Consider the following 56951-nt stretch of genomic DNA (forward strand, 5'->3'; position numbering starts at 1 on the left):
GAGAACCCGGCCGTGCAGGAGGAGATGATCTCCGCGCTGCGGTTCTGGCTGGACCTGGGCATCGACGGCTTCCGCCTCGACGCCGTGCCGTACCTGTACCAGGAGGAAGGCACCAACTGCGAAAACCTTCCGGCGACCCACGAGTTCCTCAAGCGGGTCCGCAAGGAGATCGACGCCTCCTACCCGGACACGGTGATCCTGGCGGAGGCGAACCAGTGGCCGGAGGACGTCGTCGACTACTTCGGCGACTACGAGTCCGGCGGCGACGAGTGCCACATGGCGTTCCACTTCCCGGTCATGCCCCGCATCTTCATGGCGGTCCGCAGGGAGTCCCGCTACCCGGTCTCGGAGATCCTCGCCAAGACCCCGGCGATCCCCGCGAACTGCCAGTGGGGCATCTTCCTGCGCAACCACGACGAGCTGACCCTGGAGATGGTCACCGACGAGGAACGCGACTACATGTGGGCCGAGTACGCGAGCTCTCCCTGCCCGGCTCGCCGATCCTCTACTACGGCGACGAGATCGGCATGGGCGACAACATCTGGCTCGGCGACCGCGACGCCGTCCGCACCCCCATGCAGTGGACACCGGACCGTAACGCGGGATTTTCCTCCTGTGACCCCGGGCGGCTCTATCTGCCGACCATCATGGACCCGGTCCACGGCTACCAGGTCACCAACGTCGAGGCGTCGATGGCGTCGCCCTCCTCGTTGCTGCACTGGACCCGCCGGATGATCGAGATCCGCAAGCAGAACACGGCGTTCGGCCTCGGCTCCTACACCGAGCTCCCGTCGTCGAACCCCGCGGTCCTCGCCTTCCTGCGGGAGTACGAGGACGACCTGGTCCTGTGCGTGCACAACTTCTCCCGGTTCGCGCAGCCCACCGAGCTGGACCTCCGTGAGTTCGGCGGCCGGCACCCTGTCGAGCTGTTCGGCGGGGTGCGGTTCCCGGCCATCGGTGAACTGCCGTACTTGCTGACCCTGGGCGGGCACGGCTTCTACTGGTTCCGGCTGCGCAAGGACGCGGCCTAGCCGACCGGGCCCGGGCGGGGCGGTTTCCACCGGCCCGCCCGGGGCACGCATCAGTAACACCCCGACCAGCCAGCCCGGGGAAAGGACGCCCCCACCATGTCGGAAGCCGTCACCCCCACCGCCACGACAAGCCCCGGCCTCCTCGCCTCCCTCGACCCCCTCCTGCGCGAGTGGCTGCCGCGGCAGCGCTGGTTCGCGGGCAAGGGGCGCCCGGTCACCGGGTTCTCGCTGGTGGCGGCCACGGAACTGCTGCCGCCCACCGCCAAGCTCGGTCTGTACCACCTGCTGGTCCGCGCCCACCAGCCGGCGGCCGTGGGCGCGCCGGCGCACCCCGGGGACTGCTACCAGCTGCTCATAGGTGTGCGCGAGGCGCTGCCGCCCCGGCTGGCGCCCGCGCTGATCGGCCATGTCGAGGAGGGCCCGCTCAGCGGCCGTACCGCGTACGACGCCCTCTTCGACCCCCTGCCCGCCGAACTGCTCCTGGAGGCGATCCGCACCGGAGCCAGGATCGGCGGGCTTCGTTTCGACCGGGACCCGCAGCAGGAGATCCGGGACGGTCTGGTGGCCCGGGTGGTGACCGCCGAGCAGTCCAACTCGTCGATCGTCTTCGGAGATACGTTCATCCTGAAGCTGCTGCGCCGGATCGTGCCCGGCGTCAACCCCGACCTGGAGCTCCCGCTGGCGCTGGCCCGGGAGGGCTGCCCCCGGGTGCCCGCGCCGACGGGGTGGCTGCGCACGGAGGTCGCGGGTGAGCCGTACACCCTCGGAGTGCTCCAGCCCTTCGTGCAGGGCGCCTCGGACGGCTGGGAGCTGGCCCTGCGGGAGCTGGCCAAGGGTGAGGACTTCAGCGCGGAGGCGCACGCCCTCGGCCGGGCCACCGCCGAGGTGCACACCGCGCTCGCCCGCGCCCTGCCCACGGTCACGCTCGGCCACCAGCAGCTGCACCTGCTCGTCGACGGCATGATCGAGCGGCTGGACGCGGCGGTGCAGGCGGTTCCCGCGCTGCTGCCGTACGCGCCGGGTCTGCGCACCGCGTTCACCGCGCTGGGGGACCTGGCGTCCGAGGGCACCACCTGGACCGCGCAGCGCATCCACGGCGACCTGCACCTCGGGCAGTGCCTGCGCTCGGCCTCCGGGCACTGGTCGCTGATCGACTTCGAGGGCGAGCCGTCCAAGCCGCTGTCCGAACGGCGGCTGCCGCAGCCGACCGTCCGGGACGTCGCGGGGATGCTCCGTTCCTTCGACTACGCGGCCCACTCGACCGACCTGCCGGTGCCGGGCTGGGCCGAGGCCTGCCGGGCGGCGTACTGTTCCGGCTACGCCGAGGTCAGCGGGGTGGACCCACGGACCGATCCGGTGCTGCTGCGGGCGTACGAGACCGACAAGGCGATCTACGAGGTCGTCTACGAGGCACGGCACCGGCCGGACTGGCTCCAGGTGCCGATGGCCGCGGTGGCGCGGTACGCGACGACCGACCTGACCTGACCGACCTTTCCCGGCCGAGGAGGCTCCTCCTGTGACTCCGCCCACCCCCAGCGGTTCGGAACCGAAGAAGACTGCGAAGAAGAAGACGCCTGCGGCGGGGAAGGCCGGTGGGACGTCCGGTCCGGGGGTGTCTGGCGCCGATAAGACGGGTGCCGTGAAGGCTGCTGCCGAGAAGGTGGTCGCCGATACGGCCGGGGCGGTGAAGGCGGTCGCGAAGAAGGTCGGTGCGAAGAAGGCCGCGGGTGGAGGGACGACCGACGGGAAGGCCGCTGCCGAGAAGGCCGTCGCCAAAAAGGCCGGTGCCAAGAAAGCCGTAGCCAAGAAAGCCAGTGCGGAGAAGGCTGTCCCCAAGAAGGCTGTCCCCAAGAAGGCCAGTGCGGAGAAGGCCGTCCCCAAGAAGGCCGGCGCGGAGAAGGCCCTCGCCGAAAAGGCCGTAGCCAAGAAGGCCGGTACGGAGAAGGCCGTCACCAAGAAGGCGCTGGCCAAGGAGACCCCCGTGGAGAAGCCTGCCGGGAAGAAGGCCGCCGCGAAGAAGGCCACGGCGGCGGAGAAGAAGACCGCGGCCAGGAAAGTGACTGCCCGGAAGACCGCAGCGCAGAAGACGGTGGGCGGCGAGAACCCGGCGCAGCCGGTCGCCCCCGCAGAGCCCACCGCCACCTCACCGGCCCCCACCAAGAAGCCGACGACACGGAAGACAGCCGGCGCCAAGCCCCCCGTGCAGCCGGTCGCTTCCAGCAAGAAGTCGACGCCGCGGAAGGCACCCGGTGCCAAGCCCCCGGCGCAGCCGGTCGCCGCCGCAGGAGCCACCGCCGGGCCGGTCCCCACCAGCAACGTAGGCGCCCCATCGACTGCCCCTCAGCCCGTCACCGCCACCCCGGCCCCCGCCGAGCCCCTCGCCGCCGGCCCCGCACCCGCCGAACCGATCACCGCCCCGCCGCCGGAGGCAGCCGCGCTCGCGGCCGATGACCGGGAGCGGCTGCTCGCCGGGGCTCATCATGATCCGCACTCCGTGCTGGGTGCGCATCCCGTGCCCGGTGGGGTGGCGTTCCGGGTGTTCCGGCCGTACGCGCTGGCCGTGACCGTCGTCGCCGGGGAGCTGCGGGCCGAGCTGCACGACGACGGCGACGGGTTCTTCTCCGGGGCGCTGCCGCTGACGGAGGTCCCGGACTACCGGCTGCTCGTGACGTACGAGGACTCGGTGCAGGACACCGCGGACGCGTACGCCTTCCTGCCCGCGCTCGGCGATCTCGACCTGCATCTGATCGGCGAGGGCCGGCACGAGGAGCTGTGGACGGCGCTCGGCGCGCAGCCGATGACCCACCAGGGCGTCACCGGCACCCGCTTCACCGTGTGGGCGCCGAACGCGCGGGGCGTCCGCGTGGCCGGCACCTTCAACTTCTGGGACCCCTCCGCGTTCGCGATGCGTTCCCTCGGCTCGACCGGTGTCTGGGAGCTGTTCGTGCCCGGCGTCGGCGAGGGCGAGCTGTACAAGTTCGAGATCACCCGGCCCGACGGCTCGAAGACCCTGCGCGCGGACCCGCTGGCCCGCCGCACCGAGGTCCCGCCCAACACCTCCTCGATCATCCACGCCTCGCACCACGAGTGGCAGGACCAGGAGTGGATGGCCCGGCGTGCGGAAGGGGCCCCTGCGCATGAAGCCCCCTTCTCCGTCTACGAGATCCATCTGCCGTCCTGGCGACCGGGTCTGACCTACCGTCAGCTGGCGGAACAGCTCCCCGCGTACGTCAAGGACCTCGGCTTCACCCACGTCGAGCTGATGCCGGTCGCCGAGCACCCCTTCGGCGGCTCCTGGGGCTACCAGGTCACCGGGTTCTACGCCCCCACCGCCCGCCTCGGCACCCCCGACGACTTCAAGTACCTGGTCGACGCCCTCCACCAGGCCGGGATCGGCGTACTGATGGACTGGGTGCCCGCCCACTTCCCGCGCGACGACTGGGCGTTGGCGGAGTTCGACGGTCGCACCCTGTACGAGCACGAGGACCCGCTGCGGGCGGCGCACCCCGACTGGGGGACCCTGGAGTTCGACTACGGCCGCCGCGAGGTGCGCAACTTCCTGGTGGCGAACGCCATCTACTGGTGCGAGGAGTTCCACATCGACGGCCTCCGGGTCGACGCGGTCGCCTCGATGCTCTACCTCGACTACTCGCGCGAGCCCGGTCAGTGGGTGCCGAACGTGCACGGCGGCCGGGAGAACCTGGACGCGGTGGACTTCCTCCAGGAGATGAACGCCACGGTGTACCGCCGGGTGCCGGGCGTGGTGACGATCGCGGAGGAGTCGACGGCCTGGGACGGCGTGACGCGCGCGACGCACCACATGGGACCGGGCGGCTTCGGGGGCCTGGGCTTCGGCCTGAAGTGGAACATGGGCTGGATGCACGACTCGCTCGACTACATGGCCCATGAGCCGGTGCACCGCAAGTACCACCACCACGAGATGACGTTCTCGATGGTGTACGCGTACAGCGAGAACTACGTCCTGCCGATCTCGCACGACGAAGTGGTGCACGGCAAGCGGTCGTTGGTGTCGAAGATGCCCGGCGACTGGTGGCAGCAGCGGGCCAACCTGCGCGCCTACCTGGCCTTCATGTGGGCCCATCCCGGCAAGCAACTCCTCTTCATGGGGCAGGAGTTCGCGCAGGGCGCGGAGTGGTCGGAGGCGCACGGCCCGGACTGGTGGCTGCTGGACCCGGCGTACGGGGCGGAGGCCGACCACCGCGGTGTCCGCGATCTGGTCCGGGACCTGAACATCGTGTACCGCCACACGCCGGCCCTGTGGCAGCGCGACACGGACCCCTCGGGCTTCCAGTGGATCGTGGGCGACGCCGCGGAGGACAACGTCTTCGCGTTCCTGCGGTACGACGCGGAGGGCACCCCGCTCCTCGCGGTCTCCAACCTCTCCCCGGTGGCCCGCCCCGACTACCGCATCGGCGCGCCCGACGACGTCCCGGCCTGGGTCGAGTCCCTCAACACCGACACGGGGAAGTACGGCGGCAGCGACGTCACCAACCCGGACGTCCTGAAGCCGGACCCGCAGGGCTGGCACGGCCGCCCGGCCAGCCTCCAGCTCACGCTGCCGCCGCTGGCGACGGTGTGGCTGCGGCCGGCGTAGGGGAAGGACGGTCAGCGGGCTCGACGGCGGCGGCCGCGGGGAGACGGAACTCCTCAGCGGCCGCCGGGGGGAACGGAATCCCTCAGCGGCCGCCGAGGGGAACGAGAGTCGTCAGCGGCCGCCGAACATGAACTTGCGCAGGGCCGCCAGCAGGCCCCCGGTCTGGCCGTCGGCCTCGCCGCCGGACCCGGGCGACCGGTGCTGCGGCCGCGGGGGTGCCGGTCGCCGTGCGACGGCCCCCGGCCCGAGCTCGTAGCGGACCGGCAGCAGCCGCAGCCCGCGTACCACCGGGCCCGACCGCCAGGGCAACTGGTCCGGTGGCAGGGTGAGTTCCGCGCGGGTGAAGTGGTCGAGGAACCGGCCGACCGCCGTCGAGACGATCATGCTGCCCAACTCTCGTGCGGCGCTGGGGCATTGGTGCGTTCCGGCGCCCCAGCCCAGGTGCGCCCGGGTGGACACCGTCGCCCCCACCAGGTGGGAGGAGCTCAGCGCCAGCAGCTCCTGGTGCGCCGCCGCCGCGGACGGGGACACCGCGTCGCCCGCCCGCACCCACACCTTCCCCAGCCGCACGTCCCGCGCCGCGAACCGGAAGCACATGTTGGCCACCGGAGGGTTCACCAGCGCCGCCCGGTTGACCGTCTCGCCGAGCTGTCCGGCCGGGAGGCTGCGCCGGACCGTGGTGTTCCCGCGCAGCACCTCCAGCAGCGTGTTGAGGACCATGTTCCCGGTGATGTCGTTCAGGTACACGGCATTCATGAACAGCTCCCGTCCGAGCTGCTCGTCGCTCAGCCCGGGGTCGGCGAGCAGCAGGTAGGAGGTGAGGTCGTCCCCCGGCCGGGCCCGCCGGTGCGCGGCGAGCCGGGTGAACGCGGCCAGCGCCCGGGCCGTCGCGGGACCGGAGTCCGCTCCCCCGTCGAGCATCCGCCACAGGTCCATGACCAGTTCGTCGCCCAGCTCCACGGGACAGCCGAACAACTTGGTCGTCACCATCAGCAGCAGCGGCCGGGTGTACTGCGCCCCGAGATCCGCGAAGCCCACGGACCCCGACTCGGCGGCCAGCATCCCGACCAGTTCGTCGGCGTACCGGGCGACCGCGGCCCGTACCTCCCACCCTTCCGGGCTGCGCGTGTCCTGGAAGGGGGTGAGCGCCGAGTGATGGGTGCGCCGGGACGCCAGATGCTCCTCGTCGTCCATGAACATCGTCTGCCGTACCTCGTAACCGGCCAGCAGCGGCCAGTCCCGCGGCAGCCGGCCCTCCGCCCGGGCCCGCCAGTACCGCACGTCCCGCCGCCACAGGCTCCCGTTGCGCAGCACCTCGGTGACCTCGGTGTAGCCGAGCACCAGCCACACCGCAACCCCCGCCAGGGAGACCGGGGCGACCGGCCCGTAGGTGCCGCGCAGCCGCTCGTACACGGCGACCGGGTCGACGTCGAACTCGGCCGTGAGCAACGGTTCGACGGGCAGCGACGCGAGGGTGGGGCCGTCGGCCGGCGGGGTCGCGTGGGCATGGGCTTCCATGTGCACACGCTTACCGCACCGACCGTGTACGAGCAGTCACTCCGGCGTGAACTGTTACGTCTTGGTGATGACTGATCCTCAGGCGGTGACCAGCGCCTTCGGCAGCCGGCCCGTGTGCAGGACGCCCAGCCGCTGGGTCGCCCGGGTCAGGGCGACGTAGAGGTCGCTCGTGCCGTACAGCGCCGGTTCGACCACGAGCACCGAGTCGAACTCGAGCCCCTTGGACTGCCGGGGGTCGAGGAGGACGACGGTCCGGGTCAGGTCCGGTTCCGCGCCGGCGGTCACCCCGTCGAGGCGGGCGGCGAGTCTGCGGTGCAGATGGCGCGGGGCGATGACCGCGAGCCGTCCCTCGTCGGGGGTCAGCTCCCGCACGGCCTCGGCGACCGCGCCGGGCAGGTCGTCGGTGGCGCGCACCCAGGGCCGTACACCGGTGGAACGGACCGAACTCGGCGGTTGGAAGTCCGGGTCCTCCGCGCGTACGACGGCCGCCGCGAGCTCCATGATCTCGGCGGGCGTGCGGTAGTTGACGCCGAGGCGGGTGTGCTCCCAGCGGTCCTCGACGTACGGCTGAAGGATTTCCTGCCACGAGCCCACGCCGGCCGCCTCCGCGGTCTGCGCCGGGTCGCCGACCAGGGTCATGGAGCGGGTCGGGCTGCGCCGCATGAGCAGCCGCCAGGCCATCGGGGACAGCTCCTGCGCCTCGTCGACGATGATGTGCCCGAAGGCCCAGGTGCGGTCGGCCGCCGCGCGTTCGGCGGCGCTGCGGTGGTCGTCCTCCTCCTGCCGCTCGGCGAAGCGCTCCGCGTCGATGATGTCGTGGGCGGACAGGACCTCGGAGTCCTCGTCGTCGATGTCCTCGAACTCGTAGGTCCGCGAGGCGTACGACACGTCGAGCACGCCCTGCGCGTACGCGATCTGCGTCTCGCGCTCACGTTCGGCCAGCGCCCGCGCCACCCGCTCGTCCACGCCGAGGAGTTCGGCCGCTTCGTCGAGCAGGGGCACGTCCGCGACGGTCCAGCCCCGGGTCACCGGGCGGCGGATCGCGGCCGCGTCCTCGTCGGGGAGGTAACCGACCGGGTCGGCGAGGAAGTCCGCGACCAGCCGCTGCGGGGTCAGCCGCGGCCACAACTGGTCGATGGCGGCCCATACTTCGGGGTTCTCGGCGATCTCGTCGCGGATCTGGGTGATGTCGGCCGGGTCGAGGAGGCTACTGCCGTCGTAGGGGTCGGTGCCGACCCGCTCGGCGTACAGCTCGGTCAGCGTGTTGAGGATGTGGCCCTCGAAGTGCTCCCGGGCCACGTTGTGCGGCAGCCGGGCGGCCCGGGTCTTCTCGCGGGCGACCTTGACCAGGCCGTCGTCGAGCATCAGGATCTCGCGGTCGTGCTCGATCGCGATCACCGGGTCGGGCAGCGCCTGCCAGTCGCGCACGGCGTCGGCGAGGACGTCCGCCATGGCGGCCCGCCCCTTCACCGCGGCCGCCGCCCGGCTGTCCGTGGCCGTCGCCTTCACGCCCGGGAAGAGCTCGCCGATCGTGGCGAGCAGCACGCCGGTCTCGCCGAGGGAGGGCAGCACCTCGCCGATGTAGCCGAGGAAGGCCGGGTTGGGTCCGACGATCAGCACGGCCCGCTTGGCGAGCAACTCCCGGTGTTCGTAGAGGAGATAAGCGGCCCGGTGCAGGGCCACCGCGGTCTTTCCGGTGCCGGGGCCGCCTTCCACCACCAGCACCCCGCGGTGCGGTGCGCGGATGATCTCGTCCTGCTCGGCCTGGATGGTCTGCACGATGTCGCTCATACGGCCGGTGCGCGCGGAGTTCAGCGCGGCGAGCAGGACGGCGTCGCCGGTGGGGTCCTCGTGGCCGGTGCGTTCCTGGTCACCGAGGTCGAGGATCTCGTCGTGCAGGTCGGTGACGCGGCGGCCGTCGGTGCCGATGTGCCGGCGGCGGCGCAGGCCCATCGGGGTGTGGCCGGTGGCCAGGTAGAAGGGGCGGGCGACCTCGGCCCGCCAGTCGATGAGGATCGGGGTGCGCTCGGCGTCGTCGGTGCGCAGGCCGATCCGGCCGATGTGGTGGGTGACGCCCGAGGTGAGGTCGATGCGGCCGAAGCAGAGCGAGCCGTCGACCGCGTTCAGGGCGGCCAGCAGTCCGGAGCGCTCGGCGACCAGGATGTCCCGTTCGAGGCGGGCCTGCATCGGGGTGTTGCCCTGGGCGAGCGCGTCGGTGACCGAGGTCTCGGTGTCGCCGCGCAGGGCGTCCACGCGCGCGTACAGGTCGTCGATGAATTCCTGTTCGCGCTTCATTTCATGGTCTGGCAAACCGGTGTTTGACAATTCCACTCCCGCCCGGATATACTGTGCTCACTGAGCTTCTTTGCGACCTCAATTGCCCTGAAGTCGCGAATCATCGAATATAGCAAAAGAAATCCCCCGAGCACAATTGCTCGGGGGATTTCTCGTATTGCCTCAGCGCACAGCCTCAGGACGCGGTCTCAGGTCACAGCGCGTCCGCGAGTTCCTCCAGGAGCCGCCGCTTGGGCCGCGCCCCGACCATCGACCGCACCGGCTCCCCGTCCCGGAACAGCATGAACGTCGGCATCGACAGCACCCTGTACGCGTTGGTGGTCAGCGGATTGCTGTCGACGTCGAGTTGGACCACGCGGAACCGCTCGCTCTCCTCCGCGGCGAGGGCCGTGAGCACCGGCCCCATCTGCCGGCACGGCGGACACCAGTCGGCGGTGAACTCCACCAGCACCGGGAGTTGCGAGCCGATCACCTCCGTCTCGAAGTCCGCGTCCGTCACCTCGGTCACTCCGGCTGCCCTGATCACAGGTCCCGCCCTCCCAGTTCGCACATCGGATCCGTACCGTCGAGCGTGGCCAGCCGTACGCCGATCTTCGCCCGTACCGCCTGCAACTCCCCGATCAGGGAGTCGAGTTCGTCCAGCTTGCGGCGGTAGACGTCGATCGACGCGGGACAGGTGTCACCCTCCTCGTGCCCGGCCCGCAGACACTCCAGAAACGGCCGCGTCTCCTCCAGGTCGAACCCGAAGTCCTGGAGGGTCCGGATCTGCCGGAGCAGCTTGAGGTCCGCCTCGTCGTACGTGCGGTACCCGTTCTCCCCCCGCCGCCCGGGCAACAGCCCCCGCGCCTCGTAGTACCGCAGCGTCCGCGTGGTGGTCCCGGCCCGTGCGGCCAGCTCGCCGATTCGCATACCGGCGAACGTAACCCTTGACGCCGACGTCAAGGCAAGAGCGGTTTGCGTACCACGCCGGGAAAGACGACTGCGGGAAGCGGTGCTTTGGGCGGACCGCGCTTTTCCATTTGGGTCAGTGGGGGGTACCCCCGGGGGGCGTGCCGGGGAGTGCAGCGCCGGGGCACTCACGGACGGCCGAGGGAGACGGGCGCCGGCCTTCCCGGGTCCGGCCGCGGGGTCCAGAGGGCCAAGTCCGGCGTCGAGGTGCTCTTCGGAACGCGACCGCCGCGCGCCGCGTCACCGGGGAGTCGTGACCCCCGTCCACGGCTCCCCGGTGCGCTCGGCCCACTCGGCTGCCGTCTGCGGGCGGCCCGTGAGCAGCAGGAGGAGGGCCGCGATCGGGCCGTGCACCTCCTCGCCCTCTCCCAGCGCCCACTCGACGTACGTGGCCACGAGTCGCGCGTTCGGCAGTGGCCACGGCCTCGGGGGGAACCTCATGGTCCACACCCTCTCGGCGGCGTCCAGGGCGGCCCGTGGCGGTACCGGTCGGTCGCGGTGCAGCGCGAGGGCGATGTCCTGGCCGTGGACGAGGAGGTCGAGGAGGGGCTCGTGGGGTGACGGGGTCGGCGCGAGGCGGCGGGAGCCGATGATCGAGCGCAGGTTGGCGACGATCTCGCCCACCGGCAACGACGCCTCACGGACCGCCGAGTCGTGGATCATCCGGTTCCAGTCACCCCGGGCCCGGACCATCTCCCTCACGACCTGGCCGCAGGAGAAGCGTGCCGCGATCGTCAGGTGCGCGGCGACATCCCGCACCCGCCAGTCACCGCGGGTTGGCTGCGCCGGCAGAGCGGGGTGCATATGTGCGGGGCGTGGACGCGCGCCCCGTAGGGGCGCGGGGGTGGACAGCGACCGCCCCCGCGGCCCTCTCCCCGGACGCGCCTTCCCTAGGCCGCGACCGTCTTCGCCGCCTCCTCGACCTCCAGCAGGGACGCGCTCTGCCGTTCCGCCTCGAAGGCCCCGTGGCCGCCGCGCAGGCCGAACAGGCGCTTGGTGAGCAGGATGTAGAGGACGGCGAGGATGTTCAGGACCAGGGTGGCGATCTTCAACCAGCTGATGTGCTCGGTGAGTTCGTAGATCTCCAGGGGGAGGAACGCGGCTGTGGCGACCACCGTCAGGTACTCCGCCCAGCGCTTGGCGTACCAGAGGCCGACCGCCTCGACGAGTTCGATCACGGCGTACGCGAGCAGCAGCACCGCCACCAGGACGAGGGTGTCGTGGTGGTAGCCGAAGGTCTTCTGGACCGTGTCGACGATCGGCGAGTGGTCGAGGTCGTAGTGGAAGTGCCGGAACACCGGCCGGAAGACGTCCAGGTACTCGTCGAAGAGCCGGCGCACCGCGTCCTGGCTGTTGCTGAACTTCCACACCGCGACCGCGGCCAGCACGATGAACACCCCGCGCACCGCCCGCTCGAGGGCGAGGAAGCGCAGGACGAACAGGTCCCTGAGCACCTTGCCGCGCGGGACGAGGGGCGCGTGGTCCGCGGGCCCCGAGCCGTGCGGCTCGCCGAGGGCGAAGTCGCCGCAGCGCAGACACCGCCAGGCCGCCCCGAGGGCGGTCTCGGCGTACAGCCGCTCCCGCAGCCGGGATTCGTCCGGCGCGTACGTGACGTGTCCGCGCCGGGCGCAGGTCCGCCGGTCCCAGTCGATCTTCATCCCCCGTGTGCCTCCGAAACCAAGAGCGTGCCGTCCGGGGACGGCACGCTAGTGGCGCAGGGTAAGAATTCGGTGAGTCAGCGGGCACATGTGCCGTACCCCTGCTCAACACCGTGCAATGCGCGCTCGATGCACAGAACTGTGCAAACCGAAGCGGTCAGGGCAGAATGACCGCCATGACCACGGGCCCCTCCAGTCGCGCCGACGCCAACCGCCGCCGCATCCTCGACGTCGCACTCACCGAGCTGCTGCGCGACCCCGACGCGTCCATGGAGCAGATCGCGCGCGCCGCGGGAGTCGTACGACGGACCGTGTACGGCCACTTCCCGAACCGGGAGACGCTGGTCGGCACGCTCGTCGACGGTGCCGTGGAGGCGGTGGCGGCCGCGCACGCGGCGGGCCGCGAGGGCACCGAGGATCTCGCGCAGGCCCTGGCGGGCTCCGTGCTCGCGGTCTGGGAGGTCGCCGACCGCTACCGCATCCTGGTCGCACTCGCCCAGCGCAGCGTCACCGTGCAGGGCATCCAGAAGCGGCTCGCGCCGGTGCGCGCGGCGAGCACCGAACTGCTCCGGCGCGGTCTGGACGAGGGCGTCTTCGTCTCACCGCTGCCCGCGCCGGCGCTGGCGCACGTCCACGAGCAGATGCTGTTCGCGGTCATGGAGGCGGTCAACAACGGTCTGCTGCCAGCGGAAGAGGCGGGCCGCTCCGCCGCGGTCACGATGCTGACCGCGGCGGGCGTGCCCGCCTCTCTGGCCACCGCGCTGGTGGCGAAACTGAGCGTCTGATCCTGCTCGATCGTGCTCGATCCTGCTGTCCGGAGTGGGGCCGGGCGGCCGGACAACGGGGGAGTGTCCGACCGCCCGGGGAGGGTGAGCCGGGCCCGGGTTCAGGTCGGGCCCGACCCTGCTCTGCGGGCCGCTCAGGCCTTGGCCAGCTCCTTCTCGCCGCCCTGCTCGGGGATCCCGGCCACGGGCTCGTCCTCGGCGTGGTCGAGGAGGGTCTTCTCGTCGAAGGGCAGGTGACCCGCGAGCACCTGGTCGACCCGCTCGCGGTCGATCTCCTTGGTCCAGGTGCCGATCAGGACGGTGGCGACGGCGTTGCCGGCGAAGTTGGTCAGGGCCCGCGCCTCGCTCATGAAGCGGTCGATGCCGACGATCAGGCCGATGCCGTCCACCAGGGCCGGCTTGTGCGACTGGAGACCGCCCGCCAGGGTCGCGAGACCGGCGCCGGTGACACCGGCGGCGCCCTTCGAGGCGACGAACAGGAACAGCAGCAGCGGGATCTGCTCGCTGACGGCCATCGGCGTGCCCATGGCGTCGGCGACGAACAGCGAGGCCATGGTCATGTAGATCATGGTGCCGTCGAGGTTGAAGGAGTAGCCGGTCGGGATGGTGATGCCGACCACCGGCTTGCTGACGCCCAGGTGCTCCATCTTCGCGATGACCCGCGGCAGCGCGGACTCGGAGGAGGAGGTCGACAGGATCAGCAGGAACTCACGGCTCAGGTACTTGAAGAGCGTGAGGATGTTCAGGCCGGCCACGAGCCGCAGCAGCGTGCCGAGCACGACGAAGACGAAGAGCAGACACGTGACGTAGAACCCGAGCATCAGGACGGCGAGGCTCTTCAGGGCGTCGACACCGGCGGAGCCGACCACGGCGGCCATCGCGCCGAAGGCGCCGATCGGGGCGGCCCACATCACCATGGCGAGGACCCGGAAGACGAGCCGCTGGATGTGCTCGACACCGCGCAGGATCGGCTGGCCCACGGAGCCCATGGCCTGGAGCGCGAAGCCGCACAGGAGCGCGATGAGCAGGGTCTGGAGGACCTGGCCCTCGGTGAAGGCGGAGACGAAGGTCGTCGGGATGATGCCGAGCAGGAACTCGGTGGTGTCCTTGGCCTCCGCGTCGATCTGGGCGTGACCGGCGTTCTTGACCGCGTCGGTGACGGCGAGGCCGGTGCCCGGCTCCAGGATGTTGCCGACGACCAGGCCGATGCCCAGTGCGACCAGCGACATGACCATGAAGTAACCGAGGGCGATACCGCCGACGGCGCCGACCTTGGCGGCTTTCCGCACCGAGCCGATGCCGAGCACGATCGTGCAGAAGATGATCGGCGAGATCATCATCTTGATCAGGTTCACGAACCCGGTGCCGATCGGCTTCAGCTCGACCGCGAAGTCGGGCGCGACCAGACCCACGGTGATACCGAGGGCGACCGCGACGATCACCGCGATGTACAGGTAGTGGGTGCGGTCCTTCTTGACTGCGGGTGCCGTATCGGGGGTGCTGGCGGCCACGGCTGCCCTCCTTGACGTCGTCGTCGGCATGACCGGCGTGCGGCTCACGTCCGGGCTTTTTAGAGGAATGCCGTGACTATGTCGCGCCCTGTGAGGGCGGTCACCCTTCCGTTCATTTAGTTCACAATCAGCCAGGGAGGCAGACTGACGACATGCGTATCCCCGCCGTGCCCAGACCCCGCAGCCTGGCCGCTCAGCTCTTCGCCATGCAGGCCGTGCTGATCGCCGTGGTCGTGGCGGGATACGCGCTGTTCACGTACGTCAGCGACCGGGGACAGGCGGCGGACGCGGCACGGGATCAGGCCAGGGTGGTGGCGCGGGCGGTCGCGGACTCGCCGTCCGTGCGGGAGGCGATCGGCACGCCGGATCCGACGGCCGAACTCCAGCCCTACGCACTGCGGGTCATGGCCGACACCGAGGTCGACTTCGTCACGATCATGAGCCCCCAGGGCATCCGCTGGACCCACCCCGACAAGAACCAGATAGGCAAGCACTTCCTCGGCAACACCGAGCGCGCGCTCAAGGGCGAGACCTTCACCGAGAAGTACAAGGGCACCCTCGGCTACTCCGTGCGCGCCGTCACACCGGTCAAGGACGACAAAGATCGGGTGATCGGCCTGGTCAGCGCCGGCATTCAGGTCGAGAAGATCAGCAAACGGGTGCAGGGGCAGCTGACCGCCCTGCTCGTCGTCGCGGGCGGCGCGCTCGCGCTCGGCGCCGTCGGCACGTATGTCGTCAACGCCCACCTCCGCCGGCACACCCACGGCATGAACGCGGCCGAGCTCAGCCGTATGCACGACTACCACCAGGCCGCCCTGCACGCGGTACGCGAAGGGCTGCTGATGCTGGACGGGCAGTACCGGGTCGCGCTGATCAACGACGGCGGGCGGGAGCTGCTCGGTGTCGGTGACGTGGTGGGCCGTTCGGTGGCGGACCTCGGGCTGCCGGTGCCGCTGACGGGGGCGCTGCTGGCGTCCGAGCCGCGGGTGGACGAGGTGCATCTGACGGCGTCGCGGGTGCTCGTGGTCAACACCTCACCGGTCTCCGGCGGGGAGCAGCGCGGCACCGTGGTCACCCTGCGCGATGTTACTGAACTTCAGTCCCTGATGGGTGAGTTGGACTCGGAGCGCGGTTTCACGCAGGCGCTGCGCTCACAAGCGCACGAGGCGGCGAACCGGCTGCACACGGTCGTCTCGCTGATCGAACTGGGCCGCTCGGAACAGGCGGTGGACTTCGCGACCGCCGAACTGGAGCTGGCGCAGGCGCTGACGGACCAGGTGGTCGCGGCGGTCGGTGAACCGGTGCTGGCCGCGCTGCTGCTGGGCAAGACCGCGCAGGCCAACGAGCGGGGCGTGGAGCTGGTGGTCTCGGAGGACAGCCGGCTCGACGACGGACTGCTCCCGCCGTCGCTCCCCGCCCGCGACCTGGTGACGATCCTCGGCAACCTCATCGACAACGCGGTGGACGCGGCGCAGGGGAGCGTGCGGGCGCGGGTGACCGTGACGGCGTACGCGGAGGGGCCCGAGCTGGTCCTGCGGGTCTCGGACACCGGCGAGGGCGTCGACCCCGCCCACGCCGAGGCGGTCTTCCGGCGCGGCTTCTCGACGAAGCCGGCCGGACCGGGCGGCCGCGGCCTGGGCCTCGCCCTGGTCCGCCAGGCGGTGACCCGCCGCAAGGGCGCCCTGACGGTGTCGGAGGCGGCGGAAGGCGGCGCGGAGTTCGAGGTACGACTGCCCCTGGGAACGCCCTCCAGCACCCCCCACGGCCCCCCACCACCCCCACCCGCCGGCCTCCCCCGCAGCTCCACGGTCCCCGGAGGTGACGCGTGACCGCTCAGCAGGCCATCCGTGTCCTGGTCGTCGAGGACGACCCGGTCGCCGCCGACGCGCACGTCCTCTACGTCAACCGCGTGCCCGGGTTCACGGCCGTCGGCAAGGCCCACACCGGTGCGGAGGCCCGGCGGCTCCTGGACCGTACGGCCGTCGACCTGCTCCTCCTCGACCTGCATCTGCCGGACGGGCACGGGCTCCAGCTGGCCCGGCAGCTGCGTGCGGCCGGGCATCAGGCGGACGTGATAGCGGTGACGTCGGCCCGGGATCTGACGGTCGTCAGGGAGGGCGTCTCCCTCGGGGTCGTGCAGTACGTGCTGAAGCCGTTCACCTTCGCCACGCTGCGCGACCGGCTCGTCCGCTACGCCGAGTTCCACGCGGCGGCCGGCGAGGCGAGCGGTCAGGACGAGGTCGACCGCGCGCTGGCCACGCTGCGCGCACCGGGCCCCGCCGCCCTGCCCAAGGGGCTCAGCGGGCCCACCCTGGAGCGGGTGACCCTCGCCCTGCGGGACCGCGCGGAGGGGCTGACGGCGACCGGTCTGGCCGAGGTGGTCGGCATCTCCCGGATCACGGCCCGCCGCTACCTGGAGCACCTGGTCGACGCGGGCCGGGCGGCCCGCAGCCCGCAGTACGGCACGGTCGGACGGCCCGAGCTCCAGTACCGGTGGGTCAAGGGCGGGTGAGACCCCGCCCCTGCCCCCGTTCACCACTCCGCCCGCCCTCCGGGGAGAGGGAAACGTTCGGATTGCGCCGCCCCTTTTCCTCGCTCACCCGCCCGATCGCGGTGTCGACCATGACGTACTCACCTTCGAGATCCGTACGCACGGGCGAGACCTGCGGCGCTCCGTCCAGGCCGACCGTCGCGAGATGCCGGAAGGCCGGCGCCCGCAACCACTCGTGAATATGCCCCTCTACCTTGCCATTCACTTAGCACCCGAAGATCACATCTCATTCCGGCCACCCGCCCGGGCGTCCGGCGCCCTCCTCGCCACCCCGCCCACACCACCGGCAGCCGATCTTCGGACAGCTCGAACCCGCACGCGAAACCGTAGCTTCCTACAATCCGTGTTCCTGGCCGAACAGCCCGTAGTCACCGGCCGGGCGCTTCCCTAACTTGTGGGCCGTGCGCCGACCTCCAGCCCTGCCCAACCAGCCCGGACCACCCTTCGACCACCTCACCGCCCGCAGACTCCGTGTCGCCCTCGGCATGGGGCCCGAGCACGTGGCCTACGGGCTGCGCGTCTCGTACGGGCTGCCGTACGTCACCCCGGATCTCGTCGCCGCCTGGGAGCGCGGGACCGTCAGTCCCACCAGTCCGGAACTCACCGCTCTCGCGGGCGTGTTGTGGTGCTCCCCCGGTGAACTCATCGGCCGCCCCCGCACCCTGCGCGAGCATCGCGTCGCACGCGGCATCGCCCCCGAGGACGTGGCCCGTGCCGTGGGGCTCGAACTGCTCGTCTACCTGGGCATGGAGGAGCAGGACGCGTGGCGCGGCACCGACCGCCAGTCCGCCGCCCTCGCCGAGCTGCTGAAGCTGTCACTGCCGGACTTCGTGGCCGTCACGGGGCGTGAGAAGCGGCTCGCCGAGTGCCTGCGCGGCGCGGTCGGCACCCGCTGGCAGGCCTACGTCCGTCAGGTCGCCAGGATCGTGCCTCTGGACCGGCGCCTGGTGGAGGACACCCTCCAGGAACTGCACCGGCAGTACCAGGGGCAGATGGTGTCCACCCTGAGCTGGGGCGGGGGCGGCGAGCGCTCCGGCGAGGCCGGCCAGGAGTTCCTGGACGAGATCGTGGAGCGCTTCTGGGAAGCGGTCGAGGGAGCGCCGTAGAAAAGGAAGCGCCCCAGGACCCCTGCGCGGAAGACCGGCGACGGCCTAGAAGACCGACTCCGCCTCGTCCATCCGGTCCTTCGGGACCGTCTTCAGCTCGGTGACCGCCTCCGCGAGCGGCACCATCACGATGTCGGTGCCCTTGAGCGCGGTCATCCGCCCGAACTCGCCCCGGTGCGCGGCCTCCACCGCGTACCAGCCGAAGCGGGTGGCGAGGACGCGGTCGTAGGCGGTCGGGACGCCACCGCGCTGCACATGGCCGAGGATGACCGGCTTGGCCTCCTTGCCGAGCCGGCGCTCCAGCTCGTACGCCAGCGCCGTGCCGATGCCCTGGAAGCGCTCGTGGCCGAACTTGTCGATCTCGCCGGTGCCGTAGTCCATGGTGCCCTCGGCGGGGTGGGCGCCCTCGGCGACGCAGACGACCGCGAACTTCTTGCCGCGGGCGAAGCGCTCCTCGACCATCTTGACCAGGTCGGCCGGGTCGAAGGGGCGCTCGGGCAGGCAGATGCCGTGGGCGCCGGCGGCCATGCCGGACTCCAGGGCGATCCAGCCCGCGTGCCGGCCCATGACCTCGACGACCATCACACGCTGGTGGGACTCGGCGGTGGTCTTCAGGCGGTCCATGGCCTCGGTGGCGACGCCGACCGCGGTGTCGAAGCCGAAAGTGCGGTCGGTGGAGGAGATGTCGTTGTCGATCGTCTTCGGCACGCCGACGACCGGCAGGCCCGCGTCGTACAGCATGCGGGCCGCGGTGAGGGTGCCCTCGCCGCCGATCGGGATCAGGGCGTCGATACCGAACTGGTGGATCATGTCGGAGGCGCTCTCGCACGCCTCGCGCAGCCGGTCGCGCTCGAGCCGGGAGGAGCCGAGGATGGTGCCGCCGCGGGCCAGGATGCCGCTGACGCTGTCCAGGTCGAGGGCGCGGTAGCGGCCGTCGAGCAGGCCGGAGTAGCCGTCCTCGAAGCCGATGACCTCGTCGCCGTAATGATCGACCGCTCGGTGCACGACCGACCGGATCACTGCGTTCAGACCCGGGCAGTCGCCGCCTGCGGTGAGAACTCCGATGCGCATCGTGCTGTGTCTCCTGCTCGCTGTGGATACCGGTGAGCCAGGCCCGATTGTTTCACGTCCCCGCAAGCACCGTCGCATCCCCTACTGACGGGCGCCTTATCCGTCGACCGGGGTACTGTCAAGAGGGTTTCCGCTCACCTCGGTGGGCAATTTTCATGTCCTGTTTTCCTGCCCGTGCGAGAGAGGGAGATCACGCGTGACCCGCAGCGTGTACGTGACCGGGATCGACCGCGGCGACGGCCGCCAGGTCGTCGAGCTGGGGGTCATGGAGCTGCTGACCCGCCAGGTCGACCGGGTGGGGGTGTTCCGGCCGCTGGTGCACCACAGCCCCGACCGGCTGTTCGAGCTGCTGCGCGCCCGCTACCGGCTCTCCCAGGACCCGGCCACCGTCTACGGTCTCGACTACCACGAGGCGTCCGCGCTCCAGGCCGAGCGCGGCACCGACGAGCTGGTCTCCACCCTGGTGGACCGCTTCCACCGGGTGGCCCGCGAGTACGACGTCGTCCTGGTCCTCGGCACCGACTTCGCCGACACCCAGCTCCCGGACGAGCTCTCCCTCAACGCCCGGCTCGCCAACGAGTTCGGCGCCTCCGTGATCCCGGTCGTGGGCGGCCGCAAGCAGCCCGCGGAGGCGGTGCTCGCGGAGACCCGCAACGCCTACCGGGCCTACGACGGGCTGGGCTGCGACGTGCTCGCCATGGTCACCAACCGGGTGGCCCGCGAGGACCGGGACGAGATCGCCGAGCGGCTCTCCGGCCGGCTCCCGGTGCCCTGCTACGTCGTCCCGGACGAGCCCGCGCTCGCCGCGCCCACCGTCGCCCAGATCGGACAGGCCCTCGGCGCGAAGGTGATCCTGGGCGACGACTCCGGGCTCGCCCGGGACGCGCTGGACTTCGTCTTCGGCGGCGCGATGCTGCCGAACTTCCTCAACGCCCTGACCCCGGGCTGCCTGGTGGTCACCCCGGGCGACCGCGCGGACCTGGTGGTGGGCTCGCTCGCAGCGCACAGCGCCGGCACCCCTCCGATAGCCGGGGTGCTGCTCACCCTGAACGAGGTGCCGAGCGACGAGGTCCTCACCCTCGCCGCGCGCCTCGCCCCCGGCACCCCGGTGCTCTCGGTCCCGGGCAACAGCTTCCCCACCGCCGCCGAACTCTTCGCCCTGGAGGGCAAGTTGAACGCGGCCACGCCCCGCAAGGCGGAGACCGCGCTCGGCCTGTTCGAGCGGTACGCCGACACCGCCGACCTCGCCCGCCGGGTCTCCGCGCCGAGCAGCGACCGGCTCACGCCGATGATGTTCGAGCACCAGCTCCTGGAGACGGCCCGCTCCGACAAGCGCAGGGTCGTGCTGCCCGAGGGCACCGAGCCGCGCGTCCTGCACGCCGCCGAGGTGCTGCTGCGCCGCGGGGTCTGCGAGCTCACCCTGCTCGGCCCTGTCGACCAGATCCGCAAGAAGGCCGCGGACCTCGGCATCGACCTGGGCGACTGCCAGTTGATCGACCCTGCGACCAGCGAACTGCGCGACCGCTTCGCCGAGAGGTACGCGGCCTTCCGGGCCCACAAGGGCGTCACGGTCGAGCTCGCCTACGACGTCGTCTCCGACGTGAACTACTTCGGCACGCTGATGGTCCAGGAGGGCCTCGCCGACGGCATGGTGTCGGGTTCCGTGCACTCCACGGCGGCCACCATCCGCCCGGCCTTCGAGATCATCAAGACCAAGCCGGACGCCGACATCGTCTCGTCGGTCTTCTTCATGTGCCTCGCCGACAAGGTGCTGGTCTACGGCGACTGCGCGGTGAACCCGGACCCGAACGCCGAGCAGCTCGCCGACATCGCCATCCAGTCGGCTGCGACCGCCGAGCAGTTCGGCGTGACCCCGCGGATCGCGATGCTGTCGTACTCCACCGGTACGTCGGGCTCGGGCGCCGACGTGGACAAGGTGCGCGAGGCCACCGAGCTGGTGCGCTCGCGTCGGCCCGACCTCAGGATCGAGGGGCCGATCCAGTACGACGCCGCGGTGGAGCCGACCGTCGCGGAGACCAAGCTGCCGGAGTCGGACGTGGCCGGGCAGGCGACGGTGCTGATCTTCCCGGACCTCAACACCGGCAACAACACCTACAAGGCCGTGCAGCGCTCGGCCGGCGCGATCGCGGTCGGGCCGGTGCTCCAGGGGCTGCGCAAGCCCGTCAACGACCTGTCCCGGGGCGCCCTGGTCTCGGACATCGTCAACACCGTCGCCATCACGGCGATCCAGGCCCAGAACCCCAACGAGAAGGCATCCCAGCTGTGAGCGCCACCCGCGTCCTCGTCCTCAACTCCGGCTCCTCGTCGGTGAAGTACCAGCTGCTCGACATGCGGGACCGCAGCCGGCTCGCGACCGGGCTCGTCGAGCGCATCGGCGAGCACTCCTCGCGGCTCAGGCACACCCCCCTGGGCGGCGAGTCCCGTGAGCAGACCGGCCCGATCGCCGATCACGAGGCCGCCCTGAAGGCGGTGGCGGCGGAGCTGGCCAAGGACGGGCTCGGCCTGGACTCCCCCGAGCTGGCCGCCATCGGTCACCGCGTGGTGCACGGCGGCAAGACCTTCACCGAGCCGACCGTGATCGACGAGAGGGTGCTCGCCGAGATCGAGCGGCTCATCCCGGTCGCGCCGCTGCACAACCCGGCCAACCTCACCGGCATCCGCACCGCGCGGGCGCTGCGCCCGGACCTGCCCCAGGTCGCCGTCTTCGACACCGCGTTCCACACCACGATGCCGGAGTCGGCGGCGCGCTACGCGATCGACGTGGCGACCGCCGACGCCCACCGCGTGCGGCGCTACGGCTTTCACGGCACCTCGCACGCGTACGTGTCCCGGACGACGGCGCAGCTGCTCGGCCGGGCGCCCGAGGACGTGAACGCGATCGTGCTGCACCTCGGCAACGGCGCGTCCGCCTCGGCCGTGCGGGGCGGCCGGTGCGTGGACACCTCCATGGGGCTGACCCCTTTGGAGGGGCTCGTGATGGGTACGCGCTCGGGAGACATGGACCCGGCCGTCATCTTCCATTTGATGCGTGTTGGCGGAATGTCCACGGACGAGATCGACACTCTTCTCAACAAGAAGAGCGGGTTGATCGGGTTGTGCGGGGACAACGACATGCGGGAGATCCGCCGCCGGATCGACGAGGGTGACGAACAGGCGAAGCTCGCTTTCGACATCTACATTCACCGCTTGAAGAAGTACATCGGCGCCTATTACGCGGTGCTCGGCCGGGTGGACGCGATCGCGTTCACGGCGGGCGTCGGGGAGAACGCGGCGCCGGTGCGGGAGGCCGCCGTGGCAGGCCTGGAGGAGCTGGGACTGCTCCTCGACCCGGACCTGAACGCCGTACGCGCGGACGAACCGCGGGTGATCTCGCGGGCGAACTCGCGAGTAACAATCGCGGTCGTCCCCACAGATGAAGAATTGGAAATCGCGACCCAGACTTACGCACTCGTCGAAGGCAACTGAGGCGGACAACTGAGCACCCCTCCCCTCATTTGCGTCTTCCGCCAGACGGAATATTCCGAGGCGAAACAAACCGATAGGATCGCCCCATGCGCCGTTCGAAAATCGTCTGTACTCTCGGCCCCGCGGTCGACTCCCACGAGATGCTGGTCTCGCTGATCGAAGCCGGCATGAACGTGGCCCGCTTCAACTTCAGCCACGGCTCGCACGCCGAGCACCAGGGGCGGTACGACCGCGTCCGTGCCGCCGCCAAGGAGACCGGCCGGGCCATCGGTGTCCTCGCCGACCTCCAGGGCCCGAAGATCCGCCTGGAGACCTTCGCGGAGGGGCCGGTCGAGCTGGAGCGCGGTGACGAGTTCGTCATCACCACCGAGGACGTGCCCGGTGACAAGCACATCTGCGGCACGACCTACAAGGGCCTGCCCGGTGACGTCACCAAGGGCGACCAGATCCTCATCAACGACGGCAACGTCGAGCTGAAGGTCACCTCGGTCGAGGGCCCCCAGGTGAAGACGATCGTCATCGAGGGCGGTGTCGTCTCCGACCACAAGGGCATCAACCTCCCCGGCGCGGCGGTCAACGTCCCCGCGCTGAGCGAGAAGGACGTCGAGGACCTCCGTTTCGCGCTGCGCATGGGCTGCGACATGGTCGCGCTGTCCTTCGTACGGGACGCCAAGGACGTCGACGACGTCCACAAGGTGATGGACGAGGAGGGCCGCCGGGTCCCCGTCATCGCCAAGGTGGAGAAGCCGCAGGCGGTCGACAACATGGAGAGCGTCGTCATGGCGTTCGACGCCGTCATGGTGGCCCGCGGTGACCTGGCCGTCGAGTACCCGCTCGAGAAGGTCCCGATGGTGCAGAAGCGCCTCATCGAGCTGTGCCGCCGCAACGCCAAGCCGGTGATCGTGGCGACCCAGATGATGGAGTCGATGATCACCAACTCCCGCCCGACCCGCGCCGAGGCCTCCGACGTGGCCAACGCGATCCTGGACGGCGCGGACGCGGTCATGCTGTCCGCCGAGTCCTCGGTCGGCGCCTACCCGATCGAGACCGTCAAGACGATGTCGAAGATCGTCGCCGCGGCCGAGGAGGAGCTGCTGAGCAAGGGCCTCCAGCCGCTGGTCCCCGGCAAGAAGCCGCGCACGCAGGGCGGTTCGGTGGCCCGCGCGGCCTGCGAGATCGCCGACTTCCTCGGCGGCCGCGGCCTGGTGGCCTTCACGCAGTCCGGCGACACCGCCCGCCGCCTGTCGCGCTACCGCGCCCAGCAGCCGATCATCGCCTTCACGACGGACGAGGACACCCGCAACCAGCTGGCGCTCAGCTGGGGCGTGGAGTCGCACGTGGTGCCGTTCGTGAACACCACGGACGAGATGGTCGACATGGTCGACCAGGAGATCGCCAAGATCAACCGCTTCAACCCGGGCGAGATCGTCATCATCACCGCCGGCTCGCCCCCCGGCGTCGCGGGCACGACGAACATGCTCCGCGTGCACCACATCGGCGGCGCCCAGCAGTAGCACCCCCTGTACGACACCGAGGGCGCCCCCTGTGGCAGGGGGCGCCCTCGGCTTGTGCGGCTCCCGGAAGGGTCGTTGGGGGTTCAGCCCTCGGTGTACTGATGCATCCCGGGGACTTTCAGCGTGCCGCCGTACTGCCCGGCCTGCTGGACCGTCACCTTGGTGAAGTAGATCAGCGGGATGTTCAGCGGCGGGGGGTTGTCCGGGCTGAAGGTGATCGGGATCAGTCCCAGCAGGTTGCCGGAGATGCTCTCGGTGTACATCGTCGTCTTGCCGCCGGTGATCGTGGAATGCGTGCCCTTGCCGGCCTGGACGTGGTACGTCTTGCCGCGCTCGGTGACGATCTGGTGGAGGTCGACGATGTCGGTGCCGCTGGAGATGACGTACTTCAGGACCTTCTTGGTCTTGCCGCTCGCGGTCTTGACCTTGACGATGCCCTGGTAGTCGGCGCCCGTGAGGGTCAGCGCACTGGCCTTCAGGGTCCAGGCGTTGTCGGCCACCGTGACGCCGGGCTCGGTGTCACCCACGTCGTCCGTGGCGACCGGGCAGTTCTCCGGGTCCGTGGAGGAGCTCGCCGAGGGGCTCGGGGACGCCGTGGCGGCGGCCGCCGCCTTGGTGGTGTCCTCGACGGCCTTGCTGGTGTCCTCGGCCGCCTTGGAGGCCGTGCCGGTCGTGTCCTTCACGGTGTCCTTGACCGTGTCGGTGACCTTGTCGGTCGTCTCCTTGACCGGGTCCGAGGCGCTCTGCGAGGCGGATGCGGACGGGGTCGGAGTCGGGGCGGCGCTCGGCTCGCCCGTCGACGCATCCGACGAGGACTTGCCGCCGGTGAAGATCCCGGTGATCGCATCGCCGATGTCCGTCAGGAGGTTGCCGTCGTCGCTCGCGGAGGGCGAGGGGGACGGCGTGGCGGCGTCGGAGCCCGAGTCCTTTGAGGAGGAGCTGCTCTCCTCCTTGCTCGCGGAGGCGGAGGGCGACGGCGACGGCGTGGCCTTGTCGCCGGAAGCCGAACCCGAACCCGACGAGGAGGAACCGCCGGAACCGGAGCCCGATCCCGAGCCGGCGGAGGCCGACGGGGAGGGCGTCGCGGTGGGGGTGTCGGTGGACGGGGAGGCGCTCGCCGACGGCGAGGCGCTGCCGTCCAGTGCCGCGATGCAGTCCTTGTACTCGTCCGCCGTCAGGCTCTTCGCGGCCGGTGTGTCGTCGGCCAGCGCGAGCGTCGGCGTGAATCCGATGCCCATGAGTACGGCGGTGGGCATGGCCGCCATGGCTATCGCCTTGCCGGCCGGCATGTGAAACCTGTTGAACAGCGGCTTCTTGGGCGCCGCGTGCCGAGGCCCGGTTCTGACCTCCGCGGCGACCGCGGAGCCCTCGCCCTGAAGGTTCTCAGCCGACACGGGACCCCCCGTTCGCGTCCTCGCCGCCGGCCCACGCGTTCTCGGGCGTCCGGTCCGAGGGCGCCTCGTGGCCGGTCTCCGGCTGGTACGGCGTGGGCTCCTCGGTCACCGGACGCAGAATCGCGGTGTCGGGGTCGGCGGCCTGGGGCGCACCGCCCTGCGTGCCCCCCTCGCCCAGCGGCTGCGGCTGCGGCGGCACTCCCGGCGCCCAGGAGACCGCGAGCGCACCGCCGAGCAGGGCGAACAGGAAGCCCAGGATGAAGCCGCCGATGTTGGAGACCACCAGGGACACCAGGGCGAGGACGATCGCGGCGACACCGGCGAAGACACGGGTGGCCTGCTGGAACCACATCGTGAGGCCCAGAGTGACCAGCAGTACGCCGATGATGAGGGAGCCGGCCCCCGCGGTCGTCGCCATGGCGATCGACATGGTGCCCAGCTTGAACGTGGCGTACGGGAAGTAGGCGATCGGCACCCCACCGAGCAGGGTGAACAGGCCCGCCCAGAACGGCCGGCTGCCCCGCCAGGCGCGGAATCGCAGACGCATCCGGGTGAAGGTCCCGGCAGTCTGGACCGGAGTCTCGGCACTCATGGAAAAAGCTCCCTGGGTCCGGTGGAAGTTCGTACCGGCTCGGCCGTGGGCGTGGAGAACCGGAAAGTCTGAGTCTGTGGAGAGGTGCCCTGGGCACGGTCGGCCGGGTGGGGCGGAGAAGCGAACGCTCCGCCGCCCCCTGAGGGCGGCTCAGCCGCCCTCACGACATCCCGGCTCCGGAGCCGTCAGTAGCACTCCATCTTGGGGTCCGCGCCGAGCTTCATCGACAGACCACTCAGCTTGAACGTGCCGGCGGTGGTCGCCCAGGCCGTCTGCTGGACCTTGTACAGGTCGGCAGACTCCGCCTGCTGGGCGAAGCCGCCCGGCAGCACGTTCTCGCCGTCCTTTACAGCCGGACCGCGGGTCTTGTCCTTGACCGCAACACCGATGTCGATGTTGTGGAACTCCGCGTTGGCCTGGAGGTCGGCTACATCGATGTACAGGTTGTGGGCCGAGACAGGCGTGTCGCCGCCACCCGCGTCAAGACGCAGGTAGAACGTCTTGTTGATGACGGGGATGGTGGTCTTGACCGACTGGCACATCTTGGTGATGGTCGCGTCGTCGAACGACGAGATCGCCACCGGCACCTGGGTCTTTTCCTTGCCGTCGACCTGCTTGTAGACGGTGTCTATACCGCCGTACTGAGCGAAGCCGGTACCGTGCAGCTCATCCGCCGACACCTTGAACTGCTGGCCGGACACGCTGAACGACGCGGCGAGCGCACCCTGCGCAAGCCCGACGCCCACCGCGGCGGCCGCGGCGACGCTGGGCACCATGACCACAGCGAACCGCTTCCATCTTGTCCCGCCACGCACCTGGGACTCCATATTTCCTCCTTCTCGGACGTACATCTCCTGGCCCTGACTGCCCTCTCGAAAGGACGGCTCAGCCGGGCAGGGATGGGAGAAGTGCTACGTCCTCGGGAAGGAGAGCGCCTGCCTTCGGAGGCGCGAACCGCGCACCGATCACCGGCGATCACCCCCGAGCGACAACCACTGGTCGCGCCTGACACGCATCACGCACAACCTTGCTGGACAGGCTCCGCCGGTTGGGCGAAGACCCCCCTGTCCAAGAACCGGCGCACCTGCCGCCGGTTCTGCTCGGTGGGGACCCAGGGACTCCCGTGGCCCGACCGGCTGTCGGGGTACGGGAAAGGACCGAGCGTCGCCGATCGTGGTGCATTCTCGCCGCCCGCACAAGGGGCTTCGTTACTCGGTAGTAACGGCCGGATAACCGAACAACGACCCACTGGTCTCGGTCGGCGACGCTGGGTGGCAAAGAGGGGGAGGACAAAGCAGTTGATCGGTGGACAGAAACCGACAGTTCAACGCCTCTGACTTACTGGAAGTAACAGCGGCCGCATTTACCAAGTTTTGGCAAAGTGCGGCCGCATCGACACCCTGACGGCAAATCTTTCACTCCGGCATCACATGCCGGCGTGTTTAGCGACTGGTCAGAACCGGGCTCGCGCCCCGCCCGGACGCGCCATCAGAACAGGGCGCGGGACAGCGCCCTGCGCGCGGCCGAGACCCGCGGGTCGTCGGCGCCGACGACCTCGAAGAGCTCAAGCAGCCGAATCCGTACGGTGTCCCGCTCGTCGCCCGCCGTGCGCTGCACGGTGTCGATGAGCCGTCCGAAGGCGTCCTCCACATGACCGCCCACCAGGTCCAGGTCGGCGGCGGCGATCTGCGCCTGCGCGTCACCCGGCTTCTCGGCCGCCTCCTGACGGGTGCGCTGCGGATCCAGGGACTGCACCCGCTGGAGCAACTCCGCCTGGGCGAGACCCAGTTTGGCCTCCGAGTTGCCCGGGTCGTCGCTCAGCACGTTCTTGTAGGCCTGGACGGCACCGCCGAAGTCCCCCGCGTCCAGGGCCTGTACGGCGGCCTCGAGGAGCGCGTCGTACGGCCCCGCCGGCACCGCGGCCGCCTGCTGGGCCCCGGCACCGCCGCCGGGCACGGCGTCCGGGTCGACCGTGAGTCCGGTGAGCCCGAAGCGCTGCTCGGCGACCTGCACCAGCTGGTCCAGGGTCTGCTGGATCTGCTCCTTGCCGGCCGCGCCCTGGAAGAGCGGCAGGGCCTGGCCGGCGACGACGGCGAAGACGGCCGGGATGCCCTGCACCCCGAACTGCTGCATCAGCATCTGGTTGGCGTCGACGTCGATCTTGGCGAGGAGGAGGCGTCCGCCGTACTCCACGACGAGCTGCTCGAGGACCGGGCTCAGCTGCTTGCAGGGCTCGCACCACTCGGCCCAGAAGTCGATGACGACCGGGACCTCGGTGGACCGCTGGAGGACATCGCGCTCGAACCCCGCCTCGTCGACGTCGATGACGAGATCGGCCGGGGAGACGGCACCCGTGCCGCCGCCCTGCCGGGCCGCCTCGGCGCGCGCCTGCTCCGCCTTCGCCTTGGCCTCCTGGGCCGCCTTCACCGCGGCGAGGTCGACGACTCCGCTCATGGACATGTTCCGTGGCTGCATGCGCCTATCCTCCCCCGTCCACGCGCGTGTGTGAAAAGCATGGTGAAAGCCGGTCGTGCGGGGCGGCCCTGGCGCCGGGTCCCCACCCCACGCCGTGCGTGCCGTCCACTCGTTCGCGTCCGCTCGCGCACGTCCGTCGCCAGCTTTCGCTACGAGTCGTAGCGTAATGGCACTGAGTGCCCGCCCGGTACCCCACCCCGGTGATCTCCCTCACTGCGACCCGGGAAACCCCCGTTATGGTCGTGGGATGCAGAGCCGCACCCCCGCCCCGCGCACCGCCGGACGCCCGCGCAGCGCCGCCGCGGACGCCGCGATCCTGGCGGCGACGCGAGAGGCGCTGGTCGAGCTGGGCTGGTCGAAGCTGACGCTGGGAGACGTGGCTACCCGTGCGGGGGTCGCGAAAACCACCCTCTACCGCCGCTGGGCCGGCAAGAACGAACTCGTCGTCGACGCGGTGGCCGAACTCTTCGACGAACTCCAGCTCCCCGACCGCGGCACCCTGGCCGACGACATCGAGGGCGTGGTCCTCCAGTTCGCGGCGATCCTGGCACGACCGGAGGCCAGGAACGGGCTGATGGCGGTGGTGGCGGAGTCCTGCCGCGACGACGCGCTGCGCGAACGCATCCGCTCGTCGATCGTCGACCGCCAGAAACGACTGGTCCTGGAGGGCCGCGAACGCGCCCAGGCCCGCGGTGAGCTGCCGCCGGAGGCGGACCCCGGCGAGGCGGCCCGCACGGTCGACCTGATCTTCGACATGGTCGCGGGTGCGGTGGTCCACCGCACCCTGGTCAGCGCGGAACCGGCGGACGAGGCATGGGTGCACGGCTTCACCCGGGTCCTGCTGACGGGCCTGGCGGGGACGTCGCCGGGGTAAGTGGCATCGGAGTAGGTCGTGCCGGGACAGCTCGCAACGGGGTACGTCGCGCCGGGACAGCTCGCTCAGAATCCGGGCGGCTCCGTGTACTCGCCCCACTCCTCCCGGAGCAGCCCGCAGATCTCGCCCAGGGTCGCCTCCGCGCGTACGGCGTCCAGCATGGGCTCGATCATGTTGGACCCGTCGCGGGCGGCAACGAGCATGCCGTCCAGGGCGGTTCGAACGGCGCTCTCGTCACGCCGATCCCTCCGCCCCGCGAGCACCCGCACCTGCTCCCGCTCCACCTCGTGGCTCACCCGCAGGATCTCCAGGTCGCCGGTGACCGAGCCGTGGTGGACGTTCACGCCCACGACCCTCTTCTCGCCCTTCTCCAGGGCCTGTTGGTGGCGGAAGGCGGCCTCCGCGATCTCGCCGGTGAACCAGCCGTCGTCGACGCCCCGCAGGATCCCGGAGGTGAGGGGCCCGACGGGGTGCCGACCGTCGGGGTGCGCCCTGAGTCCCCGCTCCCTGATCTGCTCGAAGATCTCCTCGGCGTCCGCCTCGATCCGGTCCGTCAGCTGCTCGACGAACCACGAACCGCCCAGCGGATCGGCCACGTTGGCCACCCCGGTCTCCTCCATGAGCACCTGCTGGGTGCGCAGCGCGATCTCCGCGGCCTGTTCGGAGGGGAGGGCGAGCGTCTCGTCCAGGGCGTTGGTGTGCAGCGAGTTGGTGCCGCCCAGGACGGCCGCCAGCGCCTCCACCGCCGTACGGACGACGTTGTTGTACGGCTGCTGGGCGGTCAGCGAGACCCCCGCGGTCTGGGTGTGGAAGCGCAGCCACTGGGCCCGGTCGGACCGGGCCCCGTACACGTCCCGCATCCATCGTGCCCAAATCCGCCGTGCGGCGCGGAACTTGGCGATCTCCTCGAAGAAGTCGACGTGCGCGTCGAAGAAGAAGGAGAGGCCGGGGGCGAAGACGTCGACGTCCAGGCCGCGTGAGAGTCCCAGCTCGACGTACCCGAAGCCGTCCGCGAGCGTGTACGCCAGCTCCTGCGCGGCCGTCGAGCCGGCCTCCCGGATGTGGTAACCGGAGACGGACAGCGGTTTGTAGGCGGGGATACGGGACGCGCAGTGCTCCATCAGATCGCCGATGAGGCGCAGGTGCGGCTCGGGCGGGAAGAGCCACTCCTTCTGCGCGATGTACTCCTTGAAGATGTCGGTCTGGAGGGTGCCGTCGAGGACGGCGGGGTCGACGCCCTGGCGTTCGGCGGCGACGAGATACATGCAGAAGACGGGGACGGCTGGTCCGCTGATGGTCATGGACGTGGTCACGTCCCCGAGCGGGATGTCCCGGAACAGGACCTCCATGTCGGCGGCCGAGTCGACCGCCACCCCGCAGTGGCCGACCTCGCCGAGCGAGCGGGGGTCGTCGGAGTCGCGGCCCATGAGGGTCGGCATGTCGAAGGCGACGGAAAGTCCGCCGCCTCCCGCGGCGAGGATCTTCCGGTACCGCCCGTTGGTCTGCTCGGCGTTCCCGAACCCGGCGAACTGCCGGATCGTCCACGTCCGCCCCCGGTAACCGGTCGCGTACAGCCCGCGCGTGTACGGGTACTCCCCCGGCCACCCGATCCGCTCGAACCCCCCGTACACGTCCCCCGGCCGCGGCCCGTACACGGCCTCCAAGGGCTCCCCGGACAGCGTGCTGAACTCCCCCGCCCGCTTCCGCGAGGAGTCGTACCGGGCCTGCCAGCGTCGCCGGCCCTCTTCGATGGCGTCAGCGTCCATACCCTCGCAGTTTACTAGGACGTCCTAGTAAACTGCGAGGGTAGACCACCCGCTACGCTCGACGGCATGAAAAAGAGCGTCTTGACCCGTTACCGGGTGATGGCCTACGTCACCGCTGTCCTGCTCGTCCTGCTGACGATCGGCGTGATCGGCAAGCGGGTGCTGGACCTGGACGGGTTCGACGGCTTCGTCACGGCGGTCGGCATCGCCCACGGCTGGCTGTACATCGTGTATCTGGTCTTCGCGTTCGATCTGGGAACCAAGGCGAAGATGCCGCTGGGCCGTCTCGCATGGGTTCTGCTCGCGGGCACCGTCCCTACCGCTGCCTTCTTCGTCGAACGCAAGGTGACCCGCGAGGTGACCCCGCTCATCACGGAGGACGCCACCCCGAAGGCGGCCGCGATCTGAACTCACTTCGTGATGAAGTGACACTGCACAGCCCGTGGCTTCCCGTTCACATAGAACCTCGCGCATGCCTTCCCGTACTTCGGAAGCGTCTGTGCCGCGTTGTTCCGTAGCGGGTTGGCCTTGCACTCCGCGTGTGTCTTGCCGCGCGAGACCTTGTACGTCCTGTTGTCGGTGTCGGCGTAGCTGAAGTCGATCCTCCAGTTGCAGAACTTGGTGAAGGTCACTGCCAGGCCCACGCAGTCCACACCGGCCAACTGGCGGCTGATGCGTTTGCCCGAGCCGTCGATCGAGTGGGTCAGGAAACACCCCACCGGCACCTTCACTGCGGCTCCGCGCAGGTCGTAGTCAAAGGTCCCGACTGCGGTGCTTCCGGTGGCGCTGGCATGGGCCGTTCCTCCGGCTCCTAGAGCCGCGAGGCCGACGACCAGAGCCGTACCTCCTGCGGTGATCACACAACGAGTTGCGTTCCAAAGCTTCGACAAGGCGAGTTCCCCTACCCGGACATACCCGGATGACGATCATCCGGATGATGGTCGGGAACAAACCTCGCAGGGGAAATCGCACCGCACAGCTGCTGGATCGATCATGCACAGGAGATGTCACCTTCACGTGTGACTTGTTCCGCAGATCGAGAGACAGCTTCACCCCTCGTCGAAGTCCCCCGCCGACACCCTCAGCGGGCGCAGCATCGCGAAGATCTCCGCGCATTCCTCCGCGTCGTAGGCGCCGAGGCCGAAGTCCATCGCCATGAGGTCGCGGGTTGCGGCCTCGACGACCTCGCGGCCCTTGTCCGTGATGGAGGCGAGGGTGCCGCGGCCGTCGTTGGGGTTGGGACGCTTGTCGACCAGGCCGGACCTGACCAGGCGGTCCACGGTGTTGGTGACCGACGTGGGGTGGACCATGAGGCGCTCACCGATCTTCGACATCGGCAGCTCGCCCGCCTTGGCGAAGTTGAGCAGCACCAGCGCCTCGTACCGCGCGAACGTCAGCCCGTACGGCTTGACCACGGCGTCGACCTCGCCGAGCAGGATCTGCTGCGCGCGCATGATCGAGGTGATCGCGGCCATGGACGGCACGTTTCCCCAACGCTGCTTCCAGAGTTCGTCGGCGCGGGCGATGGGGTCGAAGGGAAGACTGAGCGGCTTCGGCACGGCATCGACCTTACCGGCCGGTCACATCGTGGTCAGCACCGTCTCGCCTTTCGGGCGGGGGGTGGGTGGACTGCAACTCCTCAGGGGCGCGGGGAACTGCGCGACCAGCCACGACGGACCTCAAGCCGCACGACAACCGAACCCGGCACCCCCGTAGGGACCCGTCACCGTTGGCTCGTCCTGCGGAGGTGGTGGCGGACCGCGCGCTGGGCGACCGGCCCCAACGCCTCCAGCGCAGCGACCAGCGCCCCGAGTTGCTCCAGGGCGTCCAGCGCAGCCGTCGCACCAGGTGCGTCGACCCCTTCGTACAGCTCGATGCCCACGAAGGACGCGGCCACGGCCCGGGCCAGCCCTGCGGGGTCGGTGAACTCGCCAAAAGGCGTCGCGGCGAGAAGGCGGGTGAGGACGTGCTCGATCTCGGTGATCCACAGCCGCAGGCCGGCCGCCGTGGCCGGACCGAGCGTGGCGTGGGTCTGGGCGCCGGCCAGGAGTTGGCCGAGGAGCGCGACGTGGCCCCCGGCCCGCTCCTCCTCGTGGACCTGTCGCCCCACCACCAGGAGTTCCGACAGGGAGGTCACCGCGGCGAGACGGTCGCGGTAGCGGGCCACGGTGCGCTCCGCACCGTAGCGGCAGGCGGCCGCGAGGAGTTCGTCGACCGAGCCGAAGTGGTAGAAGACCAGGGCCTGGTTGACCCCCGCGGCCGCGGCGACCGTGCGGGCGGACGTCTTGGCGATGCCCTGCTCGGTGAGGGTCCGCAGGGCGCCTTCGAGGAGCTTGGTCTTCGTCTCCAGGGCCTTCGCGCTCTCCGGACTCACGCGCGCGCCTCCTCACGCACGGGGCGCAGACCGGGGCGGACCCCGCAGGTCGTCACGTCCGTGTACGTCGCCTCGAAGGAGCCCTCGTAGCCGAAGAGAGGGCCGAAGCGGCGGTTGACGACCTGGACGCGGATGCGGAAACGGCCCGCCTCGTCGTCGTACGACTCCCTCACCTCCGCCGTGGCTCCGATCAGCTCGGGCACCCGCACGTCCACCACGCCCTCGCGGAACCGGTGTTCCCCGGAGCGGATCAGGAGCGAGCCGTCGGACTCGGCGTGGAAGTGGAGCTCGCTGGCGAGGTGCTGGTGGGTGCCGAGGTAGTCGAGGATGCGGTCGCCCTTGGGACTCAGCACCATCTGGGCGTCGAAGCGGCGGGGGCGTCCCGGCAGGTGGAAGGTGCGCACGAAGCTCACCGTCTCACGGCCGTGGGTGTCCACGTAGGGGACGTTCTCGATGACGAAGGGGACGTGCCGGCCGGGCCGGGGCACCAGGATGTTGCGGGTCGCGCCGAGCGCGAGGAAGGGCTTCACGAAGGCCCCGCCGTGCCAGACGCGGTCCATCACGCCCCGGCCGGTGCAGGCCTCGCCGCTCGCCAGGCCGACCGAGAAGCGGCGCCGGAGTTGCGGGTGGAGGCGGTCGAAGTCGGCGCCCATCACCGTGCGGAACATCGAGGTCATCGCGGGGTCTCCAGGGTGCGCAGGACACGCGGGGCACGCGCGCGTGCGGGCGGTTGACGCAGACAGCGGCGGGCCGCGGGGGTCCCGGGCAGCGGCGACACGAACAGGGCCAGCGAGATCACGACGGCGAGCAGCAGCGGCCATGCGTACGCCAGGGACGCGGCCAGGGGGCCGAACAGCCGCAGGAACTCCTCCTGAACGAGGCCCGCGCAGCCGACGGTGACGACGAGGGCGCGTACGAGGAGTTCGGCCAGCCAGTTGCGGAGTGCCCGCTCGGGGGTGATCCCGCGCTCCAGCCACAGGCGCAGCCGGTCGAAGGACCAGGCCGTCGCCCAGCCGATCAGAGGGCGGAAGAGCAGCCGGTCGGCGATCTTGCCCAGGCGGCCCCAGCGCGGGCGGTAGTCGTAGCCGGTGAGGAAGGTGACACCCCCGGAGTCCGGTATGTAGCGCCAGTAGCCGCTGCCCTCCGCGAGCAGCGAGAGCGGGTGCGGGGAGGAGAAGCGCAGGGCGGAGGTGCGGGTGCCGTCGGGGCGTTCGCGCTCACCGGCGGAGACTCCGGTGCCGGCGACGGTGAGACCGGGCAGCACGCGCGTGGCGTACCGGAAGCGCTGCGGCTCGCCCTCGGCACGCGGGAGGTAGTGGATCCGGGTGAAGCGGAGGTCCCAGCGCTGGTGCTGGGACGGGTCCTGTGTACGGGTCCAGAGGTCGTCGAGATCGGCGCGGATGCGGGCCTCGATGTAGAGCCCCATTCATTCCCCCAGGTGAGCTCATTGTTTGAGCGATCGCTCAAACACTCGAGACAGGAAGGTACACCTTTTTGAGCGATCGCTCAATCACGGGACACAAGAAAACCCCGACCCGCGCGGGCCGGGGTTCACGGGTGCGGGACGTCAGCCGGCGAGATGCCGCTCGACGGTCTCCACCTTCGAGGTCAGACCGTCCGTCACGCCGGGACGGATGTCCGCCTTGAGGACGAGGGACACCCGCGGCGCCCGCGCCTCCACGGCGGCGACGGCGCGCTTGACGACGTCCATCACCTCGTCCCAGTCCCCCTCGATCGAGGTGAACATGGCATCGGTTCGGTTCGGCAGCCCCGACTCACGGACGACCCGCACCGCGTCGGCGACGTACTCCCCCACGTCCTCGCCGACCCCGAGCGGGGTCACGGAAAAGGCGACGATCATGCGTTCACGATTCCTTCCTTGCGGGCGCGGGAGGCGATGACGGCGGCCTCGGACTCGCGCTTGAGCTTGCGCTCGGCGAAGAAGCCGCCCGTGGGCAGCACGGAGAGGACGAAGTACCAGATGCCGGTCTTCGCAGACCACTTGGCGCGGAACCAGGCGTCGAGCCAGAAGATCAGATAGATGATGAACAGGACGCCGTGGACCATCCCCATCACCGGCACGGCGTTGAAGTCCGTGGTCCGCTTCAGCACCGAGCAGACGAGCAGGAGCAGGAAGGAGACCGCCTCGGGAGCGGAGACCAGGCGGAGTCGTCGGATGGCGGAAGCTGTCTTGAGGTCCACGGGTCACCTTCGGTGGGAGTACGTCAACGGTCTGGCCGTTTGTGAACGAACGCACAAGCGTTCGCCCATTGTGACAAACGGTTCTGTGCCGTCAGGGCGTGGGGTCAGTGGTCCAAGCCCCCGGGGAGCGCCTGTGCAGTTCGTTTTCTTCATGACCCTCCCTGGCCTGGTGGTACTTCTCACACTCCTCGCCAAGGGGGCCGGGGCGTCTCAGGGGGTGCCGGGTGCGGTTGTCGGGCGGCAGCGGGTCCGTTGTGGCTGGTCGCGCAGTTCCCCGCGCCCCTGAGGAGTTGCAGCCGCCGACGGTGCGAAGGGGACGGGGTGGGGGGTGTCCGCCCGCAGCGGCCGGCGTCCCAGGGGCGCGGGGAACTGCGCAAAAACGCCCGCCCCCACCGAACCCGCACCCAAACAGGATCTGTCGGCAAGGCCCTTCCTCCGGCTACCTTCACCCCGTGGCGATGTTTCGACTCCAAGGCAGCAAAGTGCTGGCCGTAGACATGACCGGCGACGCCGTGAAGGCGAAGAACGGCTCGATGGTCGCGTACGACGGCCAGATGGCGTTCAAGAAACTGAGCGGCGGTGGCGAAGGACTCCGGGGCATGGTCACCCGGCGCATCACCGGCGAGCAGATGACCGTGATGGAGGTGTCGGGGCACGGAACCTGCTGGTTCGCGGACCGCGCCTCGGAGATCAACCTAGTGAGTCTCCAGGGGGACAAACTGTTCGTGGAGTCGAGCAACCTGCTCGCGACCGACGCCGGCCTCAGGACCGGCACCAGCTTCACCGGCCTGCGCGGCGCGAGCCAGGGCAACGGGCTGTTCACCACGACCGTGGAGGGCCACGGCCAGGCCGCGATCATGTCCGACGGCCCGGCCGTCGTGCTGCGCGTCAGCCGCCAGTACCCGCTGACCGTCGACCCCGGCGCCTACATCGCCCACCAGGGCAACCTCAACCAGTCCTTCCAGTCCGGCGTGACCTTCAGGACGTTCATGGGCGAGGGCGGCGGCGAGGCCTTCCAGATCCGCTTCGAGGGCGACGGCCTGGTGTACGTCCAGCCCAGCGAGCGCAACACGATCGCGGGGGATGTGTGACATGCCCTTCCGTGAGATCAACTCCAAGATGGTCGAGGCGACCGTCATGCCGGGCCAGCGCCTGTTCAGCCAGCGCGGCGCGATGCTGGCGTACAAGGGCGAGGTGTCCTTCACGCCCAACATCCAGGGCGGCCAGGGCGGCATCATGTCGATGATCGGCCGCCGGGTCGCCAACGAGGACACGCCCCTGATGACCGTGGAGGGCAGCGGCACCGTGCTCTTCGGGCACGGTGGCCACCACGTCACGGTCATCAACCTCACCGGCGACACCCTGTACGTCGAGGCGGACCGGCTGCTCGCCTTCGAGGGCACCCTCCAGCAGGGCACCATGTTCATGGGCTCGCAGGGCGGTGTGATGGGCATGGTGCGCGGCCAGATCAGCGGCCAGGGGCTCTTCACGACCACGCTCAAGGGCCACGGCTCGGTGGCGGTCATGGCCCACGGCGGTGTCTTCGAGGTCCCGATCACCCCTCAGCGGCCCGTCCACGTCGACCCGCAGGCGTACGTCGCCCACCACGGCGACGTCCGCAACAAGCTGTCGACGGCGCTCGGCTGGCGCGACATGGTGGGCCGCGGTTCCGGCGAGGCCTTCCAGCTGGAGCTCAGCGGACACGGCGCGGTGTACGTCCAGGCCTCGGAGGAGAAGCTGTGAGTCACTACCCGGGCACGGGACCCACCGTGTACGACCCGATGACGCTGCCGTCGGACGACAACGTCAACAACTACACCTTCTGCGTGGAGCTCAAGGGGAGCCAGTGGTTCCTCCAGAAGGGGAAGATGATCGCCTACTACGGCCAGATGGACTTCAACGGCATCGGACACGGCCGCCTCGACGGTCTGGTCCGTACGTCGTTCCATTCGCCTCTGCACGCGAGCGACTGGGTCGTGGCCCAGGGCTCGGGCAAGATGCTCCTCGCCGACCGGGCCTTCGACGTCAATTCGTATGACCTCGAAGACGGCAACCTGACCATTCGCTCCGGCAATCTGCTTGCTTTTCAGCCAAGTCTCGCGCTGAAGCAGTCGATCGTGCCGGGCTTCCTGACCCTCATCGGAACCGGAAAGTTCGTGGCCGCGTCCAACGGTCCGGTGGTGTTCATGGAGCCCCCGATCCGGGTGGACCCGCAAGCGCTTGTGGGCTGGGCCGACTGCCCCTCCCCGTGCCACCACTACGACCACGGGTACATGACCGGCGTGATGGGCGGTCTACGTGCGATGACGGGCCTCGGCGGGGCCTCCGGGGAGGAGCACCAGTTCGAGTTCGTGGGGGCCGGCACCGTGCTGCTCCAGTCGACGGAGGTCCTGATGGCCGAGCAGGCCACCGGGGTGGTCCCGAACGAGCCCGGGGTACCCGGCGGCTACGGCGCACCCACAGGGCATCCACAGCAGCCGGGGGCACCGCGCCTTCCCGGACAGCTGGGTGACCTCCAGCGTCGCTTCGGGCTGTGAGCGGTAGTCTGCGGAGTGTGACATCGAACGTGTGCGCACCGTCACATGACCCTCATTAGTTCGCCTTTCAACCTTTTAGGTAGACTTCATTCATGGAGACCGAGACGGCCACCCGCTGGCTGACCGATGCGGAGCAGTGCGCCTGGCGCACCCACCTGGAGGTCAACAGGCTGTTGACGTATCAGCTCGAAAGGGACCTCCAGCCGTTCGGCCTGACGATGAACGACTACGAGATCCTGGTCAATCTCTCCGAGTCGGAGGGCGTACGGATGCGGATGAGCGACCTCGCCTCCGCCACCCTCCAGTCCAAGAGCCGGCTCTCGCACCAGATCACCCGCATGGAGAACGCGGACCTGGTCCGGCGCGAGAACTGCGAGTCCGACCGCCGCGGTCTGTACGCGGTCCTGACCGAGCACGGCATGGAGACGATGAAGAAGGTCGCGCCCCATCATGTGGCGTCCGTGCGCCGGCACTTCATCGATCTTCAGACCGATGAGTCGCTGGCAGAACTGAGCAAGGCGCTGAAGCCGGTGGCGGAGCACCTGAGGGGTCACCGGGGCCGCCCGTAGGAGCGTCCCGCAGGGCAGCGACCAGCCCCCACGACGCGGCGGCAGACGTCAGACAACCGGCAGGCGGAGCTCGAACAGGGCCCCGCCTGCCGGCGCGTCGCGGACCGTCAAGGTCCCCCCGTGCCGCACCGCCACGTCCCGGGCGATGGCCAGCCCCAGCCCCGCACCGCCGTCGTCCCGGGCCCGGGCCTCGTCGAGCCGCACGAACCGCTCGAACACCCGCTCCCGGTCCGCCGCCGGCACCCCGCTCCCGTCATCGGCGACTGATACGACCGCCCACTCCCCGTCCCGTCGCACGGTCACCCCGACAGCCGCCCGCGCATGCCGCTGCGCGTTGTCGAGCAGGTTCCCGAGGACCCGCTCCAACTGTCCCCGGGACCCGGTCACTTCCACGGCCGGAGCCTCGACCGCGACGCCGTCCCGCCCCCGCGCGCACCGAGCGGCCAGCTCGCCGAGGTCGACCCGGGCGTCACCGTGCCGCTCCCCCGCGTCCAGCCTGGCCAGCAGCAGCAGATCCGCGGCCAGCCGCTGCAAGCGCACCGTGTCCTCGACCGCCCCGTCCACATCCAGCAGCTCGGGATGGGCGGCGGCGACCTCCAGCTGGGTCCGCAGCGAGGCGATGGGGCTGCGCAGTTCGTGCGAGGCGTCGGCGACGAACCGGCGCTGACGCTCCACGGAGGTCTCCAGCGCGGCCAGTGTCTCGTTGGTGGTGCGGGCGAGCCGGGCCACCTCGTCGTGGGTGTCCGGCACCGGCACCCGGCGGGCGAGGTCCTCCGAGGCGGTGATCGCGGCCATCTCGGCCCGGATGCCCTCGACCGGTCGCAGCGCCCGCCGGGTGACCAGCCAGGTCACGGCGGCGACGACCCCGAGCAGCAGCGGGAAACCGATCAGCATCACGGTCTGCGCGGTGCCGACGGCGCCCTGCTCGGCGTCCAGGGAGGCGCCCGCGTACACCGTGAGCCGGCCCTTGTCCTGGACGTCGACCTCCAGGGCGGCGAAGCGGTAGTCGGCGGACTCGCCGTCGATGGTGGCCGAGCCGTCGGTGAAGGCGACCTCGTCGGCGATCTCACCGGGTTCGAGAGCGGAGTCGTCTTCCTCGTCTCCGGAACCGGTGCCCTGCTGCGATGCCGGCTTCACCTCGCCGGTGCCGGTACCGCTGATGCGCTCCAGGTTCTCGCTCGCCGCGACCAGCCTGCCGTGGGCGTCGACCACCTGCACGGGCTCTTCCTCGTCGTCCAGCTTCAGATCGTCGTACGCCGTCCCGGCGGCGAGGTGGGCGGCCACGTTGCGGGCATTCCGCTCGGCCTGGGTGCTTGCCTGGTCGATCAGGTCGGACCGCAGGGACAGCAGGACCGACGCCCCGGCCGCGACCAGCGCCACGGCCACCACCAGGGTCGCCCCGAGGGTCGCGCGCGCCCGGACCGACCCGAACAGCCGCCTCACCGGCCGGCCTCCAGCCGGTACCCGGCGCCCCGGACCGTGCGGATGAGCCCCGCGTCCAGCTTCCGGCGCAGGGTGCTGACGTACACCTCGACGATGTTGGGGTCGCCGTCGTAGGCGAAGTCCCAGACGTGCTCCAGGATCTGCGCCTTGGAGACCACCTCGCCGGCCCGCACCGCGAGCTGTTCGAGGACGGAGAACTCCTTGGCGGTGAGGGTCACTTCGGTGCCGTCGAGGAGGACGCGGCGGGCGGCGGTGTCGATGCGCAGCCCGCCGAGTTCGAGCACCGGGGACGCCCCGGACCCGTTTCCGCGTCGCCGCAGCAGGGCCTTGATGCGGGCCACGAGGACGACGTAGGAGAAGGGCTTGGTCAGGTAGTCGTCGGCGCCGGTGTCCAGGCCCTCGGCCTCGTCGTACTCGCCGTCCTTGGCGGTGAGCATCAGGATCGGCACCTCGTGCCCGGCCGCGCGCAGGGCGGCGCAGACCCGGTAGCCGTTGAGGCCGGGCAGCATGATGTCGAGGATCACCAGGTCGTACGACCCCTCGGTGGCCCGGTGCAGTCCCTCCCGGCCGTCGTGGACGACGTCGACGGCGTAGCCCTCGGCGGTGAGGCCCTTGGCGAGGGACACGGCGAGTCGTTTCTCGTCCTCGACGATCAAGAATCGAAAGGGCCGACGCGAAGCGTCTCGTGCAGGGTGGTGGTGGGCGACGGGCGGGCGCATGGGTACAGCCTCGCAAAGCGAACCTGAAGGCGCCTTCAGGCGGCTTCAGGTCCGCTTCAGCGTGGGTCCGGCAGCGTGGGTCCCGTCGAAAAGCGAACGCAGCCGACCCTCTCGGGAGGAACCCTCATGAAGCGCAACATCGTCATCGCCACCCTCACCGCCGCGGCCCTCGCCGGCGGCGGCACCGTCGCGGCTTTCGCCGCGGGGGACGACGAGGCGACGGCGACGCAGCGCCAGGCCGGCACGAACGCCCGGGCGGCAGCGGACCATGACGACGACTCGACGGACGACGACTCCGCGGGCCACGACTCCGCGGGCGACGACCGTACGGCGGCCTCCCGCGGGAGCGTCACCGCGGCCGACGCGATCGCCGCCGCCCTGAAGCACACCCCGGGCACCGCCCTGGCCGCCGACTTCGAGGACGAGGGCGCGGGCACCTGGGAGGTGACCGTCGTCCAGGGCGACGGCTCCGAGTACGACGTGCGGATCGCGCCCGGCTCCGGCACGGTGCTCGGCGCCCAGCGCGACGCGGACGACGACAGCGACAGCGACAGCGACAGCGACAGCGACGACCGCGCCGAACTCGCCGCCGCGAAGGGCGCGTCGACCGACGCCCGCGAGGCCGCGCTGGCCGCCGCCGCGAAGGGCACGGTCACCGAGGTCGGCCTCGACGACGACAACGGCGCCGTCGCCTGGTCAGCGGAGACCGTCAAGGACGGCAGGCACGGCGAGTGGAAGATCGCCCTCGACTCGGGCCGGGTCACCCAGGACCGGGACGAGGACTGACCCGCCGTCACCGCACAGCCACCTCCTCGCGCAGGGCGCCCCTGTCCCGGGCGCCCTGCGCCATGACCAGGCCCGCCGCCACGGCGACGATCCCGCCCGTCACCGCGAAGCACACGGCCACCGGCAGCCGCCCCGCGAGGGCCCCGGCCAGGGCCGTCCCGCCCGTGCTCCCGGCGTTGACCGCCGTGTTGACCCAGGTCCCGGCCCGCGTACGGGCCTCCGGGGCGACGGCCTCGTCGGCGATGAGGTACGCGGTGGTGAGGGCGGGCGACACGAAGAACCCGGCGCCCGAAACGAACAGGGCGAGCGTGCCGAGGCCGGGCGCGCACCCCGCGCCGAGCAGGGCGAGACCGAGGCACAGGGTCAGTGCGGCCAGCCGGGTGCGTGCGGGGGCCCGCCAGTTCACCGCCCCGTTCAGCAGGCCGCCGACCGCGCTGCCGGCGGACAGCGCGGCCAGCACCCAGGCCACGCTCGCCCCGCCGTGCCCGTGCCGTTCGGCGAAGACCACGACGAGCAGGTCCAGCACCCCGATCGCGAGTCCCACGGCCGCGGCGGCCGCCACGGGACGGCCGATGCGGCGCAGTACGCGCCGGCCGGCCCGGTCCCGCCGTACGGAGACGGGACCGGCCGCCGGCACCGCCCGCACGGCGGGCGACCGCACGAAAGCGGCCGTGCCCGCCAGCATCAGGGCCGCCCCGAAGACGATCCCGGCGGTCGGCGGGGCGACCGCGACGAGACCGCCCACCAGCAGCGGCCCCGAGACGAAGAGCAGTTCCTCGGTCACCCCGTCGAGGCTGTAAGCCCGTTGGAGCAGTGCCTTGTCGTCCTGGGCCAGGCGCGACCACACGGTCCGCATGGTGGGCCCGAGCGGCGGGGCACAGGCCCCGGCAAGGGCGGCGAGGGCGCCCAGGAGGGCGGGCGGCGCGCCGGGACGCCAGACGGCGGCCGTCAGCATCCCCAGCAGGGCGAGGTAGGCGGCCGGCAGGGGCACGAGCGCCCGCCGCGGCCCGTAGCGGTCGACGAGCGCGGCACGTGCGGGTGCCAGGAGGACGACGGTGGCGCCGAAGAGCGCCATCACGGCACCGGCGACGGCGTAGGAGCCCGAGGCCCGGAGCACGGAGAGCATCACGGACAGCGGGACGACGCCGTACGACAGCCTGCCGAGCAGGGCGGCGGCGAAGGTGCGGCGGGCATGCGGAAGGCGCAGGACGCGCCCGTAGGAGGCAGACATGGTGGTTCCTCGAAGGAGGCGTGAGCGGGGACACCGAGGAGCCACGGGAGCGATGTACTCGACCGTGGCTCGGGGCGGCCGCTATGCCAAGAGGAGGAACATGTCGGTCAACGTATCAGGGGGTCAGCCCTGGGTCAGGCCGTTCACGAGTTCGTCGGCCGCCCGGTAGGGGTCGAGCCGGCCGGCCACGATCCGCTCCGCCAGGGCGTCCAGGCGCCGGTCGCCGCGCAGGTCGCCGATGCGCTCGCGCAGGGCGGTGAGGGCGATCGCCTCGACCTCGTGGGCGGCGCGGGCTCGCCGGCGCTCGGCGAGGACGCCGTGCTCCTCCATCCACGCGCGGTGCTTCTCCAGGGCCTCCACGACCTCGTCGACGCCCTCCCCGCGGGAGGCCACCGTCTTGACGATCGGCGGGCGCCAGTCGCCGGGCCTGCGGGACTCGCCGAGGCCCAGCATGTGGTTGAGCTCGCGGGCGGTGGCGTCGGCGCCGTCACGGTCGGCCTTGTTGACGACGTAGACGTCGCCGATCTCCAGGATTCCGGCCTTGGCGGCCTGGATGCCGTCGCCCATGCCGGGCGCGAGCAGCACCACGGAGGTGTCGGCCTGCGAGGCGATCTCGACCTCCGACTGGCCCACGCCGACCGTCTCGACCAGGATCACGTCGCAGCCGGCCGCGTCCAGGACCCGGATGGCCTGCGGGGCGGACCAGGCGAGGCCTCCGAGGTGGCCGCGCGTGGCCATGGAGCGGATGTAGACGCCGGGGTCGGAGGCGTGCTCCGACATGCGGACCCGGTCGCCGAGCAGGGCCCCGCCGGAGAAGGGGGACGACGGGTCGACGGCCAGGACGCCGACCCGCCTGTCCTGCTTGCGGTACGCGGTCACCAGTGCCGAGGTGGACGTCGACTTGCCGACGCCGGGCGAGCCGGTGAGGCCGACCACGTACGCGTTGCCGGTGAGCGGGGCCAGCGTCTGCATGACCTCCCTGAGCTGCGGGGACGCCCCCTCCACGAGGGAGATCAGCCGGGCCACGGCCCGCGGCCTGCCTTCCCTGGCCAGGGCGACCAGCGAGGAGACGTCCTGCATCACAGCTCCGTTCACAGCGATGTCGTACGAGAACTCAGGCCTTGGGTACCCGCACGACCAGCGCGTCACCCTGACCGCCGCCGCCGCACAGGGCGGCCGCGCCGACCCCGCCGCCGCGCCGCTTGAGCTCCAGGGCCAGGTGCAGCACGAGACGGGCGCCGGACATGCCGATGGGGTGCCCCAGGGCGATCGCGCCACCGTTCACGTTCACCTTTTCGGTGGACACGCCGAGGTCCTTCATCGACTGGACGGCGACGGCCGCGAACGCCTCGTTGATCTCGATCAGGTCGAGGTCGGAGACCTCCAGGCCCTCCTTCTTGAGGGCGTGCAGGATCGCGTTGGACGGCTGGGACTGGAGGGAGTTGTCCGGGCCCGCGACATTGCCGTGGGCGCCGATCTCGGCGATCCACTCGAGGCCCAGCTCCTGGGCCTTGGCCTTGCTCATCACGACGACGGCCGCGGCGCCGTCGGAGATCTGCGAGGCGGAGCCGGCGGTGATGGTGCCGTCCCTGGTGAAGGCGGGACGCAGCTTGCCCAGGGACTCGGCGGTGGTGTCGCCGCGGATGCCCTCGTCCTTGCTGAAGACGACCGGCTCGCCCTTGCGCTGCGGGATCTCGACCGGGGTGATCTCGGCCTCGAAGACGCCGTTCTTCTGGGCGGCGGCGGCCCGCTGGTGGGACAAAGCGGAGAACTCGTCCTGCTCGGGGCGCAGGATGCCGAGACGGGTGTTGTGCTTCTCGGTGGACTCGCCCATGGCGATGTTCTCGAAGGCGTCGGTGAGGCCGTCGTACGCCATGGCGTCGAGCATCTCGATCGCGCCGTACTTGAAGCCCTCGCGGGACTTGGGCAGCAGGTGGGGGGCGTTGGTCATGGACTCCTGGCCGCCGGCGACGATCACGTCGAACTCGCCCGCGCGGATCAGCTGGTCGGCCAGCGCGATGGCGTCGAGGCCGGAGAGACACACCTTGTTGATGGTGAGCGCCGGGACGTTCATCGGGATGCCGGCCTTGACGGCGGCCTGGCGGGCCGGGATCTGGCCCGCGCCGGCCTGGAGGACCTGGCCCATGATGACGTACTGCACCTGGTCGCCACCGATCCCCGCACGGTCGAGGGCGGCCTTGATCGCGAAGCCGCCGAGGTCGGCTCCCGAGAAGGACTTCAGCGAGCCCAGCAGCCGTCCCATGGGCGTACGGGCGCCCGCGACGATCACCGAGGTCGTGCTGTTCGATCCAGACATGAGCTGCGATCCCCTTACCGGCTGCACTGCCGAGGAGTGAACGAGGGTTTACTTCGAATGTACTGAGTGGCACTCCGTGCCGTCATCGCCCCGTCGGTGTGATCGCGCGCACGTTGCGTAACCGTTTCGCGAGCGCTGCACTGACTACATGCTGACGCGAATCGACCACATCGGGATCGCCTGCTTCGACCTCGACAAGACCGTCGAGTTCTACCGGGCCACGTACGGCTTCGAGGTGTTCCACTCCGAGGTCAACGAGGAGCAGGGCGTGCGCGAGGCCATGCTCAAGATCAACGAGACCTCGGACGGCGGAGCCTCCTACCTGCAACTCCTGGAACCGACCCGCCCCGACTCCACCGTCGCCAAGTGGCTGGACAAGAACGGCGAGGGTGTCCACCACATCGCTTTCGGTACGGCGGACGTCGACGCCGAGGCCGCCGACATCAAGGACAAGGGCGTACGCGTTCTGTACGAGGAGCCGCGAGTCGGCTCCATGGGGTCACGGATCACCTTCCTGCACCCCAAGGATTGCCATGGCGTACTGACAGAACTGGTCACTTCGGCGGCTGTTGAGTCACCTGAGCACTGACCCTCGTACATATGGGCCGGTAGGGTTGGGGGCGGTCACTCCCGGAAGGGGGTGGCCCGGTCTCGGCGTCAGAGGTGGCGCCTGCCGTGCAATGCCCGGCACACACGCTCGCCGCGTTGCCGAAAGGCCCTGGTGGTTCCGCCACGAGGACCTTCCGGCGCTCTGTGATCGCAGGCACCGGACACCGCACGGCCCGCCTTCCGGCGGACGACGCCACCTCTGCCGCCGGGACCTCCGGGGTCCGGGTTTCGGGGGACGAGCAGCGGGCGGCAGCCCATGCTCCGCCGTTGATCTGACACCATTCCCCGGGGGCCCCGTTCGGCGGATGGACAGGGCTCGTTCGGAAAGACTTGCGACCAGGGGACGGATGGGACCGCGCAGTGCGGGGCTACGAACGCCAGGAGCGAGAGCCGGCGGCTGACGTCGACCACCTCTCTCGGTTCGAGGCCGAGATGGACCGGCTGAAGACCGAGCGGGAAAAGGCGATCCAGCACGCCGAGGACCTCGGCTACCAGGTCGAGGTGCTGCGCGCCAAGTTGCACGAGGCGCGGCGCACCCTCATGTCCCGGCCCGAATTCGGCGGCGGTGACATCGGCTACCAGGCCGAGCAGCTGCTGCGCAACGCGCAGATCCAGGCCGACCAGCTGCGCCAGGACGCCGAGCGCGAGCTGAGCCAGGTCCGGGCCCAGACCCAGCGCATCCTCCAGGAGCACGCCGAGCAGGCCGCGCGCCTCCAGGCGGAGCTGCACCAGGAGGCCGTCACCCGCCGCCAGCAGCTCGACCAGGAGCTGGCCGAGCGCCGGCAGACGGTCGAGTCGCACGTCAACGAGAACGTGGCGTGGGCCGAGCAGCTGCGCGCCCGCAGCGAGTCCCAGGCCCGCCGGCTCCTCGAGGAGTCCCGCGCGGAGGCCGAGCAGGCCATGGCGGCCGCCCGCGCCGAGGCCGAGCGGGTCACCAGCGAGGCTCGTCAGCGGCTCCAGAGCGAGGCCGAGGCGGCCCGCGCGGAGGCCGAGCAGCTGCTGCGGCGGGCCCGCGCGGACGCCGAACGGCTTCTGGAGACCGCCTCCACGCAGGCCCAGGAGGCCACCGACCACGCCGAGCAGCTGCGCACCTCCACGGCGACCGAGTCGGACTCCGCCCGCCGTCAGGCCACCGAGCTCAGCCGGGCCGCCGAACAGCGGATGGCGGAGGCCGAGGAGGCGCTGCGCAAGGCGCAGGCCGAGGCCGAGAAGGTGCTGACCGAGGCGAAGTCGGCCGCGGAGAAGACCCTCGCGAGCGCCGAGTCGGCCAACGAGCAGCGCACCCGTACGGCCAAGGAGCAGGTCGCCCGGCTGGTCAGCGAGGCCAGCCAGGAGGCCGAGGCGACCAAGGAGGCCGCCGAGCAGGTCGTCGCGGACGCCCGTGCCGAGGCCGAGAAGATCATCGCCGAGGCCTCCGAGAAGGCCCGCACGCTCACCGCCGAGGAGAGCGCGACCCAGCTGTCGAAGGCGGCCAAGACCGCCGAGGACGTCCTCAACAAGGCCCAGGAGGACGCGCAGCGGACCACCAGGGCCGCCGCCGAGGAGGCCGAGCGGATCCGCCGCGAGGCCGAGACCGAGGCGGACCGGCTGCGCGCCGAGGCGCACGACATCGCCGAGCAGCTCAAGGGCTCCGCGAAGGACGACACCAAGGAGTACCGGGCCAAGACGGTCGAGCTCCAGGAGGAGGCCCGCCGGCTGCGCGGCGAGGCCGAGCAGCTGCGCGCCGACGCGGTCGCCGAGGGCGAGAAGATCCGCGCGGAGGCCCGCAAGGAGGCCGTCCAGCAGATCGAGGAGGCCGCCAAGACCGCCGAGGAGCTGCTCTCCAAGGCCAAGGCGGACGCCGACGAGCTGCGCCAGAGCGCGACCACGGACAGCGAGAAGGTCCGCACCGAGGCCATCGAGCGCGCCACCACGCTGCGCCGGCAGGCCGAGGAAACCCTGGAGCGCACCCGCAACGAGGCCGAGCGCCAGCGGGCCGAGGCCGTCGAGCTGTCCGAGGAGATCACGGCCGCCGCCGAGCGGTCCGCGAGTGAGCTGCGCGAGGAGACCGAGCGGGCCATAGAGGCACGCCGTGCCGAGGCCGCCGAGGAACTGGCCCGGCTGCACACCGAGGCCGAGGAGCGCCTCGCCGCCGCCGAACAGGCGCTCACGGAGGCCCGTGAGGAGGCCGCGCGGATCCGCCGCGAGGCGGGCGAGGAGGCCGACCGGCTGCGCACCGAGGCCGCCGAGCGGATCCGCAGCCTCCAGCAGCAGGCCGAGGCCGAGGCCGACCGGCTGCGCACCGAGGCCGCGTCCGACGCGTCCGCCTCGCGCGCCGAGGGCGAGGCCGTCGCCGTACGGCTGCGCTCCGAGGCCGCCGCGGAGGCGGAGCGGCTGAAGTCCGAGGCGCAGGACACCGCGAACCGGGTCCGGGCGGAGGCGCAGGCCGCCGCCGAGCGGCTCGCCACCGAGGCGTCCGAGACGCTGGCCGCCGCCCAGGAGGAGGCCAACCGGCGCCGCCGCGAGGCCGAGGAGTATCTCGGCTCGGCCCGCCAGGAGGCCGACCAGGAGCGTGAGCGGGCCCGCGAGCAGAGCGAGGAGCTGCTCGCCTCCGCCCGCAACCGTGTCGAGGAGGCCCAGGCCGAGGCCGTACGGCTGGTCGAGGAGGCGGACCGGCGGGCCACGGAGATGGTGTCGGCCGCCGAGCAGCACGCCCAGCAGGTCCGCGACTCGGTCGCCGGGCTGCACGAGCAGGCCCAGGAGGAGATCACCGGGCTGCGCTCCGCCGCCGAGCACGCGGCCGACCGCACCCGGCGCGAGGCGCAGGAGGAGGCCGACCGGGTCCGCTCGGACGCCTACTCGGAGCGTGAGCGGGCCAGCGAGGACGCGGCTCGCATCCGGCGCGAGGCCGCCGAGGAGACGGACGCGGCCAAGTCCCTTGCCGAGCGCACCGTCTCGGAGGCGATCGCGGAGGCGGAGCGGCTGCGGTCGGACGCGTCCGAGCACGCCCAGCGGGCGCGCACCGAGGCGTCCGACACCATCGCCCAGGCCGAGCAGGACGCCTCCCGTACCCGGGCCGACGCCCGCGAGGACGCCAACCGCATCCGCTCGGACGCGGCGACGCAGGCGGACACCCTCATCACCGAGGCGCGCCACGAGGCGGAGCGGCTCACCGAGGAGACCATCGCCGACACCGACCGGCTGCGCACGGAGACGGTCGCCGAGGCGGAGCGGCTGCGGTCGGAGACCGTGGCGGAGGCCGAGCGGGTCCGCGCGGAGTCGGTGGCCCAGGCGGAGCAGCTGATCGGGGAGGCGACCGGGGACGCGGAGCGGCTGCGCGCCGAGGCCGCGGACACCGTCGGTCAGGCCCAGCAGCACGCGGAGCGCATGCGCACCGAGGCCGAGCGGGTCCGGGCGGAGGCGGCGGCCGCGGCCGAGGAGCTGGTCAACTCCGCGCGCGAGGAGGCCGACCGGACCCTCGACGAGGTCCGCAAGGAGGCCAACAAGCGCCGCCAGGACGTGGCCGAGCAGGTCGACACGCTCATCACGGAGACCACCGCCGAGGCGGACAAGCTGCTCACCGAGGCGCAGCAGCAGGCGCTCAAGACCACCGCGGAGGCGGAGGCGCAGGCCGACACCATGGTCGGCGCGGCCCGCACGGAGGCCGACCGGCTGGTGTCGGAGGCCACGGTCGAGGGCAACGCGCGTGTGGAGAAGGCCCGTACGGACGCGGACGAGCTGCTGGTCGGTGCCCGCCGGGACGCGACCGCCATAAGGGAGCGCGCGGAGGAGCTGCGCGACCGGATCACCGGCGAGATCGAGGCGCTGCACGAGCGGGCCCGCCGCGAGGCCGCCGAGACCATGAAGTCGGCCGGCGACCGCTGCGACGCGCTCATCACGGCCGCCGAGGAGCAGCTCGCGAAGGCACAGGCGAAGGCCAAGGAGCTGGTCTCGGAGGCCAATTCCGAGGCCGGCAAGGTGCGCATCGCCGCGGTCAAGAAGGCCGAGGGGCTGCTCAAGGAGGCCGAGCAGAAGAAGGCCACGCTGATCCGGGAGGCCGAGGAGCTCAAGGCCGAGGCGATCCGCGAGGCCAGGCGCACGGTCGAGGAGGGCAAGCGCGAGCTGGAGGTCCTCGTCCGCCGCCGTGAGGACATCAATACGGAGATCTCCCGTGTCCAGGACGTCCTGGAGGCGTTGGAGTCCTTCGAGGCCCCGGCGGGCGGCAAGGACGGTGGCGTCAAGGCGGGCGCGGCCGTCGGTGCCCCTCGTTCGGGTAAGCCGTCGGACAGCTGACCGGCCGCTGGAATCCGGTACCTTCTGGGGCCTTTGACCAAGTTTTTGGCAAGCCGTCCCTGGGTTAGCCACTCAAAAGGGGTGTCATTCTCCAGATCAAACACGTATCCGCTCGATGACACACCGCTTCGGCCCCTAGGATTCCCCCTATCACCTCACCGGTCTCATTTGACAGGAACCCCATGAGCGACACTTCCCCCTACGGCTTCGAGCTTGTGCGGCGTGGGTACGACCGCGCTCAGGTGGACGAACGGATCTCCAAGCTCGTCTCCGACCGTGACAGCGCTCTCTCCCGCATCACCGCCCTGGAAAAGCGCATCGAGGAGCTCCACCTCGAGACGCAGAACGCCCAGGCCCAGGTAAGCGACGCCGAGCCGTCGTACGCCGGTCTCGGCGCGCGTGTCGAGAAGATCCTCCGCCTCGCCGAGGAGGAGGCCAAGGACCTGCGCGAGGAGGCCCGTCGCGCGGCCGAGCAGCACCGCGAGCTTGCCGAGTCGGCGGCCCAGCAGGTCCGCAACGACGCAGAATCGTTCGCTGCGGAGCGCAAGGCCAAGGCCGAGGACGAGGGCGTCCGGATCGTCGAGAAGGCCAAGAGCGACGCCTCTCAGCTGCGTTCCGAGGCCCAGAAGGACGCGCAGTCCAAGCGTGAGGAGGCGGACGCCCTCTTCGAGGAGACCCGCGCCAAGGCCGCGCAGGCCGCCGCCGACTTCGAGACGAACCTCGCCAAGCGCCGGGAGCAGTCCGAGCGTGACCTGGCGTCCCGTCAGCAGAAGGCGGAGAAGCGCCTCGCGGAGATCGAGCACCGCGCGGAGCAGCTGCGCCTGGAGGCGGAGAAGCTGCGCACCGACGCCGAGCGCCGCGCCCGCCAGACGGTGGAGACGGCTCAGCGCCAGGCCGAGGACATCGTGGCCGACGCCAACGCCAAGGCCGACCGGATCCGTTCGGAATCCGAGCGCGAGCTCGCGGCCCTGACGAACCGTCGCGACTCGATCAACGCCCAGCTGACGAACGTCCGCGAGATGCTCGCCACGCTGACCGGTGCCGCGGTGGCCGCCGCCGGCTCCCCGGTCGAGGACGAGCCGATCTCCCGCGGGGTTCCGGCCCAGCAGTCCCGGTAACACCGCCTGAAGGCAGCACGAAGGCCCGTACCGTCTCCCCCGGAGGTACGGGCCTTCGGCGTACCCGGGTCAGTGCGGGCCTTGGGTGTACCGGGATCCGTGCGGGCCCTGGGTGTACCAGGATCCGTGCGGGCCCTGGGTGTACCGGGATCCGTGCGGGCCCTGGGCGTACCAGGATCCGTGCGGGCCTTCGGCGTACCCCGGGGGCGTTGCGGGATTCTTACCGCTTCCGTCGGTCTCCGTTTGCCCATAGGAGTGGCATCCGCAGGGGCGCGCCCCTAGCGTGGTCGGCATGATCGAGCTAGCGGGGCTGACCAAGCGGTACGGCGAGAAGGTGGCGGTGAACAACCTCACCTTCACCGTCAGACCGGGCATCGTCACGGGCTTCCTCGGTCCCAACGGGGCGGGCAAGTCGACCACCATGCGCATGATGTTGGGCCTCGACCGGCCCACCGCGGGAGACGTCCGGATCGACGGCAAGCACTACGACCAGCTCAAGGACCCGCTGACGTACATCGGTGCCCTGCTGGACGCCAAGGCGATGCACGGTGGGCGCAGCGCCTACAACCACCTGCTGTGCCTCGCGCAGAGCAACGGCATCCCGACGAAGCGGGTGCACGAGGTGCTCGACACGGTCGGTCTGACAGCGGTCGCGAAGAAGAAGGCCAAGGGGTTCTCGCTGGGCATGGGCCAACGGCTCGGCATCGCGGGCGCACTGCTGGGCGACCCGCGGATCCTGATGTTCGACGAGCCGGTCAACGGGCTCGACCCCGAGGGCATCCACTGGATCCGCAACCTGATGAAGTCCCTGGCCGCGCAGGGCCGGACGGTCTTCGTGTCGAGCCACCTCATGAGCGAGATGGCGCTGACCGCCGACCACCTCGTGGTGATCGGTCAGGGCAGGCTGCTCGCCGACACCTCCATGGCCGACTTCATCGCGCAGAACTCGCGGTCGTACGTCCGGATCCGCACCCCGCAGCGCGAGCGGCTGCTCGACGTGCTGCACGCGGCCGGGATCACCGTCGTGGAGACCGGCAACGGCACGCTGGAGGTGGACGGCGGCAAGTCCGAGCACATCGGTGAGCTGGCCGCGCAGCACCAGATCGTGCTGCACGAGCTGAGCCCCCAACAGGCCTCCCTGGAGGAGGCGTTCATGCAGCTGACCGCGGAGTCGGTCGAGTACCACGCGCACAGCGACGCGCCGTCCGAGCCGCAACCGGCCTGGGGCGACGCCTGGAAGGGGAAGTGAGCATGGCGGCGACCCAGGTCATCCGCTCCGAATGGACCAAGATCCGGTCGGTGGCGTCCACGGTGTGGACGCTCTCCCTCGCCGTGGTCGTCACCATCGGGCTCGGCATCCTGATCTCGGCCCTGTCGAAGAACGAGTTCGACAACATGAGCCGCAAGGACCAGCTCTCCTTCGACCCGACCTTCATCAGCTTCGCCGGGATGAGCCTCGGCCAGCTGGCGATGATCGTGTTCGGGGTGCTCGTCGTCTCGAACGAGTACAGCACCGGCATGATCCGCACCTCGCTGGCCGCGGTACCGCAGCGCGGCACCTTCCTGGTGAGCAAGATCGCGGTGGCGACCGGGCTCTGCCTGGTCGTCGGCCTGGTCACCAGCTTCGTCACCTTCTTCCTCGGGCAGGCGATGCTCGGCTCGCACCGGGCGGAGATCGGCGACCCCGGGGTGCTGCGCGCGGTCATCGGCGGCGGCGTCTACATGACCCTGATCGCGATGTTCTCGATGGGCGTCGCGGCGATGCTGCGCTCCCCGATGCTGTCGCTGGGCATCCTGATGCCGTTCTTCTTCCTGATCTCCAACATCCTGGGCAATGTCTCGGCGACGAAGAAGGTCGGCCGGTTCCTGCCCGACCAGGCCGGCAGCAAGATCATGCAGGTGGTCACCCCGATCGACGACGACTCCCCCTACGGCCCCTGGGGCGGTCTCGGGATCATGGCGCTGTGGGTCGCGGCAGCCCTGATCGGGGCGTACGTCCTGTTGAAGAAGCGGGACGCGTGACGCGGGAAGCCTTTGCTTTCATTTGAGCGGAACCGTCAGCGCCCCGATAAGCTCCTAACCCTTACGGGGGGCGTGTGCCCCGCTGTCCTGAACCTTGCGATGGGTGCGGAGCATGATCGAGGCAGTCGGCCTGACCAAGCGCTACGGCGACAAGACCGCTGTGTACAACCTTTCCTTCCAGGTGCGTCCCGGTTCCGTGACCGGCTTCCTGGGCCCCAACGGCTCGGGCAAGTCCACGACCATGAGGATGATCCTGGGCCTGGACAATCCCACGTCCGGTCAGGTGACGATCGGCGGCTACCCGTACCGCAGGCTGCCCAACGCGGCCCGGCAGGTCGGCGCCCTGCTCGACGCGAAGGCCGTGCACGGCGGACGGGCGGCCCGTAACCACCTGCTGTGCCTGGCCCAGCTCTCCGGGATCCCGGCCCGCCGGGTGGACGAGGTGCTGGGGGTGGTCGGTCTCCAGGACGTGGCCAGGAAGCGCTCCAAGGGCTTCTCGCTCGGCATGGGGCAGCGGCTCGGCATCGCGGCCGCGCTGCTCGGCGACCCCCAGGTGCTGCTCTTCGACGAGCCGGTCAACGGACTCGACCCCGAGGGCATCCTGTGGGTGCGCAACCTGATGAAGGCGCTGGCGGCGGAGGGCCGTACGGTCTTCGTCTCCTCTCACCTGATGAGCGAGATGGCGCTGACCGCGGACCACCTCATCGTCATCGGGCGCGGGCAGCTGCTCGCCGACATGAACATCCAGGACTTCATCGCCGCGAACTCCGCGGGCTTCGCGCGCGTGCGCACCCCGGACACCGAGCCGCAGCTCCGCGAGAAGCTGTCGGCCGCGATCACCGAGGCGGGCGGACACGTGCTGCCGGAGCAGGACGGGGCGCTGCGGGTGACGGGGCTGGCGCTCCCCCGCATCAGCGACATCGCGCACGACTCGGACGTACGCCTGTGGGAGCTGTCGCCGCACCAGGCCTCGCTGGAGGAGGCGTACATGCGGATGACGCAGGGCGCGGTGGACTACCGCTCCACGACCGACCAGAAGGAAGGGCTCATGCAGCCCCTCCCGCCGGGCGCCCAGCCTCCGATGCCGGTCCCGGGCCAGGGCCAGCCGGGCTGGTACGCCCCGCCGCCGCCCCAGCAGGGCGGGCAGCCGTTCGCACCACCGCAGGGCCACCCGCCCGCGAACCCGTACGGCGGCCCCGGCGCCGCCGGCCCCAACCCGTACGCCCAGCCGGGCCCGACGGCTCCGCAGGCCCCGGCACACCCGGCGCCCGGCCAGGCGCCGGGCGCCCCTCAGCCGCCCGCGCACCCCACGCCCGCGCCCGCCCAGCCCGTCCCCGGCGGAACCGTCGCGCCCGCGCCGCAGCAGGCACCGCCCGCGCCCGCCCAGGCCGCCGCCGCTCCCGCCCCGCAGGGACCCGCCCCGCAGCAGTCCGCCACCCCGAACGAGCCCGAGGACGCCCGATGAGCACCCCCCAGCCTTCGATGCCGCAGGCCCAGCCCGCCGTGCCGAACTGGCAGGCCGCGGGTGGACCGGCGTACACCGGCTACACCTCGCCGATCCCCGTGGTGCGGACCCATCTCGGGCACGCGATCGCCTCGGAGTGGACGAAGATCCGGTCCGTGCGGTCGACGATGTGGACGCTGGGCGTGTTCGTACTGATCATGATCGGGATCGGGCTGGGGGCCGCCGCACTGATCGCGGCCAACAGCTCGCCGGACGACCTGCGGGACCAGAACCCGCTGTCGTTCGGGTTCTTCGGTCTGCTGCTCGGCAGCATGTGCGTCATCACCCTCGGCGTGCTGACGACGGCCTCGGAGTACGGGACGGGAATGATCAGGACCACCATGGTCGCCTGCCCCTCCCGCGGGCGGGTGCTGGCCGCGAAGTCGATCGTGTTCTTCACCGTCGCCTTCGTCATCACCCTGGTCTCGGTGCTCCTGGTCGCCCTCGCGGACGTCGCCCTGCTCGACGGCGCCTCCGAGCCGACCGGCCAGGAGTGGCTGAAGGGCACCCTCGGCATCTCGCTCTACATCGCCCTGCTCGGCCTGCTCTCGCTGATCATCGGCTCGATCATCCGGCACTCGGCGGGCGCGATCACCATCATGATCGGTGTCGTGCTGGCCCCGCTGGTCATCGCGCTGTTCATGTTCTCGCAGTCCCTGGAGGGCGTGCGCCAGGCGCTGTTCGAGTACTCCATCCCGAACCAGCTCAGCGTCTTCTACGCCAACTCCCTGACCGACAGCGGTCCTTCGGGCTGGGACCCGCTGTGGATCATCCTCGGCGTCACGGCCGTCGCGTTCGCCGGCGCCTATGCCCTGCTGGAGAAGCGGGACGTGTAGAGGAGCCCCTGGAAGAGTCCTTCGAGGGCTCAGAACTTCGGCGCGTTACGGGACCGCTGCACCCGCGTGGTGCGGCGGTCCCGCGCGTTCCAGCACGCCTTGTGCCAGTGTCTGCGCTCGTCGACACCGGTGTGGTCCGGCCAGGCCACCACGTGCGGGACGCCGTCCGGGATCATCTGGTCGCAGCCCGGGCAGCGGTACGTCTTGCCCTGCGCGCTGGCGCCCGCCACATGCCGGACGTTCCAGTCCTCGCCCTGCCAGTGCGTCGAGGACTGGAAGCCGCCGTAGCGGCCGGACCGGTCGTCCTCGGCGCTGCGGTCGGCCTGGTCCGACGAACCGGAACCCTTGGGTCGGTTGCGACGCGGGGACACGGGACACCTCACGGGGCTATACAGGAAGCAGGGAACGTATCCAGCCTACGCGGCACGCGGCGGGGTACGCGTAGGGAACCAACCCCCACAAGTCCCCCTCCTGTGCGGCCCATTCTCCAGACAATCGGCAAATCTCTCCGCCAGGCCGTGTCCTCGGCACGTGTCAGACGGTTATGCCGTGTGGGGGAGCTCCGTGTCGGAGCCGAGGAAGCAGGAAAAGCACATGCACGTTGGAACATTTCTGTTGGCGGCCCAGTTCCCGGGGCAGGGCCAGGGGGAGGCGCTGCACCGCGCGGTCCGCTCGGCCGAGGTCGCGGAGGAGGCCGGACTCGACGCGGTCTGGCTGGCCGAACACCACTTCGTGCCGTACGGCACCTGCCCGTCCGCGATCACCCTGGCGGCGCTGCTGCTGGGCCGCACCCGCCGCATCCGCGTCGGCACCGCCGTGAGCGTGCTGCCCACGGTCCACCCGGTGGCGCTCGGCGAGCAGGCCGCGCTGCTGCACATGACGAGCGGCGGGCGGTTCTCGCTGGGCGTCGGGCGCGGCGGACCGTGGGTCGACCTGGAGGTGTTCGGGGCGGGCCTGGAGGCGTACGAGAAGGGGTTCCCGGAATCACTCGATCTGCTGGTGCGCTGGCTGCGCGAGCCCTCCGTGGGGGCCGACGGCGAGCGTTTCCGGTTCCGCGAGGTGCCCGTCGTACCCCGGCCGTCGGAGTCGCTCACGGAAGCGGACGGCCCCGAGGTGATCGTCGCCTGCACCTCCCCGGCGAGTGTCCGGCTGGCCGCCGAGCGCGGGCTGCCCATGCTGCTGGGGATGCATGTCGGGGACGAGGAGAAGGCGGAGATGGTCG

The 56951-nt window shown here is 70.8% G+C and carries 50 protein-coding genes and 2 pseudogenes (1 of these 52 running past the window's edge); 25 read left to right on the forward strand and 27 right to left on the reverse strand.

Translation table 11 applies throughout. The annotated features are described in order from the left end of the window. From IF54_RS39665 to glgB, 3 genes and pseudogenes are all read left to right on the forward strand, one after another. Positions 1 to 1031 (forward strand): annotated as a pseudogene (locus IF54_RS39665) (alpha-glucosidase C-terminal domain-containing protein); the annotation flags it as partial. Positions 1032 to 1127: 96 nt separating this feature from the next. Then, positions 1128 to 2516, forward strand: a complete 1389-nt coding sequence (locus IF54_RS0119040; protein WP_030320179.1) for a maltokinase N-terminal cap-like domain-containing protein — start codon at positions 1128 to 1130, stop codon at positions 2514 to 2516. 127 nt (positions 2517 to 2643) lie between these two features. Continuing rightward, positions 2644 to 5646: a 1,4-alpha-glucan branching enzyme gene (gene glgB, locus IF54_RS0119045; RefSeq protein ID WP_420790390.1), complete on the forward strand. Its 3003-nt coding sequence runs from the start codon at positions 2644 to 2646 to the stop codon at positions 5644 to 5646. A gap of 111 nt (positions 5647 to 5757) precedes the next feature. On the opposite strand, the gene IF54_RS0119050 is transcribed toward glgB, so the two are convergent. From IF54_RS0119050 to IF54_RS0119075, 6 genes are all read right to left on the reverse strand, one after another. Continuing rightward, positions 5758 to 7164, reverse strand: a complete 1407-nt coding sequence (locus tag IF54_RS0119050; protein ID WP_030320183.1) for a cytochrome P450 — start codon at positions 7162 to 7164, stop codon at positions 5758 to 5760. Positions 7165 to 7242: 78 nt separating this feature from the next. Continuing rightward, the gene (locus IF54_RS0119055; protein ID WP_030320186.1) at positions 7243 to 9459 is read right to left on the reverse strand and encodes a HelD family protein; all 2217 of its coding nucleotides are present in this window, start codon (positions 9457 to 9459) and stop codon (positions 7243 to 7245) included. Between the two features lie 193 nt (positions 9460 to 9652). Continuing rightward, positions 9653 to 9967, reverse strand: a complete 315-nt coding sequence (locus tag IF54_RS0119060; protein WP_030320189.1) for a thioredoxin family protein — start codon at positions 9965 to 9967, stop codon at positions 9653 to 9655. 14 nt (positions 9968 to 9981) lie between these two features. Beyond that, entirely contained in the window at positions 9982 to 10368 is a 387-nt protein-coding gene (locus IF54_RS0119065) for a MerR family transcriptional regulator (RefSeq protein ID WP_030320191.1), read from the reverse strand. Positions 10369 to 10647: 279 nt separating this feature from the next. Beyond that, entirely contained in the window at positions 10648 to 11211 is a 564-nt protein-coding gene (locus IF54_RS0119070) for a maleylpyruvate isomerase family mycothiol-dependent enzyme (RefSeq protein ID WP_078852036.1), read from the reverse strand. A gap of 86 nt (positions 11212 to 11297) precedes the next feature. After that, complete coding sequence (locus tag IF54_RS0119075; protein ID WP_030320196.1) at positions 11298 to 12065, reverse strand: DUF2127 domain-containing protein; 768 nt, start codon at positions 12063 to 12065, stop codon at positions 11298 to 11300. Positions 12066 to 12232: 167 nt separating this feature from the next. Here IF54_RS0119075 and IF54_RS0119080 point away from each other — a divergent pair, with 167 nt between their 5' ends. After that, positions 12233 to 12850 carry a TetR/AcrR family transcriptional regulator gene (locus IF54_RS0119080; protein ID WP_078852037.1) on the forward strand — a complete coding sequence of 206 codons (618 nt, stop codon included), beginning with the start codon at positions 12233 to 12235 and terminating at the stop codon, positions 12848 to 12850. A 134-nt stretch (positions 12851 to 12984) separates the two neighbouring features. Here the strand turns inward: IF54_RS0119080 and IF54_RS0119085 are convergent, their stop codons facing one another. Then, positions 12985 to 14391, reverse strand: a complete 1407-nt coding sequence (locus tag IF54_RS0119085; RefSeq protein ID WP_051735476.1) for a cation:dicarboxylate symporter family transporter — start codon at positions 14389 to 14391, stop codon at positions 12985 to 12987. Positions 14392 to 14513: 122 nt separating this feature from the next. Between IF54_RS0119085 and IF54_RS0119090 the strand changes: the two genes are divergently transcribed. Continuing rightward, positions 14514 to 16190, forward strand: coding sequence for a sensor histidine kinase (locus IF54_RS0119090; RefSeq protein ID WP_030320203.1), 1677 nt, complete (start codon positions 14514 to 14516; stop codon positions 16188 to 16190). Next, complete coding sequence (locus IF54_RS0119095) at positions 16187 to 16873, forward strand: response regulator (protein WP_030320205.1); 687 nt, start codon at positions 16187 to 16189, stop codon at positions 16871 to 16873. The genes IF54_RS0119090 and IF54_RS0119095 overlap by 4 nt, the downstream gene beginning before the upstream one ends. Positions 16874 to 16916: 43 nt before the next feature. Here IF54_RS0119095 and IF54_RS0119100 read toward each other — a convergent pair. Beyond that, positions 16917 to 17117 (reverse strand): annotated as a pseudogene (locus IF54_RS0119100) (pyridoxamine 5'-phosphate oxidase family protein); the annotation flags it as partial. Between the two features lie 196 nt (positions 17118 to 17313). On the opposite strand from IF54_RS0119100, the gene IF54_RS0119105 reads away from it, so the two are divergent. Next, positions 17314 to 18018: a helix-turn-helix domain-containing protein gene (locus IF54_RS0119105; protein ID WP_107047851.1), complete on the forward strand. Its 705-nt coding sequence runs from the start codon at positions 17314 to 17316 to the stop codon at positions 18016 to 18018. 45 nt (positions 18019 to 18063) lie between these two features. On the opposite strand, the gene IF54_RS0119110 is transcribed toward IF54_RS0119105, so the two are convergent. Continuing rightward, positions 18064 to 19089: an ATP-dependent 6-phosphofructokinase gene (locus IF54_RS0119110; RefSeq protein ID WP_030320213.1), complete on the reverse strand. Its 1026-nt coding sequence runs from the start codon at positions 19087 to 19089 to the stop codon at positions 18064 to 18066. Between the two features lie 196 nt (positions 19090 to 19285). On the opposite strand from IF54_RS0119110, the gene pta reads away from it, so the two are divergent. From pta to pyk, 3 genes are all read left to right on the forward strand, one after another. After that, positions 19286 to 21376, forward strand: coding sequence for a phosphate acetyltransferase (pta, locus tag IF54_RS0119115; RefSeq protein WP_030320215.1), 2091 nt, complete (start codon positions 19286 to 19288; stop codon positions 21374 to 21376). Next, complete coding sequence (locus tag IF54_RS0119120; RefSeq protein WP_030320216.1) at positions 21373 to 22575, forward strand: acetate kinase; 1203 nt, start codon at positions 21373 to 21375, stop codon at positions 22573 to 22575. Before pta ends, IF54_RS0119120 begins: the two co-directional genes overlap by 4 nt. An 86-nt stretch (positions 22576 to 22661) precedes the next feature. Next, positions 22662 to 24089: a pyruvate kinase gene (gene pyk / locus IF54_RS0119125; RefSeq protein WP_030320220.1), complete on the forward strand. Its 1428-nt coding sequence runs from the start codon at positions 22662 to 22664 to the stop codon at positions 24087 to 24089. Positions 24090 to 24172: 83 nt separating this feature from the next. Here the strand turns inward: pyk and IF54_RS0119130 are convergent, their stop codons facing one another. The 4 genes from IF54_RS0119130 to IF54_RS0119145 all read right to left on the reverse strand — a co-directional run bounded on the left by IF54_RS0119130 (position 24173) and on the right by IF54_RS0119145 (position 28550). Then, entirely contained in the window at positions 24173 to 25483 is a 1311-nt protein-coding gene (locus IF54_RS0119130; protein ID WP_030320223.1) for a hypothetical protein, read from the reverse strand. Then, entirely contained in the window at positions 25473 to 26075 is a 603-nt protein-coding gene (locus tag IF54_RS0119135) for a DUF6114 domain-containing protein (protein WP_030320225.1), read from the reverse strand. Before IF54_RS0119135 ends, IF54_RS0119130 begins: the two co-directional genes overlap by 11 nt. 185 nt (positions 26076 to 26260) lie before the next feature. Further along, entirely contained in the window at positions 26261 to 26902 is a 642-nt protein-coding gene (locus tag IF54_RS0119140; RefSeq protein ID WP_020136518.1) for a DUF6230 family protein, read from the reverse strand. 661 nt (positions 26903 to 27563) lie between these two features. After that, on the reverse strand, positions 27564 to 28550 hold the full coding sequence (locus IF54_RS0119145) for a tetratricopeptide repeat protein (RefSeq protein WP_030320229.1): 987 nt from the start codon (positions 28548 to 28550) through the stop codon (positions 27564 to 27566). Positions 28551 to 28797: 247 nt separating this feature from the next. Here IF54_RS0119145 and IF54_RS0119150 point away from each other — a divergent pair, with 247 nt between their 5' ends. Then, positions 28798 to 29424, forward strand: coding sequence for a TetR/AcrR family transcriptional regulator (locus tag IF54_RS0119150; RefSeq protein ID WP_030320231.1), 627 nt, complete (start codon positions 28798 to 28800; stop codon positions 29422 to 29424). 65 nt (positions 29425 to 29489) lie between these two features. Here IF54_RS0119150 and IF54_RS0119155 read toward each other — a convergent pair whose 3' ends face one another. Further along, positions 29490 to 31190, reverse strand: coding sequence for an acyl-CoA mutase large subunit family protein (locus IF54_RS0119155; protein WP_030320234.1), 1701 nt, complete (start codon positions 31188 to 31190; stop codon positions 29490 to 29492). Positions 31191 to 31256: 66 nt separating this feature from the next. Here IF54_RS0119155 and IF54_RS0119160 point away from each other — a divergent pair, with 66 nt between their 5' ends. Continuing rightward, a complete protein-coding gene (locus tag IF54_RS0119160; RefSeq protein ID WP_030320236.1) occupies positions 31257 to 31598 on the forward strand; it encodes a DUF3817 domain-containing protein in 342 nt (113 codons plus the stop codon). Between the two features lie 2 nt (positions 31599 to 31600). Here the strand turns inward: IF54_RS0119160 and IF54_RS0119165 are convergent, their stop codons facing one another. The 7 genes from IF54_RS0119165 to IF54_RS0119195 all read right to left on the reverse strand — a co-directional run bounded on the left by IF54_RS0119165 (position 31601) and on the right by IF54_RS0119195 (position 35766). Continuing rightward, positions 31601 to 32050 carry a hypothetical protein gene (locus IF54_RS0119165; RefSeq protein WP_030320237.1) on the reverse strand — a complete coding sequence of 150 codons (450 nt, stop codon included), beginning with the start codon at positions 32048 to 32050 and terminating at the stop codon, positions 31601 to 31603. 189 nt (positions 32051 to 32239) lie between these two features. Further along, on the reverse strand, positions 32240 to 32749 hold the full coding sequence (locus IF54_RS0119170) for a MarR family winged helix-turn-helix transcriptional regulator (RefSeq protein WP_030320238.1): 510 nt from the start codon (positions 32747 to 32749) through the stop codon (positions 32240 to 32242). Between the two features lie 164 nt (positions 32750 to 32913). Continuing rightward, complete coding sequence (locus tag IF54_RS0119175) at positions 32914 to 33564, reverse strand: TetR/AcrR family transcriptional regulator (protein WP_030320240.1); 651 nt, start codon at positions 33562 to 33564, stop codon at positions 32914 to 32916. Continuing rightward, entirely contained in the window at positions 33561 to 34241 is a 681-nt protein-coding gene (locus IF54_RS0119180; protein ID WP_030320242.1) for a DUF4166 domain-containing protein, read from the reverse strand. The genes IF54_RS0119175 and IF54_RS0119180 overlap by 4 nt, the downstream gene beginning before the upstream one ends. Then, positions 34238 to 34990 (reverse strand): hypothetical protein, encoded by a 753-nt coding sequence (locus IF54_RS0119185; RefSeq protein ID WP_030320244.1) that lies wholly within the window; start codon positions 34988 to 34990, stop codon positions 34238 to 34240. The genes IF54_RS0119180 and IF54_RS0119185 overlap by 4 nt, the downstream gene beginning before the upstream one ends. Positions 34991 to 35131: 141 nt before the next feature. After that, a complete protein-coding gene (locus IF54_RS0119190) occupies positions 35132 to 35425 on the reverse strand; it encodes an MTH1187 family thiamine-binding protein (protein ID WP_030320245.1) in 294 nt (97 codons plus the stop codon). After that, complete coding sequence (locus tag IF54_RS0119195; protein ID WP_030320246.1) at positions 35422 to 35766, reverse strand: DUF3817 domain-containing protein; 345 nt, start codon at positions 35764 to 35766, stop codon at positions 35422 to 35424. Before IF54_RS0119195 ends, IF54_RS0119190 begins: the two co-directional genes overlap by 4 nt. A gap of 458 nt (positions 35767 to 36224) precedes the next feature. On the opposite strand from IF54_RS0119195, the gene IF54_RS0119200 reads away from it, so the two are divergent. The 4 genes from IF54_RS0119200 (at position 36225) to IF54_RS0119215 (ending at position 38872) form a co-directional block, all read left to right on the forward strand. Then, the gene (locus tag IF54_RS0119200) at positions 36225 to 36857 is read left to right on the forward strand and encodes an AIM24 family protein (RefSeq protein ID WP_030320247.1); all 633 of its coding nucleotides are present in this window, start codon (positions 36225 to 36227) and stop codon (positions 36855 to 36857) included. Between the two features lies 1 nt (position 36858). Next, on the forward strand, positions 36859 to 37509 hold the full coding sequence (locus IF54_RS0119205) for an AIM24 family protein (protein ID WP_020136530.1): 651 nt from the start codon (positions 36859 to 36861) through the stop codon (positions 37507 to 37509). Next, on the forward strand, positions 37506 to 38303 hold the full coding sequence (locus IF54_RS0119210) for an AIM24 family protein (RefSeq protein ID WP_030320248.1): 798 nt from the start codon (positions 37506 to 37508) through the stop codon (positions 38301 to 38303). Before IF54_RS0119205 ends, IF54_RS0119210 begins: the two co-directional genes overlap by 4 nt. A 92-nt stretch (positions 38304 to 38395) precedes the next feature. Then, positions 38396 to 38872 carry a MarR family winged helix-turn-helix transcriptional regulator gene (locus IF54_RS0119215; RefSeq protein ID WP_030320250.1) on the forward strand — a complete coding sequence of 159 codons (477 nt, stop codon included), beginning with the start codon at positions 38396 to 38398 and terminating at the stop codon, positions 38870 to 38872. Positions 38873 to 38920: 48 nt separating this feature from the next. On the opposite strand, the gene IF54_RS0119220 is transcribed toward IF54_RS0119215, so the two are convergent. Both IF54_RS0119220 and IF54_RS0119225 read right to left on the reverse strand, forming a co-directional pair. Continuing rightward, positions 38921 to 40315: a sensor histidine kinase gene (locus tag IF54_RS0119220; protein WP_030320252.1), complete on the reverse strand. Its 1395-nt coding sequence runs from the start codon at positions 40313 to 40315 to the stop codon at positions 38921 to 38923. Then, positions 40312 to 41034, reverse strand: coding sequence for a response regulator transcription factor (locus IF54_RS0119225; RefSeq protein ID WP_051735478.1), 723 nt, complete (start codon positions 41032 to 41034; stop codon positions 40312 to 40314). The genes IF54_RS0119220 and IF54_RS0119225 overlap by 4 nt, the downstream gene beginning before the upstream one ends. A gap of 126 nt (positions 41035 to 41160) precedes the next feature. On the opposite strand from IF54_RS0119225, the gene IF54_RS0119230 reads away from it, so the two are divergent. After that, positions 41161 to 41820: a PepSY domain-containing protein gene (locus tag IF54_RS0119230; RefSeq protein WP_030320255.1), complete on the forward strand. Its 660-nt coding sequence runs from the start codon at positions 41161 to 41163 to the stop codon at positions 41818 to 41820. 7 nt (positions 41821 to 41827) lie between these two features. On the opposite strand, the gene IF54_RS0119235 is transcribed toward IF54_RS0119230, so the two are convergent. From IF54_RS0119235 to IF54_RS0119245, 3 genes are all read right to left on the reverse strand, one after another. Next, positions 41828 to 43051, reverse strand: a complete 1224-nt coding sequence (locus tag IF54_RS0119235; RefSeq protein ID WP_063754942.1) for an MFS transporter — start codon at positions 43049 to 43051, stop codon at positions 41828 to 41830. 123 nt (positions 43052 to 43174) lie between these two features. Continuing rightward, positions 43175 to 44131 carry a methylmalonyl Co-A mutase-associated GTPase MeaB gene (gene meaB / locus IF54_RS0119240; RefSeq protein WP_030320257.1) on the reverse strand — a complete coding sequence of 319 codons (957 nt, stop codon included), beginning with the start codon at positions 44129 to 44131 and terminating at the stop codon, positions 43175 to 43177. Positions 44132 to 44165: 34 nt separating this feature from the next. Then, positions 44166 to 45368: an acetyl-CoA C-acetyltransferase gene (locus IF54_RS0119245; protein WP_030320258.1), complete on the reverse strand. Its 1203-nt coding sequence runs from the start codon at positions 45366 to 45368 to the stop codon at positions 44166 to 44168. Positions 45369 to 45516: 148 nt separating this feature from the next. Here IF54_RS0119245 and mce point away from each other — a divergent pair, with 148 nt between their 5' ends. The 7 genes from mce (at position 45517) to IF54_RS0119280 (ending at position 55729) form a co-directional block, all read left to right on the forward strand. Next, positions 45517 to 45957 (forward strand): methylmalonyl-CoA epimerase, encoded by a 441-nt coding sequence (gene mce, locus IF54_RS0119250; RefSeq protein ID WP_030320262.1) that lies wholly within the window; start codon positions 45517 to 45519, stop codon positions 45955 to 45957. Positions 45958 to 46337: 380 nt separating this feature from the next. Next, positions 46338 to 50249: a polarized growth protein Scy gene (gene scy / locus IF54_RS0119255; RefSeq protein WP_030320264.1), complete on the forward strand. Its 3912-nt coding sequence runs from the start codon at positions 46338 to 46340 to the stop codon at positions 50247 to 50249. Positions 50250 to 50431: 182 nt separating this feature from the next. Beyond that, positions 50432 to 51367: a cellulose-binding protein gene (locus IF54_RS0119260; protein WP_020136541.1), complete on the forward strand. Its 936-nt coding sequence runs from the start codon at positions 50432 to 50434 to the stop codon at positions 51365 to 51367. 292 nt (positions 51368 to 51659) lie between these two features. Next, positions 51660 to 52616: an ABC transporter ATP-binding protein gene (locus tag IF54_RS0119265; protein ID WP_030320266.1), complete on the forward strand. Its 957-nt coding sequence runs from the start codon at positions 51660 to 51662 to the stop codon at positions 52614 to 52616. A gap of 2 nt (positions 52617 to 52618) precedes the next feature. After that, positions 52619 to 53389: an ABC transporter permease gene (locus IF54_RS0119270; RefSeq protein ID WP_030320270.1), complete on the forward strand. Its 771-nt coding sequence runs from the start codon at positions 52619 to 52621 to the stop codon at positions 53387 to 53389. Positions 53390 to 53501: 112 nt separating this feature from the next. Further along, a complete protein-coding gene (locus IF54_RS0119275) occupies positions 53502 to 54854 on the forward strand; it encodes an ABC transporter ATP-binding protein (protein WP_030320272.1) in 1353 nt (450 codons plus the stop codon). Further along, a complete protein-coding gene (locus IF54_RS0119280) occupies positions 54851 to 55729 on the forward strand; it encodes an ABC transporter permease (RefSeq protein ID WP_030320274.1) in 879 nt (292 codons plus the stop codon). The genes IF54_RS0119275 and IF54_RS0119280 overlap by 4 nt, the downstream gene beginning before the upstream one ends. 29 nt (positions 55730 to 55758) lie before the next feature. On the opposite strand, the gene IF54_RS0119285 is transcribed toward IF54_RS0119280, so the two are convergent. After that, a complete protein-coding gene (locus IF54_RS0119285; protein WP_030320276.1) occupies positions 55759 to 56100 on the reverse strand; it encodes a hypothetical protein in 342 nt (113 codons plus the stop codon). Between the two features lie 223 nt (positions 56101 to 56323). Between IF54_RS0119285 and IF54_RS0119290 the strand changes: the two genes are divergently transcribed. Further along, positions 56324 to 56951: the 5' portion of an LLM class flavin-dependent oxidoreductase gene (locus tag IF54_RS0119290; RefSeq protein WP_030320278.1), read on the forward strand. 401 nt of this gene lie beyond the right edge of the window; only the first 628 of its 1029 coding nucleotides appear in the window; its start codon is at positions 56324 to 56326; its stop codon lies off the right edge, out of view.

The organism is Streptomyces sp. NRRL B-3229, assembly GCF_000719505.1.
GTDB classification, from domain to species: domain Bacteria; phylum Actinomycetota; class Actinomycetes; order Streptomycetales; family Streptomycetaceae; genus Streptomyces; species Streptomyces griseorubiginosus.

Bases quoted from the DNA above. Each gene is read 5' to 3' on its own strand.
- IF54_RS0119140 (WP_020136518.1), bottom strand. From the start codon at position 26,902: ATGGAGTCCCAGGTGCGTGGCGGGACAAGATGGAAGCGGTTCGCTGTG.
- IF54_RS0119275 (WP_030320272.1), top strand. From the start codon at position 53,502: ATGATCGAGGCAGTCGGCCTGACCAAGCGCTACGGCGACAAGACCGCT.
- IF54_RS0119190 (WP_030320245.1), bottom strand. From the start codon at position 35,425: ATGATCGTCGCCTTTTCCGTGACCCCGCTCGGGGTCGGCGAGGACGTG.
- IF54_RS0119185 (WP_030320244.1), bottom strand. From the start codon at position 34,990: ATGGGGCTCTACATCGAGGCCCGCATCCGCGCCGATCTCGACGACCTC.
- IF54_RS0119270 (WP_030320270.1), top strand. From the start codon at position 52,619: ATGGCGGCGACCCAGGTCATCCGCTCCGAATGGACCAAGATCCGGTCG.
- IF54_RS0119235 (WP_063754942.1), bottom strand. From the start codon at position 43,051: ATGTCTGCCTCCTACGGGCGCGTCCTGCGCCTTCCGCATGCCCGCCGC.
- IF54_RS0119205 (WP_020136530.1), top strand. From the start codon at position 36,859: ATGCCCTTCCGTGAGATCAACTCCAAGATGGTCGAGGCGACCGTCATG.
- IF54_RS0119160 (WP_030320236.1), top strand. From the start codon at position 31,257: ATGAAAAAGAGCGTCTTGACCCGTTACCGGGTGATGGCCTACGTCACC.
- IF54_RS0119090 (WP_030320203.1), top strand. From the start codon at position 14,514: ATGCGTATCCCCGCCGTGCCCAGACCCCGCAGCCTGGCCGCTCAGCTC.
- IF54_RS0119200 (WP_030320247.1), top strand. From the start codon at position 36,225: ATGTTTCGACTCCAAGGCAGCAAAGTGCTGGCCGTAGACATGACCGGC.
- IF54_RS0119080 (WP_078852037.1), top strand. From the start codon at position 12,233: ATGACCGCCATGACCACGGGCCCCTCCAGTCGCGCCGACGCCAACCGC.
- IF54_RS0119070 (WP_078852036.1), bottom strand. From the start codon at position 11,211: ATGCACCCCGCTCTGCCGGCGCAGCCAACCCGCGGTGACTGGCGGGTG.
- IF54_RS0119110 (WP_030320213.1), bottom strand. From the start codon at position 19,089: ATGCGCATCGGAGTTCTCACCGCAGGCGGCGACTGCCCGGGTCTGAAC.
- mce (WP_030320262.1), top strand. From the start codon at position 45,517: ATGCTGACGCGAATCGACCACATCGGGATCGCCTGCTTCGACCTCGAC.
- IF54_RS0119260 (WP_020136541.1), top strand. From the start codon at position 50,432: ATGAGCGACACTTCCCCCTACGGCTTCGAGCTTGTGCGGCGTGGGTAC.
- IF54_RS0119065 (WP_030320191.1), bottom strand. From the start codon at position 10,368: ATGCGAATCGGCGAGCTGGCCGCACGGGCCGGGACCACCACGCGGACG.
- pyk (WP_030320220.1), top strand. From the start codon at position 22,662: ATGCGCCGTTCGAAAATCGTCTGTACTCTCGGCCCCGCGGTCGACTCC.
- IF54_RS0119075 (WP_030320196.1), bottom strand. From the start codon at position 12,065: ATGAAGATCGACTGGGACCGGCGGACCTGCGCCCGGCGCGGACACGTC.
- IF54_RS0119155 (WP_030320234.1), bottom strand. From the start codon at position 31,190: ATGGACGCTGACGCCATCGAAGAGGGCCGGCGACGCTGGCAGGCCCGG.
- IF54_RS0119230 (WP_030320255.1), top strand. From the start codon at position 41,161: ATGAAGCGCAACATCGTCATCGCCACCCTCACCGCCGCGGCCCTCGCC.
- IF54_RS0119180 (WP_030320242.1), bottom strand. From the start codon at position 34,241: ATGACCTCGATGTTCCGCACGGTGATGGGCGCCGACTTCGACCGCCTC.
- IF54_RS0119225 (WP_051735478.1), bottom strand. From the start codon at position 41,034: ATGCGCCCGCCCGTCGCCCACCACCACCCTGCACGAGACGCTTCGCGT.
- IF54_RS0119245 (WP_030320258.1), bottom strand. From the start codon at position 45,368: ATGTCTGGATCGAACAGCACGACCTCGGTGATCGTCGCGGGCGCCCGT.
- IF54_RS0119265 (WP_030320266.1), top strand. From the start codon at position 51,660: ATGATCGAGCTAGCGGGGCTGACCAAGCGGTACGGCGAGAAGGTGGCG.
- IF54_RS0119085 (WP_051735476.1), bottom strand. From the start codon at position 14,391: ATGCCGACGACGACGTCAAGGAGGGCAGCCGTGGCCGCCAGCACCCCC.
- IF54_RS0119135 (WP_030320225.1), bottom strand. From the start codon at position 26,075: ATGAGTGCCGAGACTCCGGTCCAGACTGCCGGGACCTTCACCCGGATG.
- meaB (WP_030320257.1), bottom strand. From the start codon at position 44,131: ATGCAGGACGTCTCCTCGCTGGTCGCCCTGGCCAGGGAAGGCAGGCCG.
- IF54_RS0119215 (WP_030320250.1), top strand. From the start codon at position 38,396: ATGGAGACCGAGACGGCCACCCGCTGGCTGACCGATGCGGAGCAGTGC.
- IF54_RS0119050 (WP_030320183.1), bottom strand. From the start codon at position 7,164: ATGGAAGCCCATGCCCACGCGACCCCGCCGGCCGACGGCCCCACCCTC.
- IF54_RS0119150 (WP_030320231.1), top strand. From the start codon at position 28,798: ATGCAGAGCCGCACCCCCGCCCCGCGCACCGCCGGACGCCCGCGCAGC.
- IF54_RS0119280 (WP_030320274.1), top strand. From the start codon at position 54,851: ATGAGCACCCCCCAGCCTTCGATGCCGCAGGCCCAGCCCGCCGTGCCG.
- IF54_RS0119145 (WP_030320229.1), bottom strand. From the start codon at position 28,550: ATGCAGCCACGGAACATGTCCATGAGCGGAGTCGTCGACCTCGCCGCG.
- IF54_RS0119055 (WP_030320186.1), bottom strand. From the start codon at position 9,459: ATGAAGCGCGAACAGGAATTCATCGACGACCTGTACGCGCGCGTGGAC.
- IF54_RS0119040 (WP_030320179.1), top strand. From the start codon at position 1,128: ATGTCGGAAGCCGTCACCCCCACCGCCACGACAAGCCCCGGCCTCCTC.